General features: G+C 31.8%; 50 protein-coding genes (2 of these 50 cut by a window edge). 27 read left to right on the forward strand and 23 right to left on the reverse strand.

What is annotated here, in order from left to right; all coding sequences use genetic code 11:
* The 3 genes in view from E1J38_RS11990 to E1J38_RS12000 are tightly spaced (at most 37 nt apart) and all read left to right on the forward strand, a layout consistent with a single transcriptional unit that may run on beyond the window.
* A protein-coding gene (locus tag E1J38_RS11990) for a DegT/DnrJ/EryC1/StrS family aminotransferase (protein WP_133357092.1) crosses the window boundary here: on the forward strand, window positions 1-56 show its final stretch. 1048 nt of this gene lie to the left of the window's left edge; only the last 56 of its 1104 coding nucleotides appear in the window; the start codon falls outside the window, past its left edge; its stop codon occupies window positions 54-56.
* A gap of 37 nt (window positions 57-93) precedes the next feature.
* Window positions 94-1092 carry a glycosyltransferase family protein gene (locus E1J38_RS11995; protein WP_133357093.1) on the forward strand — a complete coding sequence of 333 codons (999 nt, stop codon included), beginning with the start codon at window positions 94-96 and terminating at the stop codon, window positions 1090-1092.
* Window positions 1093-2538 (forward strand): oligosaccharide flippase family protein, encoded by a 1446-nt coding sequence (locus E1J38_RS12000; RefSeq protein ID WP_133357094.1) that lies wholly within the window; start codon window positions 1093-1095, stop codon window positions 2536-2538.
* A 3-nt stretch (window positions 2539-2541) separates the two neighbouring features.
* Here the strand turns inward: E1J38_RS12000 and E1J38_RS12005 are convergent, their stop codons facing one another.
* The gene (locus E1J38_RS12005) at window positions 2542-3417 is read right to left on the reverse strand and encodes a glycosyltransferase family 2 protein (RefSeq protein WP_133357095.1); all 876 of its coding nucleotides are present in this window, start codon (window positions 3415-3417) and stop codon (window positions 2542-2544) included.
* A 51-nt stretch (window positions 3418-3468) separates the two neighbouring features.
* Here E1J38_RS12005 and E1J38_RS12010 point away from each other — a divergent pair, with 51 nt between their 5' ends.
* Both E1J38_RS12010 and E1J38_RS12015 read left to right on the forward strand, forming a co-directional pair.
* On the forward strand, window positions 3469-4563 hold the full coding sequence (locus E1J38_RS12010; protein ID WP_133357096.1) for a glycosyltransferase: 1095 nt from the start codon (window positions 3469-3471) through the stop codon (window positions 4561-4563).
* Complete coding sequence (locus tag E1J38_RS12015; protein ID WP_133357097.1) at window positions 4560-4967, forward strand: sugar 3,4-ketoisomerase; 408 nt, start codon at window positions 4560-4562, stop codon at window positions 4965-4967. The genes E1J38_RS12010 and E1J38_RS12015 overlap by 4 nt, the downstream gene beginning before the upstream one ends.
* Here E1J38_RS12015 and E1J38_RS12020 read toward each other — a convergent pair.
* Together E1J38_RS12020 and E1J38_RS12025 are read right to left on the reverse strand one after the other, a co-directional pair.
* On the reverse strand, window positions 4951-5889 hold the full coding sequence (locus E1J38_RS12020) for a glycosyltransferase family 2 protein (protein WP_133357098.1): 939 nt from the start codon (window positions 5887-5889) through the stop codon (window positions 4951-4953). The two genes, E1J38_RS12015 and E1J38_RS12020, sit on opposite strands and share 17 nt — an antisense overlap.
* A gap of 261 nt (window positions 5890-6150) precedes the next feature.
* The gene (locus E1J38_RS12025; protein WP_133357099.1) at window positions 6151-6834 is read right to left on the reverse strand and encodes a cell division ATP-binding protein FtsE; all 684 of its coding nucleotides are present in this window, start codon (window positions 6832-6834) and stop codon (window positions 6151-6153) included.
* Window positions 6835-7157: 323 nt separating this feature from the next.
* Between E1J38_RS12025 and E1J38_RS12030 the strand changes: the two genes are divergently transcribed.
* Both E1J38_RS12030 and E1J38_RS12035 read left to right on the forward strand, forming a co-directional pair.
* Window positions 7158-10187: a tetratricopeptide repeat protein gene (locus E1J38_RS12030; RefSeq protein ID WP_133357100.1), complete on the forward strand. Its 3030-nt coding sequence runs from the start codon at window positions 7158-7160 to the stop codon at window positions 10185-10187.
* A 139-nt stretch (window positions 10188-10326) separates the two neighbouring features.
* Window positions 10327-12057 carry a TonB-dependent receptor gene (locus tag E1J38_RS12035; protein ID WP_133357101.1) on the forward strand — a complete coding sequence of 577 codons (1731 nt, stop codon included), beginning with the start codon at window positions 10327-10329 and terminating at the stop codon, window positions 12055-12057.
* A gap of 508 nt (window positions 12058-12565) precedes the next feature.
* Here E1J38_RS12035 and E1J38_RS12040 read toward each other — a convergent pair.
* Both E1J38_RS12040 and E1J38_RS12045 read right to left on the reverse strand, forming a co-directional pair.
* The gene (locus E1J38_RS12040) at window positions 12566-14482 is read right to left on the reverse strand and encodes a hypothetical protein (protein ID WP_133357102.1); all 1917 of its coding nucleotides are present in this window, start codon (window positions 14480-14482) and stop codon (window positions 12566-12568) included.
* Window positions 14483-14621: 139 nt separating this feature from the next.
* A complete protein-coding gene (locus tag E1J38_RS12045; RefSeq protein WP_133357103.1) occupies window positions 14622-15317 on the reverse strand; it encodes a class I SAM-dependent methyltransferase in 696 nt (231 codons plus the stop codon).
* A gap of 76 nt (window positions 15318-15393) precedes the next feature.
* Here E1J38_RS12045 and E1J38_RS12050 point away from each other — a divergent pair, with 76 nt between their 5' ends.
* From E1J38_RS12050 to E1J38_RS12060, 3 genes are all read left to right on the forward strand, one after another.
* Window positions 15394-15885, forward strand: coding sequence for a YkgJ family cysteine cluster protein (locus E1J38_RS12050; protein ID WP_133357104.1), 492 nt, complete (start codon window positions 15394-15396; stop codon window positions 15883-15885).
* A gap of 189 nt (window positions 15886-16074) precedes the next feature.
* Window positions 16075-16617, forward strand: a complete 543-nt coding sequence (locus E1J38_RS12055) for a glycerophosphodiester phosphodiesterase family protein (protein WP_133357105.1) — start codon at window positions 16075-16077, stop codon at window positions 16615-16617.
* A gap of 26 nt (window positions 16618-16643) precedes the next feature.
* On the forward strand, window positions 16644-16898 hold the full coding sequence (locus E1J38_RS12060; RefSeq protein WP_133357106.1) for a glycerophosphodiester phosphodiesterase: 255 nt from the start codon (window positions 16644-16646) through the stop codon (window positions 16896-16898).
* On the opposite strand, the gene E1J38_RS12065 is transcribed toward E1J38_RS12060, so the two are convergent.
* Window positions 16895-18166 (reverse strand): exo-beta-N-acetylmuramidase NamZ family protein, encoded by a 1272-nt coding sequence (locus tag E1J38_RS12065; RefSeq protein WP_133357107.1) that lies wholly within the window; start codon window positions 18164-18166, stop codon window positions 16895-16897. The two genes, E1J38_RS12060 and E1J38_RS12065, sit on opposite strands and share 4 nt — an antisense overlap.
* An 8-nt stretch (window positions 18167-18174) precedes the next feature.
* On the opposite strand from E1J38_RS12065, the gene E1J38_RS12070 reads away from it, so the two are divergent.
* Window positions 18175-19410 carry an ABC transporter permease gene (locus E1J38_RS12070; protein WP_133357108.1) on the forward strand — a complete coding sequence of 412 codons (1236 nt, stop codon included), beginning with the start codon at window positions 18175-18177 and terminating at the stop codon, window positions 19408-19410.
* Window positions 19411-19476: 66 nt separating this feature from the next.
* On the opposite strand, the gene E1J38_RS12075 is transcribed toward E1J38_RS12070, so the two are convergent.
* Window positions 19477-19959 carry a CIA30 family protein gene (locus tag E1J38_RS12075; RefSeq protein WP_133357150.1) on the reverse strand — a complete coding sequence of 161 codons (483 nt, stop codon included), beginning with the start codon at window positions 19957-19959 and terminating at the stop codon, window positions 19477-19479.
* 58 nt (window positions 19960-20017) lie between these two features.
* Window positions 20018-20413 (reverse strand): DUF2721 domain-containing protein, encoded by a 396-nt coding sequence (locus tag E1J38_RS12080; RefSeq protein WP_133357109.1) that lies wholly within the window; start codon window positions 20411-20413, stop codon window positions 20018-20020.
* Between the two features lie 264 nt (window positions 20414-20677).
* Here E1J38_RS12080 and E1J38_RS12085 point away from each other — a divergent pair, with 264 nt between their 5' ends.
* The 4 genes from E1J38_RS12085 to E1J38_RS12100 are packed head-to-tail and all read left to right on the forward strand — an operon-like array spanning window position 20678 to window position 25861.
* Window positions 20678-22630: a peptidylprolyl isomerase gene (locus E1J38_RS12085; RefSeq protein ID WP_133357110.1), complete on the forward strand. Its 1953-nt coding sequence runs from the start codon at window positions 20678-20680 to the stop codon at window positions 22628-22630.
* A 2-nt stretch (window positions 22631-22632) separates the two neighbouring features.
* Window positions 22633-23484, forward strand: coding sequence for a peptidyl-prolyl cis-trans isomerase (locus E1J38_RS12090; protein WP_133357111.1), 852 nt, complete (start codon window positions 22633-22635; stop codon window positions 23482-23484).
* Window positions 23447-24904 (forward strand): peptidylprolyl isomerase, encoded by a 1458-nt coding sequence (locus E1J38_RS12095; protein WP_133357112.1) that lies wholly within the window; start codon window positions 23447-23449, stop codon window positions 24902-24904. Before E1J38_RS12090 ends, E1J38_RS12095 begins: the two co-directional genes overlap by 38 nt.
* 3 nt (window positions 24905-24907) lie before the next feature.
* Window positions 24908-25861 (forward strand): AAA family ATPase, encoded by a 954-nt coding sequence (locus E1J38_RS12100; RefSeq protein WP_133357113.1) that lies wholly within the window; start codon window positions 24908-24910, stop codon window positions 25859-25861.
* Here E1J38_RS12100 and E1J38_RS12105 read toward each other — a convergent pair.
* A complete protein-coding gene (locus tag E1J38_RS12105) occupies window positions 25853-26416 on the reverse strand; it encodes an SCO family protein (protein WP_133357114.1) in 564 nt (187 codons plus the stop codon). The genes E1J38_RS12100 and E1J38_RS12105 overlap by 9 nt on opposite strands.
* Before the next feature lie 22 nt (window positions 26417-26438).
* Window positions 26439-27581 carry a hypothetical protein gene (locus E1J38_RS12110; protein WP_133357115.1) on the reverse strand — a complete coding sequence of 381 codons (1143 nt, stop codon included), beginning with the start codon at window positions 27579-27581 and terminating at the stop codon, window positions 26439-26441.
* Between the two features lie 66 nt (window positions 27582-27647).
* On the opposite strand from E1J38_RS12110, the gene E1J38_RS12115 reads away from it, so the two are divergent.
* From E1J38_RS12115 to E1J38_RS12135, 5 genes are all read left to right on the forward strand, one after another.
* The gene (locus tag E1J38_RS12115) at window positions 27648-28727 is read left to right on the forward strand and encodes a MauE/DoxX family redox-associated membrane protein (RefSeq protein ID WP_133357116.1); all 1080 of its coding nucleotides are present in this window, start codon (window positions 27648-27650) and stop codon (window positions 28725-28727) included.
* On the forward strand, window positions 28727-29851 hold the full coding sequence (locus tag E1J38_RS12120; protein WP_133357117.1) for an acyltransferase family protein: 1125 nt from the start codon (window positions 28727-28729) through the stop codon (window positions 29849-29851). Before E1J38_RS12115 ends, E1J38_RS12120 begins: the two co-directional genes overlap by 1 nt.
* A gap of 2 nt (window positions 29852-29853) precedes the next feature.
* The gene (locus E1J38_RS12125) at window positions 29854-30987 is read left to right on the forward strand and encodes an acyltransferase family protein (RefSeq protein ID WP_133357118.1); all 1134 of its coding nucleotides are present in this window, start codon (window positions 29854-29856) and stop codon (window positions 30985-30987) included.
* A 212-nt stretch (window positions 30988-31199) separates the two neighbouring features.
* The gene (locus tag E1J38_RS12130; protein ID WP_133357119.1) at window positions 31200-33980 is read left to right on the forward strand and encodes a bifunctional aconitate hydratase 2/2-methylisocitrate dehydratase; all 2781 of its coding nucleotides are present in this window, start codon (window positions 31200-31202) and stop codon (window positions 33978-33980) included.
* Between the two features lie 953 nt (window positions 33981-34933).
* Window positions 34934-37201, forward strand: a complete 2268-nt coding sequence (locus E1J38_RS12135) for an aconitate hydratase (RefSeq protein ID WP_133357120.1) — start codon at window positions 34934-34936, stop codon at window positions 37199-37201.
* A gap of 230 nt (window positions 37202-37431) precedes the next feature.
* Here the strand turns inward: E1J38_RS12135 and E1J38_RS12140 are convergent, their stop codons facing one another.
* Window positions 37432-38136 (reverse strand): fatty acid desaturase, encoded by a 705-nt coding sequence (locus tag E1J38_RS12140; RefSeq protein ID WP_133357121.1) that lies wholly within the window; start codon window positions 38134-38136, stop codon window positions 37432-37434.
* Window positions 38137-38326: 190 nt separating this feature from the next.
* Between E1J38_RS12140 and mazG the strand changes: the two genes are divergently transcribed.
* The 5 genes from mazG to proB all read left to right on the forward strand — a co-directional run bounded on the left by mazG (window position 38327) and on the right by proB (window position 41672).
* Complete coding sequence (mazG, locus tag E1J38_RS12145) at window positions 38327-39100, forward strand: nucleoside triphosphate pyrophosphohydrolase (protein ID WP_133357122.1); 774 nt, start codon at window positions 38327-38329, stop codon at window positions 39098-39100.
* A gap of 322 nt (window positions 39101-39422) precedes the next feature.
* Window positions 39423-39869, forward strand: coding sequence for a GNAT family N-acetyltransferase (locus tag E1J38_RS12150; RefSeq protein ID WP_133357123.1), 447 nt, complete (start codon window positions 39423-39425; stop codon window positions 39867-39869).
* A 7-nt stretch (window positions 39870-39876) separates the two neighbouring features.
* Entirely contained in the window at window positions 39877-40068 is a 192-nt protein-coding gene (locus tag E1J38_RS12155) for a hypothetical protein (RefSeq protein ID WP_133357124.1), read from the forward strand.
* Window positions 40069-40093: 25 nt separating this feature from the next.
* Complete coding sequence (gene proC / locus E1J38_RS12160; RefSeq protein ID WP_133357125.1) at window positions 40094-40900, forward strand: pyrroline-5-carboxylate reductase; 807 nt, start codon at window positions 40094-40096, stop codon at window positions 40898-40900.
* A gap of 1 nt (window position 40901) precedes the next feature.
* Window positions 40902-41672: a glutamate 5-kinase gene (proB, locus tag E1J38_RS12165; protein ID WP_133357126.1), complete on the forward strand. Its 771-nt coding sequence runs from the start codon at window positions 40902-40904 to the stop codon at window positions 41670-41672.
* Window positions 41673-41752: 80 nt separating this feature from the next.
* Here proB and E1J38_RS12170 read toward each other — a convergent pair whose 3' ends face one another.
* The 11 genes from E1J38_RS12170 to E1J38_RS12220 all read right to left on the reverse strand — a co-directional run bounded on the left by E1J38_RS12170 (window position 41753) and on the right by E1J38_RS12220 (window position 56300).
* Window positions 41753-43762, reverse strand: a complete 2010-nt coding sequence (locus tag E1J38_RS12170; RefSeq protein WP_133357127.1) for a DUF349 domain-containing protein — start codon at window positions 43760-43762, stop codon at window positions 41753-41755.
* Between the two features lie 105 nt (window positions 43763-43867).
* Window positions 43868-44608, reverse strand: coding sequence for a shikimate dehydrogenase family protein (locus E1J38_RS12175; protein ID WP_133357128.1), 741 nt, complete (start codon window positions 44606-44608; stop codon window positions 43868-43870).
* Window positions 44605-45621 carry a DUF368 domain-containing protein gene (locus E1J38_RS12180; RefSeq protein ID WP_133357129.1) on the reverse strand — a complete coding sequence of 339 codons (1017 nt, stop codon included), beginning with the start codon at window positions 45619-45621 and terminating at the stop codon, window positions 44605-44607. The genes E1J38_RS12175 and E1J38_RS12180 overlap by 4 nt, the downstream gene beginning before the upstream one ends.
* A complete protein-coding gene (locus E1J38_RS12185) occupies window positions 45621-46544 on the reverse strand; it encodes a polyprenyl-phosphate transporter (RefSeq protein ID WP_133357130.1) in 924 nt (307 codons plus the stop codon). Before E1J38_RS12185 ends, E1J38_RS12180 begins: the two co-directional genes overlap by 1 nt.
* Window positions 46545-46683: 139 nt before the next feature.
* The gene (locus E1J38_RS12190; protein WP_133357131.1) at window positions 46684-48072 is read right to left on the reverse strand and encodes a tetratricopeptide repeat protein; all 1389 of its coding nucleotides are present in this window, start codon (window positions 48070-48072) and stop codon (window positions 46684-46686) included.
* Between the two features lie 154 nt (window positions 48073-48226).
* The gene (locus tag E1J38_RS12195; protein ID WP_133357132.1) at window positions 48227-49411 is read right to left on the reverse strand and encodes an aspartate aminotransferase family protein; all 1185 of its coding nucleotides are present in this window, start codon (window positions 49409-49411) and stop codon (window positions 48227-48229) included.
* A 3-nt stretch (window positions 49412-49414) separates the two neighbouring features.
* Window positions 49415-51562, reverse strand: coding sequence for an OstA-like protein (locus E1J38_RS12200; RefSeq protein WP_133357133.1), 2148 nt, complete (start codon window positions 51560-51562; stop codon window positions 49415-49417).
* 100 nt (window positions 51563-51662) lie between these two features.
* Window positions 51663-52937: an adenylosuccinate synthase gene (locus E1J38_RS12205; protein WP_133357134.1), complete on the reverse strand. Its 1275-nt coding sequence runs from the start codon at window positions 52935-52937 to the stop codon at window positions 51663-51665.
* 13 nt (window positions 52938-52950) lie between these two features.
* Window positions 52951-53403 carry a Fur family transcriptional regulator gene (locus E1J38_RS12210; protein ID WP_133357135.1) on the reverse strand — a complete coding sequence of 151 codons (453 nt, stop codon included), beginning with the start codon at window positions 53401-53403 and terminating at the stop codon, window positions 52951-52953.
* A 26-nt stretch (window positions 53404-53429) separates the two neighbouring features.
* Window positions 53430-55649 carry a RelA/SpoT family protein gene (locus E1J38_RS12215; protein WP_133357151.1) on the reverse strand — a complete coding sequence of 740 codons (2220 nt, stop codon included), beginning with the start codon at window positions 55647-55649 and terminating at the stop codon, window positions 53430-53432.
* A gap of 75 nt (window positions 55650-55724) precedes the next feature.
* On the reverse strand, window positions 55725-56300 hold the full coding sequence (locus E1J38_RS12220; protein ID WP_133357136.1) for a non-canonical purine NTP diphosphatase: 576 nt from the start codon (window positions 56298-56300) through the stop codon (window positions 55725-55727).
* A gap of 256 nt (window positions 56301-56556) precedes the next feature.
* Between E1J38_RS12220 and hpf the strand changes: the two genes are divergently transcribed.
* Window positions 56557-56856: a ribosome hibernation-promoting factor, HPF/YfiA family gene (gene hpf, locus E1J38_RS12225; protein ID WP_133357137.1), complete on the forward strand. Its 300-nt coding sequence runs from the start codon at window positions 56557-56559 to the stop codon at window positions 56854-56856.
* A 45-nt stretch (window positions 56857-56901) separates the two neighbouring features.
* Here hpf and rlmH read toward each other — a convergent pair whose 3' ends face one another.
* A complete protein-coding gene (rlmH, locus tag E1J38_RS12230) occupies window positions 56902-57375 on the reverse strand; it encodes a 23S rRNA (pseudouridine(1915)-N(3))-methyltransferase RlmH (protein WP_133357138.1) in 474 nt (157 codons plus the stop codon).
* Between the two features lie 126 nt (window positions 57376-57501).
* On the opposite strand from rlmH, the gene nadC reads away from it, so the two are divergent.
* Window positions 57502-57671: the beginning of a carboxylating nicotinate-nucleotide diphosphorylase gene (gene nadC / locus E1J38_RS12235; RefSeq protein WP_133357139.1), read on the forward strand. 691 nt of this gene lie beyond the right edge of the window; only the first 170 of its 861 coding nucleotides appear in the window; its start codon is at window positions 57502-57504; its stop codon lies off the right edge, out of view.

Here is a 57671-nt window from a genome sequence, read left to right on the forward strand (position 1 = left end):
CTTATCTTATTGAAGATGATGTCACTAAAATTATTGAAAAGCTTAACAAATATTAGGATATTGGTTAATAGGTCTAAATTAGAAACTTTATAAATGGATATTATAATAAAATCTTTTAATAGGGTTTATTATTTAGATAGGTGTCTTCATAGTATATTTCTTTATTTACAAAATTTTAAAGGTGAAATTTATATTTTAGATGATGGTTCACCACAAATATATTTAGATAAAATACAATTAAAATTCCCTGGCATAGTAATTTTAAAGTCTCCAAACTATGAAGAGAAGTCAAAAGCAATTTTAGATAAAACCTTTAATTTTCCTAGTACTATTCCTTCTAAATTTTGGTATGAAAGTGTATTAGATCTTTCGGATTATTTTATGGTCTTAGAAGATGATATGTGGTTTACTGAAAATTGTGATGTGTCCGAATTAAATGATATTTGTAAAAATGAAAATTTAGCACTTCTTAAGTTATTTTGGGTGTCAAACCCTAAAACTGTTGGCAGTAATATTGTTAAAAGAAATAGAGGTATTGAAGTTTATAATCCTGATTTGAAATCTAGAAGCCCAAAATTTTTCAAATACATTTATATGAAATACAATCCGATTTGGAGAGGCATTTTGAGTTTGTTTAGATTATATACAAAAGAAAGTGAATTACAGTATTACACTATCTATTCTGTGGCAGGAGCTGTTTTTAAAAAAGATTATTATCTGAGTATTTGGGATGATGCCTATGCTATTGTAGACGAAAAACAACAATTGCTCAATGCTGTTCAATATTATAATAAGTTTAATGTAGCTTTTGCAAAAGTTAATAAAGAAGTTTTAAAAACTGGGTTTATGTCTTCTGCTACTTTAAAATATCACTATCCCGACTTTTCAATACTTGATTTTAATTGTATGCTAAACGAGTATTGGCTTAGAAATGATAATGCATTTAACAACAATCTTAGTTTAGACTTAGATACAAATGAAATAATAAACATTTTACATTCGTATGATAAACCAGAAGCTTATATTTTACAATGGCTAGATTGGGTGAATAGTTTTAAAGCACAATTTAGAAAAATTGGGTGTAATATATAAATGAAAGAAAAGAGTTTTCATAAAACAATTGCTAAAAATACAGGGCTATTTGGTATTTCACATATTACTAGGGCAATAGTGCGTATAATATCCAATAAGGTAGCTGCAATTTTTCTGGGGCCAATTGGTATTGGAATTATAGGCTTGTTGGAAAATGTGCTATCCTTAATATATAGCATAACAAATTTTGGGATCGCAGAAAGTAGTGTAAGAGAAATTGCTATAGCTGATCAGGATAGAAGTGAGAAAAAATCTAGACAACTAATTACAATAGTTTATAAATGGGCTTTTGCAACAGGGTTATTGGGTTTAACAGTTTTCTTAATCTTTTCTAAGCAGATTAGTGACGTTGTTTTTGAAAGTCAATCGGAACTTTTATGGTTTATTTGCTTGGGATCTTATTTCTTATTTACCTCTATTGCAAATGTTAGAATAGCCGTATTAAAAGCTAAGAAGAAAGTGGGCTTAATGGTGAAGTATAATATTTTTACAGCAATTTTATCTTCAATTATATCTGTAGCTGGGTATTATTTTTTTGGTATAAGAGGTATTTTACCTGTTGTTATAGCGACCTCTTTGATAAACCTTTTATTAAGCCTCTATTTTACAAAAAGTATTCAAGTTTCAAGTTCAGCTATTGGCATCAAGCAAACTTTTAAAGATGGAATACCAATGGCTAAATTAGGGCTTCTATTATCAGTAGGTGTAATTTTTGGTCAAATATGCTTTTATGTGATTAGATGGTTTTTAAAAACCTATTATTCTTTTGAAACACTTGGTGTTTATCAAGTTAGTAATACAGTTTTAGTAGGTTACTTAGGGATGGTTTTTGCAGCAATGTCTAACGATTTTTACCCTAGGCTTTGTAATTATGAAAACAATAAAACGTACTTTGATGATTTAATAAATGACCAAACCGAATTTGCTTTGTTAATTGTTGTGCCTGCCGTATTGGTGTTATATTTAATAGCACCTTTTTTAATTGGTTTATTATACTCTTCAGAATTTTTGAATGTTTTAGATATTTTAAAAGTAGGGTTACTAGGTATAACTTTAAGGGCAATAGTATGGCCTATTGGCTATATCCCCTTAATAAAAGGAAATAAGCCCCTTTTTTTAAAACAAAATTTACTAGGTGATATTGTAAATGTGGTAGCTTCTGTAGTTTTGTTTTATTATTTAGGGTTGGTAGGTTTGGGAATAGCCATGGTTACTATGTTTTTTGTTTCGGGTGTTTATAATTATTACGTAGCCAGGGTATACTATGATTTCAAATTTAGACCCAAGACTTTAAAGATAATTTTAGTTTCTTTATTGCTTTCTATTACAGCTATGGTAGTAGTACTATTTTCAGAATTTAAAAACTTTAATTATTTGATAATTATACTTTTTATAATTTCAGCCTTTTATTCTTTGGCTTATTTAAAGAAATCGCTTTTTTACTAAAATTTAGATACTTTTCATTATAGCTTTCAATCCTATAAATAATAATTTGAAAAATAGAATAAACTCTCTAGCTCTTAACAAAACAAACATTTCTGAATAAACTCTATTTAACATAATTCTGTATTCATCTTTTGATGTGTTTAGATTAAGCATTTTTTCATAAATTTTGAGAGTAGAACAATGAAGTTTATGTGTTAGTTTATTTTTCTTATAGAAATAGTTTGCTGTCAAAGAATTTGGTAATTCTCTTTTTTTAGCTAATACTAATGGAATATATTGAAAGCTATAATTTCTAGAAACCCTTGTCCAAAAATCTAAATCTTCATAAACTAGGTTCTCATCATATTGTCCTACAGATTCAAAAATATTTTTTTTAATCATAGCGGCTACAGAACATATTTTTGTAGTTCTGCCAATTATCATTTTATAAATATCTCCACTTTCAGGAAATTCGTCGGTTTGATAGTAAGTGGAAATAAAGTTTTTGTTTTCATCTATTAAATCTATATTAGCATATACTATTGCTAAATTTTCATACTTAGAAGATTCGAAAGCTTTTATTTGTTCTTCAATACAATTTTCTAACAAAATATCATCTGCAGCTAAATCAATGATATATTCTCCAGTCACATACTCAAAAGCTTTATTAAATGTCTTTGTGCTTCCTTTATTTTTAGAGTTCTTAATAAAGATAATGTTTTGGTTTGCCTCTAACCATTCATTTATAACGCTTACTGAATTGTCTGTACTAAAGTCATCATTAATTATTAGTTGAATATTAGGATAAGATTGATTAATTATAGAGTTTAATGCATCAAGAACATAATTTTCATGATTATAGCATGTACAAATTACAGATACTTGAGGAGTGTCTAACATCAGTAAGAACTATGTTTTATATTTGTCACTAAAATAAACAAACAGTAAAGATTGCAAAAGAAAAAGATAAAAATAGCAATTGTAGCTTATAATTTAGAAGTTGGAGGCTTGACTCAGACAACAATTACTTTGTTTAATTTGCTAAGTGAAAGAGAAGAGTTTAAGGTAGAATTATTGCTTTTAGATTATTCAGAAGACACTAATTCAAATAAGTGGTATAGAAGTTTTAATGACAAATCCAATAAAGGTTATTTTTTTCGGAAAATTTCCAAGTACATTCGTTTTAAAAAGTATTTAAAAACAACAAGATTTGATTTTATAATAGATCAGCGCTATAGGTTAAATGCGGTTTCTGAAATATTTTTTTCAAAGTATTTATACACTAAAGAAAAAATTATTTACAATGTTCATAGTTCAAAATTGAGTACATATTTACCCAAATCAACATTGTTGTCAAATTTCCTATATAAAGATGCTTATAAAGTGGTTTGTTGTTCTCAGGGAATTAAGGCTTTAGTAGAAAAAAAATATGGACTGTCCAATGTAATATGTGTTTATAACTCTGTGGAATTAAATCACTCCAAAGAAGAAGAAAGTATTACATTGGATTATAATTATATAGTTGCAGTAGGACGTGTAGAACCATTAAAGCAGTATGATAAATTAATAAGGGCTTATGCAAATTCAAAATTACCTGAGAATGATATTAAACTAGTTTTAGTAGGTGACGGTTCGCAATTGAATGTTTGTAAAAGTATTTCTGAAAAATTAAATCTATCCGAATATGTTATTTTTATAGGTTTTGTTTCAAACCCTAATTTTTATATGACCAATGCGAAATTCTTAGTTTTATGTAGTAAATATGAAGGGTTTCCAATGGTTCTTTTAGAGTCTCTAGCTTGTTCAACGCCAGTGGTTAGTTTCGATTTAATAGCTGGCCCTAACGAAGTTATTGAGCAAAATATAAATGGGATATTGGTTGAAAATCAGAATTTTGAAGGTTTAACAAAAGCTATGAACAAAATGATTGAAAATGCTGAATTAATAGATAAATGTAAAAAACAAGCTAGGAATAGCATTGAAAGGTTTTCAAATAATAAAATTCAAAAAGCTTGGTTTAAAATATTAAAAATTGATGAGCAATGACTATAGGAGAAAAAATTAAGATACCAAAGATTGAAGATTATAGAGGCAACCTCTCTGTCATAGAAAAGGATATTTTACCGTTTTCATTTAAACGTGTTTACTATTTATATGATGTTCCTGCAGGATCTGAACGAGGAGGGCATGCTCATATTGAACAGAAAGCTTTTTTAATAGCTTTATCTGGGAGTTTTGAAGTTGTGCTGAATAATGCTAGAGAGCAAGAAATTATTACGTTAAATAGACCATATGAAGGATTGCTAATTGATAATGGTATATGGCGAGAGTTAAAAAATTTTTCTTCAGGAGCAGTTTGTCTCGTAGTAGCCTCTGACGTATTTAGTGAAGAGGACTATATAAGAGACTTCGATACATTTAAAAACTATGATTTTAGTGGTAAACGGTAAAATCAATTCCTTTGCTTTTTAATAAGTGTTTCGTGCCAAGAAGCATTTTCAAAAGAAAAGGTGGTAATTTAAGGAGTACTTTAGTAGTAAATGGAATTTTTGTGTTTATTTGGTTTAACAATTTTTTAGATTGTTGCACGGCACCATAAATTCTATAATGTAAAGCATATTCCAAACGATAAAGATCTAAAAAATGTTTAAGACTTTTGTTATTTTCTTCTAAACTCTCAAATTTCTTAAAATCTATTAATTTTTTTGATAAAAAAGGGGTTTTTGATAATGAGTTTGGAATTTCAAATCTATAAATAGATGTTTTTTTGTTTGTTATTGCAACATTATAATGAGCCGCTACTCTAATCCATAAATCTAAATCTTGACCACTAGAAATATTTAAATCAAACATACCATCGTTTTCCAATATTCTTTTTGGAATTACAACAGCAGATGTATGAGCAACTCTGTTGATTAAGCTTGCTTGAAAAAAGTCAGGTATTACTCCTCTATAGTCTTCTTTAATATGCTTAGATAAGTCATTATTAATAATTTTTTTTGGGGAAATTCTTGTTTTGTATCTGCTACAATACATACCACACTCAGGAAAATCTTCAATTAGAGTTTTAAGAGTGCTTAAATGATTTGGTAGCCATATATCATCAGCATCAAGAAATGCTATAAACTTTGCTTTAGATAATTCAATGCCTTTATTTCTAGCAGCAGATACACCTTTGTTTTTTTGATTTGAAATTATTATTCTTTTATTGTTATAGGTTTTAACAATATCTAAACTACTATCAGTACAGCCGTCGTTTACAATAATTACCTCAAACTCTTTGAATGTTTGATTTAATACACTTTTAAGAGTATCTTGTATATATTTTTCTTTATTGTAAAGAGGAATTACTATTGAAAAGAAAGGCTGCATCGAGTACAATTTTTAAGCAAAAATACTATTTTTTTATAGTCATTTTTTATACCTATTAGATTATAAATTCAGTATTTATGCTGATGATACATGATAAACGAATACCATTGTTACTTTTTGTTCTTTTTAATAATAAGATAGATTACCAGAATTCAGTTAAAAATTATTTAATAAAGAATTTTTTATTACAAAGAATCGGTTTAACGCATTGAAAAAATACAATACAGAAATTAATGCAAAAAAGATAATAGATAAGATGTGTTAACCTTTTCGCTGCACCACCTCATAAACTTGATTCTCATCACATTTCAAAGTCTTACTTGGGTATTTTAAAAGCAAAGCATAATCATGGGTAGCCATTAAAATGGTGTTGCCATTTTTATTAATGTCTTGCAGAACTTCCATGACTTCAACACTGGTTTGTGGGTCTAAATTTCCAGTAGGTTCATCAGCCAGAATTAACTCTGGGTTATTAAGTAATGCTCTGGCAATGGCAACACGTTGTTGCTCACCACCCGAAAGTTCGTGAGGAAATTTAAAACCTTTGGTTTTCATATCAACCTTGTTTAAGACCTCTTCAATACGAGCATTCATTTTTTCTTTGTCTTTCCAGCCTGTAGCTTTTAAAACAAATAATAAATTATCATTTATAGTTCTATCAATAAGCAATTTAAAATCTTGAAAGACAACTCCTAATTTGCGTCTTAAAAAAGGGATGTCTTTTTCTTTTAAACCATTTAACTTATAATCAACTATGTGTCCTTCACCTTCGTTTAGTGGTAAATCACCATATAGCGTTTTCATAAAACTACTTTTTCCTGTACCCGTTTTTCCAATTAGGTACACGAACTCCCCTTTATTGATTTCAATATTAACGTTTGATAGTACCAAACTATCACCTTGGTAAATAGCAGCGTTCTTTAACTTTAAAATTGGGTTTGACATAAGATTTGCAAAGCAGTTTTATGTTGGTAAATGTATTGTTAAAAATTTCAAATCACAAATTACAAAATCCAAATCTGCAAAATCATAATGTCAAACATTTTAGATTTAATAAATCAGTTTATAATTATGGCACGATTATTTCGTTATAGGGTTTATATTAAACAAAAAGAAATTCCTTGATGTCTGCATCAAGGTTTCAAAACATTTGTCATTCCCATGAAAATGGCAATCTAAAATTAAAGAATCATGTTTTTCAAGTTTAAAAATAAAAACAGAATACTTTAATTTATATTTGATTTCAAATTAAAAAACGAATAGTTATAATGACTAAAAAAAGTTTTATTTCCCTTTTTCTGGCTATCTATTTTAGTCTTCCTCTTTTAGCACAACAATCGGCAGTATACACTAGTAATAAAGTTGATTATCAAAAAGCATTATCACTTTATAATAATAATCAGTTTTTAGCGGCGCAGTCGTTATTCGCAAGTGTTAAAAAAACTGCTAAAGAAGAAATAGTAAAATCTAATTGTTCCTATTATATAGCTAATTGCGCAGTGCGGTTAAATCAGTTAAATGCAGACCAACTTGTAGAAGATTTTGTAAAAGAATATCCAACAAGTACCAAGCGTAACACTGCTTTTGTTGATGTAGCCGATTACTATTTTGAAAATTCTAAATATGCTTATGCTAGGAAATGGTATAGTAAAGTTGATGAAAATGCATTATCTAGAAAGGAAAAAGACAAATTTTTCTTTAACAATGGGTATTCGGCATTTTCAACTAAGCAATACCGGGACGCAAAAAAATATTTGTCTAGAGTAGAAACGACCCAAGAATATGGTTCACAAGCTAAATACTATATTGGTTTTATGGCTTACGAAGGTGATGATTATGATGCAGCTAATGAATATTTTGATCAGGTTAGTGATCAAGAGCGTTACAAAGAAAAGTTGTCATATTATCAAGCTGATTTAAACTTTAAGCTCGGAAACTTTGAAAAAGCTATTGAATTGGCTAAAGAAAGATTGCTTGAAAGTAATGAGGAAGAAGTATCAGAATTGTCAAAAATAATTGGTGAGAGTTATTTTAATTTAGAAGAATATGCGGCTGCCATTCCTTATTTAATAGCATATAAAGGGAAAAAGGGTAAAAGAGATAGAATGGCTAAATGGAATAATACAGATTTTTATCAATTAGGGTATGCCTATTATAAACAAGGAGACTACGAAAAAGCCATCTCTGAATTTAATAAAATTGTTGATGGTAATAATTCCATAGCACAAAATGCATACTATCATTTAGGAGAAAGCTACATTAATCAGGGAAAAAAACAAGAAGCTTTGAATGCTTTTCGGTACGCTTCTGAAATGAATTTCGATGAAAAAATACAAGAAGATGCTTGGTTAAATTATGCTAAGCTTAGTTATGAGATTGGTAACCCTTATCAACCTGCACCTCAAGTATTGTCTAGTTACATAGAAAAATATACAAAAACACCCTATAAGGATGAGATTGAAACCTTACTGATAGATTCTTATATAACATCAAAAAACTACAAGGAAGCACTAAAATTATTAGAGGGTAAAAATAGTTTTGAAAATAAGGTGGCCTATCAAAAAGTGGCATTTTACAGAGGTATAGAACTTTACAATGATGGTCAGTACTTAGAGGCAGTGTCATTATTTGATGCGTCTTTAAAAGAACCAAGAGATGATAGATTTACTTCTAGCGCTACATTCTGGAAAGCCGAAACCAATTACAACTTAACTAATTATGAAGATGCTTTAGTTGGTTTTAAAGAATTTCAGTTAATAGGTTCGAGCACACCTGAAACAGAAAATTTAGATTACAATTTAGCTTATACCTATTTCAAATTAAAGAATTACCCCAAAGCAACCCAGCATTTTAACAACTATATTTCTAACAAAAAAGATGACAAAGTTAGGTTGAATGATGCTTATCTACGTTTGGGAGATGCCCATTTTGTTACCAGTAATTATAGTGCTGCTATAAACGCATACAACAATGCTATAAAGGTTGGAGAAATAGATGCAGATTATCCCGCATTTCAAAAAGCTATTAGCGCTGGTTATTTAAGGCAATCATCTAAAAAAATAAAAGAGTTAGAACAGTTTATTGTTGATTATCAAACATCAAAATTGCGTGATGATGCTATGTTTGAACTTGGTAATTCTTACGTAAAAGCTAATGAAACAGGTAAAGCAATAAAAGTTTATGATAGATTGAACTCAGAATATAAAATGAGTTCTTTTGTACCAAGATCTTTATTACGTCAAGGATTGGTTTTTTATAACCAAAATGAAAACGAACGAGCACTTACTAAATTTAAAACGGTTGCCGGCAATTATCCAAAAACACCTGAAGCTGTACAGGCAGTTTCTACAGCAAAATTAATTTATATTGATTTGGGTCGCGTTGATGACTATGCCAATTGGGTGAAAACATTAGACTATGTTGAGGTAACAGATTCTGAATTGGATAACGCTACTTATACTGCTGCAGAAAAGCAATATTTAGATGGTAATACAGATAGAGCTATCAAGCAATTTAACGGATATGTAAACCAATTTCCTAACGGATTACACTTATTACAAGCACATTTTTATTTAGGACAGCTTTATTATAAAAAGGGATTGGTGGCAAATGCAGCACCTCACTATAATTTTATTGTTGAAGCCTCTCAAAATGAATATACTGAAGAAGCACTATCTAGATTGTCTCATTATTATTTAGAAGATAAAAGCTGGAATCAGGCAATTCCTCTGTTAAAACGTTTAGAAGTTGAAGCTAATTTTCCTCAGAATGTGGTTTTTGCTCAATCTAATTTAATGAAAGCTAATTATCAGTTAGAAAATTATGATGAGGCCGTTTATTATGCAGAAAAAGTATTGGCAAGTTCAAAAATTGACAATAAAATAAAGAGTGATGCACACGTAATCATTGCACGTTCTGCTGTTAAAACGGGTGATGCGGTTAAAGCTAAATCTGCTTATGTCAATGTTGAAAAAGTAGCAACAGGTGAAACTGCGGCAGAAGCACTGTATTACAATGCTTACTTTAAAAATAAAGATGGTAAGTATGAGGCATCAAACACGGTAATCCAAAAATTAGCCAAAGATTTTTCAGGTTATAAATATTACAGTGCTAAAGGTTTGGTGGTAATGGCTAAGAATTTTTATGCTTTAGATGATGCGTTTCAAGCTACCTATATTTTAGAAAGTGTTATTGAAAATTTTGTTGAGTTTGAAGAAGTGATAGATGAAGCCAAAGAAGAACTGAGCAAAATTAAAACCGAAGAAGCTAAAACAAATTCATCCATTCAACCAGAGTAAAGTGACCAGTTTACAGCGGCAGTTAGCATTTAGCAGTTGGGAATTTACAATTTTAAGAAATCTTGTGATTTTGAACCTTGGCAACTTAGTGAGAAATAAAATAGTCAATTATCAATAGTCAATAGAAAATTAATAAAGTATGCGTAAGCACAAAAAAAATATATTTAGTATCATAACCCTTTTGAGTATTACAGTAGTTTTTTCTCAAAATAGAGAAAAAGACACAATTAATACAGGGGTTATTGATGTTGTAAAACCATATACACCCTCAATTTCAGATGCTTTTAAAGTAAAAGAGACACCATCGTTAGATGATGAAACTACCAAAAATAAAAAGGAAGTAAAATATAATATTTTTTCATTTCCAGTAGCCTCTACATTTACACCGGCAAAAGGAAAAGCTGCTGTGGTAGAAAAAGCAAAACCTATCAAACTTTATGATAATTATGCAACTTTAGGCGTGGGTACTTATACCACTATTTTAGGGGAAGTTTACTTAAATCATGCCATTAGCAGAAATGAAAGTGTAGGTGGATACGTGAGTCATAATTCATCACAAGGAGGTATTGAAGGCGTCTCTTTTGATGACAATTATTCCATTTCAAAAATTAATCTAAACTACGCTAGTAAATTGCGGGATTTGTCATGGAACGTAGAAGCAGGGTTTAACCACCAAATGTACAATTGGTATGGAGTTCCTGAATCTTTTGTTGATAGAGCCATTACCGATGCGATTGATGAAGAGCACAGTTTTTACGATGCTCATTTTGGAGGCGATATCACTTTTGTAGACACATATATAAACTCAGGCAGTTTCTTTTTTAGGCGTTTTGGAGATAACCAAGGCTCTGGAGAAAATAGATTTTTAGTAAATACTAAGATTGATATACCTGTCAATAATGAAGAGATTTCTACCACCCTTAGTTTTGATTATTTGAAAGGAACTTTTGATAGAAGTTATGAATTAGATGAAGAGCTTCCATACGGAAACTTTATACTAAGTGCATCACCTACTTATGAAATGAAACAAGACGATTTAACCGTAAATGTTGGTATTACTGCTGCGTATTCTAGAGATTCAGAATCTAAAGAAAGTAAATTTTATATCTACCCCAATATTACAGCAACCTATAGATTGGTTAATGATATACTTATTGCTTATGGAGGGATTGAAGGTGGATTGATGCAAAACTCATATTTCGATTTTGCATCCGAAAATCCTTTTGTGTCGCCAACCTTAAATGTTATGCCTACAGACCAACAATATAATGCTTATATGGGTTTAAAAGGGAAGTTGTCAAGCAATATGAGTTATAATATTAGCGGACTCTATAAAGCAGACAGAAATAAAGCCTTATTTAAAAACAATGATATAACCTTGATGACAGACCAAGCCTATTCTTATGGGAATTCCTTTGGAATTGTGTATGACAATGTTGATATTTTTGGAGTTGCGGGTGAAATTAATGTAGATGTAAACCGAAACTTTAAATTAGGTATTAAAGCCGAGTATTTTAGTTACACTACCAATGATGAAGCTGAAGCCTGGAACTTGCCTGATTTTAAAGGATCTTTATTTATGGATTATCAAATTGATGAGCATTGGTTTGCAGGTGCCAATCTATTTTATGTAGGCGAAAGAAAAGATCAATATTTTTTAAACGATGGTATTACGGTAACTTCCCCGTTTACAGTGGTTTTAGATAGTTTCTTTGATGCTAATGCACACTTGGGTTATCATATAAACGACCAGATTTCAGTGTTTGCTAAAGCTAATAATATTGCTAATAATGCTTACCAACGTTGGCAAAATTTCCCAGTACAAAGCATTCAGTTTTTAGCAGGCGCTACGTTTAAATTTGATTTTTAACACGTTGAGTCATCCTGAACTCGTTTCAGGATCTCATCAATTAAGTCAAATCCCAAGTTTTTTTAAGTTTCATCTTTTGAACTTCGCAAAAAGGATACCGTTTCAACCCTAGCGTTATTGCGAACAAAGCGAATCAATCTATTGAATTTCAGAAGATTACCTCATCGTCTCGATAACTATCGGGCTCCAGTAATGACAGCCTCTTTGCAAAGGTTTAAAAAGGATACTGTTTAAATCCTTAGCACAACTAACCGTTAGCAATGTTTTAACCTAAAGCGACTTTATTTTGGGAGTTTCGTTTAACGACTGCCCTATACCCCGTGCCTGACCATCGGGAAGGCATGGAGGTATAGGGGTGTGTTATGCTCATTTTTATGCGGTAAGTCTAGTTAATATACTTCCAACTATCGAAATCAAGATAGCCTTTATTCGCATTATTTTGCTAGGAAGCATCTGAAAAGATTTTTTCAAGATTGAAAAACAACGGCCTTTAGTTTTGAATCAGTACTTACTCAGAAATAGAAATCACGATATAGCCTACCAAAGGATTTGTTTTATCGAATTCTGTTTTCCCTACATCTATTTTTAACTTGAAATCTCTTGTGGATTCTATGGCAATGATTTCTTCATAAGTTTTTCCCTTATTTTCAAAGTCACAACCGGAGTTAAAGTCTACACTAGAATAAGTAATGGCGTACGAAGAGTTCACTTTATAAAATTGATCGAAGTGTTCGCGTGCTGTTTTATTGTAATCAGCGGCAGAAGCATAATAAGAGCCTTCAATTACTTCATTTTCTGACAGATTATACCTTTTGCAACTTAAACGATAATTTGGTTTGGTACCATCACTTGTTAATATAATGAGGGTATATTTGCCATAATAATCATCTAGTTTAATATTGGCGACTGCCCTTTTTACTCCCCAGCCACTTACTGTGACCCGATCGTTTTCGCTTAATGCTTTCTGTAATTTTTCTACACTTTGCTCAAAGTGTGCTTCCCGATTACTGCTAAATAGTCTATCGAAACGTGCTTCTTTCATTCGCTTATTCCGCGCCCGCCATTCCTCCAAGTTTTTCTCATATTGTTTCTGATTCTCTGCCCAAATTTGATCCGCCAAATTATCTCCTTTTAGTAGTTTTTCTTCTATTGATTGTGTTTCTCCTATCACAAAAAAGACGGTACATCCTGCATTTGCTTTTGAATCAGCTTTCGTCATAAAAATAGTTCGACCTGCATAATCAAAAGCATAATGAGTTACCCTAACGAGATTTTCTTTTGCTGAATTAGGATCTGAGTAATATCTCAAATACTTAGAAACATAATTTTCATCCAAGACATATTCCCCTGATTTAAATCGTTCAGGAGTTTCAAACATATATGTCCCGATAAAATTATCAAGGATTTTGGTTTCTTCACCATTGAAAAAATAAGACAACAGTGTTGAATTATTCGATTTGTCAGCCGTTTTGTAACCTGTTACTCGATTAAATAGGGGTAAATCCGTTTTTAATCCATCCTCTTTGCCACTCTTTAATATATTTTCAAACTGCTCGTTAAACTGCTTCCAGTTATAGCTTGTTATGGTCATGCGCCCCTCTTCTCTAGTGTATATAAAGCCATACGGAATATTGTCTTCTTCAATCACATAATGGTCATCTACTTGTGATCGATCAATTAGACCTTTGTGTTTTTCAATGTGAAAGGAGAGATAGTAATGCCTCAGATAATCTGCTCGTAATACTAATTGACATATTCCCGTTTTGGGATCAACGCTGATTTCTGACTTTAAACCAGGGAAGTCTGTAAAAATAGTATTGTAATAGTGTTTGCCATCCACAGTTTTCTGAATATCTCCTGCTTTTAAATTGTCAAAACCTGTTTTAGTAGCAGTAAATGTTTCTTTGAAAGGGAAATTTCTCAGAAAGTAGATCTCATTTTTTTCATCAATTAACTCTTTGTTTACTTTAGTCAACTCTTCTTTAGACATCCCTTCTATCCTGTTCTTATCGTCTACGAGCTGTTTAATTTTTGCAATAGGGTTAAGTATGTAGTTATCAATTGTTTCCTTGTCTTTGGTTTTGCAATAAATGAGATACATTTTTACTTTTTGGTTATTCACAACAAGCAAAGAATCGTCCCCCGAATTATAAATTTTAATTTTTCCTTTAGATATATTATAAAAAAACCATTTCCCTTCGGACAAAGGTACTTCTATTTTAGTAGTCTTAGAGGTTAAAATAATAGTATATGATACATAGTCGATGTGAGCTACAAACTTCGTTTTTGGATATTTCTTTAAACCTATATTTATCAAATCTAACTGTTCGTTAAATTGAGCTTTAGTAGGCATCACCAACTGGGCGACAGTGGGAGGAGCATATAAAATGAAAGTAGTGAATAGTAGAAATAAAATACTTTTCATATTCAGAAGTTTGATTTTTTTAGGTATCACTTTGAGCATAACTTAAGAATATGCGTCGTTTCAATGACTTATATTCAATGTTAAACGAAGGTAGACGAAAAATTTTACAAAGTCAAGTTTTAAAATACGGCTAAAAAAATTAATATAACCTCGCCAAATAATCAAAATGCTCGCCCTCCAAAACTAATTCGCACTGTAAACCAACTGTTTCACAGGCTAGTTTTAACGTGTTAAAATCTAAGTACAGCCATTTCATTGGGACTTCTTTTTCTCCTTTGTAGCTAATAAAATAATCTAGTTCGCCATAGTAGGTATTGTTGGCATCAAACCAAAAACCACCATCTTCGTCTTCGTACATATATTTAATATCAGAAGAATCGATTAAAATCTGTCCATTTGGTTTCAACAGACTTTTCAATTGTTTTAAATACTTAGCAACCAGATTTAATTTTTGGAAGATGCCGGTACCATTCATGAGCAACAAAATAGTGTTAAATGTTTCGGTTTCGTCTAGTATATCCAAAACATTAGCATTTTTAACGCCACGTTGTTTAGCAACTTCAATGGCACCTTTAGATATGTCAATGGCTTTAATATTTAAGCCTTTTTTCTGTAAATACAAACTATGGCTTCCAGAGCCGCATCCAACATCTAAAGTGTCACCTTTGGCCAGTTGCAATGCTTTTTGTTCTAGTTTTGGCATATCAGAAAAACTCCTAAATAAATAGGGGAGCGGTAAGATATCATCATCAGAGATACTGGTAGCTGTAATGATGTCTTCGGAATAATTTCCGTTTTGATAATCTAGTAACGCTTTGCCAAAAATGTCTTTCATGTTTTTTCATTCTGTCCCGATAGCTATCGGGGACGGGATTGTTTCAGCATCTCATCTTAATTTGTACTTTTACGCCATGCAAGACATTATAAACAATCTTCCAAAGCAAGCCAAAGATAAACATAACGAGAATAAAAAGTTCTTTCAGAAGCTTAAAAAGAAACCACCAAAAAACTTGGATTATGTCATGCAAGAATTGCATGAAAATGAGTTTGAAAGAACCGACTGTTTAGAATGTGCCAATTGCTGTAAAACCACAGGGCCACTATTTACTAATAAAGATATAGAGCGTATATCGAAGTTTTTTAGAATAAAATCTCAACAGTTCATTGAGCACTATTTAAGAATTGATGAAGAAAACGATTTTGTATTGCAACGCGTGCCATGTACGTTTTTAGGAGCCGATAATTACTGTTCTATTTATCAGGTACGCCCCAAGGCATGTAGAGAGTTTCCGCATACCGATAGGAAAAAGTTTCAACAAATTTCAAATCTTACCCTAAAGAACGTAGCTATTTGTCCTGCAGCTTTTAACATTGTAGAAGAAATGAAAAAACGAATTAAATAATTATATTTAGTACATAATTTATTTTGTTTGGAAGCAATTCTGAATTATTTCGAAATCATTTCACCTCCCCACAAATCAAGGCTTATTATTGGGAGCCTTACCATTTTTTGGATTATTGAAGGTACTATTCATTTATTTAAATTTAGATACAACAAAAGGAGACATTCCATTCCAAATGTGTTTTTTTAAATGGGTACGAATTTAAACAAAGAGATTAATGTTCAAGGTCATCGGGGGTGCAGAGGTCTTATGCCCGAAAATACTATTGAGGCTTTTGAAAAAGCTATAGACCTTGGTGTACATACTCTAGAAATGGATGTTGTAATTTCTAAGGATAAAATAGTTGTTGTTTCCCACGAGCCATTTATGAGCAAAACCTATTGTTTAAATCTTGAAGGCAACCAGATTAGAGAGATTATGGATAAACAGTACAATCTCTATAAAATGACGTTTGATAGTCTACAATTGTTTGATTGCGGTTCTAAAAAACATCCAAGGTTACCCGAACAAAAAAACTTTAAAACTCATAAACCAGCACTGGGAGATGTTCTTAAAAAAGCCATGTTTAGAAACCCCATTATTAAATTCAATATCGAATTAAAAGCGCGTCCTAAATGGGATAATAAATATACACCTGAACCAAAAGAATTTGTAGCCTTGGTTTTAAAAGTTATTGAAGAAAATGCTGTGTTTAATCAAACTAATCTACAAAGTTTTATTTGCGTGTTTTAGAAGAAATTAAACGACAATCACCAAAAATGAAAGTAGCATTGCTGGTTGATGCAGGCGAAGCTGTTTTGGGGAAAATGACTAAAATGTCGTATGTCCCTGAGATTATCAGTCCGTATTTTAAATTGTTAGATGCCAAAACTGTTAAAAATTTTCAAGCAGAAAACTTTAAGATTATTCCGTGGACAGTCAACGAAGTTGAAGATTTACAGCAAATGATAGATTTTGGTGTTGACGGTATTATTACCGATTACCCAGATAGATTAATTGAACTTTTGAATTAATCATAAATCAAATATTTTTCCCTTATTTTCTTAAAAGTATCTAAATCTTTTTGCCATGTTGCTTTAATGTTAGCTTCAGACATTCCAGATTCAATTTGTTTTTGCAGTTTTGCTGTTCCTGCATGTTTTGTAAATCCCTCTGTTAAAAAGAACTTAGACTTATCAGTTGAATTTTCATAGGCTTTAATAATCCACTTTAGTGTCATTTCATCATTTATTTCAACATTACTTAAATCTTCACCATAACATAATTCTCCTCTATGTTTTGGGTACTTGGCTCCAAAGTTGGCTTGAGGAGTATAGCTAAATGTCATGGTTTTAGGATTTAGAAAAGGTGCTCCATAACGTTGAAATTGAAATTCTGTGCCACGACCCGCATTGATATTGGTGCCTTCAAACAAGCCAAGACTTGGATACAATGCAATAGATTTATCATTAGGTAAATTAGGTGAGGGTCTTATGGGTAGACTATAAGGAGTTTTATGGGTGTAGTTTTTAACGGGTACTACTGTAATTTTACATTGTAATCCATTAGCTAACCATTTTTCGCCATTAATCATTTTAGCATACTCGCCAACGGTCATGCCATGCACCAATGGAATAGGATGCATACCAAGAAAACTCTGGTTTTCAATTTTTAAAGTTGGTCCGTCTATGTAATGCCCATTGGGGTTTGGTCTATCTAAAATAAGCATAGGAATATTAGCTTCGGCGCAGGCTTCCATAACGTTATGAAGTGTTGAAATATAAGTGTAAAAGCGAACGCCCACATCTTGTATATCAAAAACAACAATATCTAAATCCTTTAGTGTTTCTAGAGTTGGTTTTCTGTGTTTTCCATGAAGGGATAAAATGGGCAATTGTGTTTTAGTATCAACACCATCTTTAACTAGTTCGCCAGCATCTGCGTTTCCTCTAAAGCCATGTTCAGGCGAAAATACTTTTTTGATATCAACATTTTGAGACAATAGAGTATCTACTATATGTGTATAGGAGTTACCTTCTTTAAAAACAACACTTGTCTGATTTGCAACAATACCAACGCGTTTTCCTTTTAACAACGGTAAATAATTTTCAGTTTGATTCGCTCCAACAACAACGCTTGTGTCACTCTGAACTTCTGTAATGAGCGAAGTGGAAGTATGTTTCTGGGTTTTACCATTATTCACATCACCTTTCTTTACTTTAAAAGCACAAGAAATAAGTACTAAAACAATCCCGAGAATTATCGGGAATAAAACAGTATTTTTGAAACAACTAAATCGCATAAATAGATTTGAATTACGAGTATTTTATAGCTAAACGCATTGTTAGTAGTAAGTCGTATAAAAGTAGTGTTTCGGCACCAATAATAAAAATTGGTATTGCCGCAATTGCTATTGGTATTATAGTAATGATGATTGCTATTGCTACAGGTATTGGGCTGCAACAGAAAATTAGAGATAAAGTAGTTGCTTTTAATGGGCATGTGCTTATTACAAATTATGATAGTAATAACTCAGAAGAAAGTATCACACCCATTTCTATTAATCAGGAATTTTATCCAGAGTTTAAATCGGTTGAAGGCGTTGAGCATATTCAAGCTGTAGCTTCAAAGTACGGTGTTATTAGAACCGATAAAGATTTTGAGGCGGCTTATTTAAAAGGTGTAGGCGCAGACTATAACTGGAAATATTTTAATGAGTTTTTAATAGAAGGACGATTACCCGATTATACGCAAAAAAGAAATGAAGATGTTTTAATATCACAATATTTAGCCAACCGATTAGAGCTAAAATTGAATGAAACCTTTCAAATGGTCTTTCCAAAGGACGACCCAGAAAAATTACCTAACATTATTACGTATACTATTGTTGGTATTTACAATTCTGGATTTCAAGATTTTGATGCTAACTATATTATAGGTGATATTAGGCACATACAACGCATTAATAATTGGGAAAAAGACCTAATAGGAAATTTTGAAGTATTTATAAGCAATTATGATGAACTTGAACAAAAAGGTTTTGAGATTTATGATAATACACCGTCAGTACTCAATACACAGACCATCACAGATAAATATAGTTCTATTTTTGAATGGATAAAGATTTTTGATACTAATATTTATGGTATTATTGGTATTATGATTTTGGTTGCTGGTATCAATATGATTACAGCGCTTTTGGTCTTAATATTAGAGCGTACTCAAATGATTGGTATTTTAAAAGCACTGGGCAGTAGTAATTGGAGCATACGTAAACTATTTATTTATAATGCAGCCTATTTAATTCTTTTAGGTTTGTTTTGGGGTAATTTGTTAGGATTAGCATTACTGTTTGCGCAAAAATATTTTAAACTTTTTCCTTTGGATCCTAGTGTGTATTATGTAACACAAGCACCTGTTTATATTAGTGCTTTTTACATTTTAGCATTAAATATTGGTACTTTGATGATGTGTTTATTAATGCTTTTAGTACCTTCTTACATTATTACAAAAATATCACCAGTAAAAGCGATTAGGTTTGATTGATATGTTTTAGGGCTGATTTATTTACAAAGGTTTAATAACATGTAAATGTTAATACAATTACAAAATCTACTTCAAAATTATGGAGTCAATTTCTAATTTAAAATCTTCAGCTCTTTTATTACCAATTAAAAAGGCAATCATTTCAAGCTGTTTACCTGGGAAGTTTGGGGCATTTAGTTTACGTCCTCTAAAAGAAGGATACATGGTATTGAAAGGAATTTCAATGGTTTCCCAATCACCTGAAGTTTCAAAATGAACTACGTATGAGTGATACTCATCATTACTTGACTTTACCCGAAACTGATAGGTTTTTCTGTCTCCTTTAAGTTTTATACATACTTTTGAAAAACCAGAAATATCTTTTACGTTAAAGAGATACTGTACCATTGAGAACCCGCCATTATTTTCAAGTGAAACATAACCAGTAAACAAACCATTGCCAGCATTGTTTAAACTAAAGTTCCCATTGGAGTTACCTCCCATAACTACATCATCAACAATGCGCCACTTGGTGCAATCACTTTTTTCAGTAAAATCAAATATTGTCATTTGGTTTTGTGTGATAATTAAAATAATAAAAAATAGAGAGTTTTTCATTTTTAGAGCTCTAATGGCCTTCAATATCACTTATATGATGCTCTAATGCTTTTACGGAAATTTGAATTTCCCAAATTAAAAACGCTAATGATAAGATTAACAAAATTAAAGCTAAACCAAATACCCAAACTGCAATAGTGTGCTGTTCTATATAAATTAAAAACATGGTTAAAACACATAATAAAAGGCTGCTGATGCCTAAAATTTGCATGGATCTAGTTAAATATAAGCGCTTTTTAATATTTTGAATTTGTGCCATAAGTACGTTGTCTTTATTTTTAACATACTTGGCATGTAAACTTCTAATAGTAGCAGCGTACACTAAAAACCTGTTGGTGTAGGCCAACATAATTAAAGAGATGGCAGAAAATAGTAGGGCAGGTGTAGTGAGTGTAAGTGTTTCCATAAAAAAGGCTTTGCAGCAAAATTACAAAGTTTAGGTTAAGAAATAGAAAGATTGAAAGTTGATCTTAATTAAATACTTCTTAAAGTTAGCTATAATAATTTGTGTTAACATTTCTTTACTCTAAGAAGTGAATATGAAGACCTAATTTGTGATACAGTTGTTTAATATAACATGAAATATTTGTATATCTCAAACGTTGTTAAAACAACTTGTATTATAGGTTTATATTACTATTTTTGTATCCATCTGAATAAAATTTACTTCATGAAATTAAGATACTTTTTTGCGTTAATATCTGTTTTATTAACGGCAGCTAATTATGCTCAAGTTAATCAGGAAGATGTACTTTTTTTGGTAGATAATGAGCCAATTTATGTTTCTGAATTTATAAGGGTTTACAACAAAAACCTTGATTTAGTTCAGGATGAATCTCAAAAAAATGTTGATGAATATCTAAAACTATTTACCAGCTATAAATTGAAATTAAAGGAAGCTAAGGCTCAAGGGCTACAAAATAAACCCTCTTATAAAAGAGAATTATCTACTTATAAAAAGCAGTTAGCTCAAAGCTTTATCTCGAACACAAAAGTTACAGACGCATTGGTAGAAGAAGCCTATGAGAGAATTTCTTTTGATATAAAAGCAAATCATATTTTGGTTAAGTTAGCTGAAAATGCCAATCCTGAGGACACCCTAAGGGCCTACAATGAAATTACCAAATTACGTAATAGAACCTTGAATGAAGGTTTTGAAAAAGTTAGAAAAGAAGTACACAATGGGCAAACTATTTTTGGAGAAGAGTTAGGATATTTTTCTGGGTTTAGAATGGTTTACAAATTTGAAACAGCTGCCTTTAATACTCCAGTAGGAGAAATATCTCAACCATTTAGAACTAGATTTGGATATCATATTGTGAATGTGTTAGATAAAAGAAAAGCTAGAGGTGAATGTACTGTGGCCCACATCATGGTAGTTGATAAAAAAGGAGATACAATTATCAAGCCCGAAGTTAGAATTCAGGAAATCTATCAAAAATTACAACAAGGAGAAGATTTTGAAGCCTTGGCAAAACAATTTTCAGACGATAAAAGTTCAGCATCCAAAGGCGGAACACTTGCGCCATTTTCTAGTGGACAATTAAGTGCGCCAGAGTTTGAGGAAGTCGCTTTTTCATTAGTTAATAAAAATGATATTTCAAAGCCTTTTAAAACTGCTTATGGGTGGCATATAGTAAAGCTAATTGAAAAAAAACCAATACCATTATTTGAAGACATAAGACCCGAGTTGGAAGTAAAAGTAAAGAGAGATGATAGATCCAAACTAATAGATGAAGCGTTATATAATTCACTAAAAAAACAGTATGACATTAATGCTAATGAATCAGGCTTAGATTATTTTATATCTATCATTACAGAAGACTATTTTAAACGAACTTGGAAATTGCCTGATAACTTCAAAGCAGACGAGCCTTTGTTTAAAATAGGAAAAAAGCAGTTTTACTTTAAAGATTTTGGAGCGTATTTATTAAATGGTCAGAAAGGAAGGTTGCTTAGAGTACCATTTGATACTTTAGTTAAAAATAAATACGATACATTTTTAAATGAAAGTTTGGTGCAGTATAAAGAAGAAAATCTAGAACACGAAAATAAAGAATATGCACATATCTTATCAGAGTATAGAGACGGCTTGTTGTTATTTGATTTAATGGAAGCTACTATTTGGAATGCCGCTAAAACTGATTCTGTTGAAATAGAAAAATTCTACAATGCCAATAAAAATAATTATGTATTGCCGGAGCGTATAGATGCAGTTATAGCCTCTTCTTCAAAGCAAAAAACGCTTAAAAAAGTGGCTAAACTACTAGAGAAAGGTATGGAATTAGATAAAATAAAAACCCTAATTAATGGAAATGATAAAATAGAGGTGATTTTTACTACAGGCATTATTGAAGCGGGAAATCAATCAATACCCAAATCGCTGCCTTTCACAGAAGGCATTTCAAAAATATACAAACACAATGAAAGTTTTGTATTAGTTCAAATTAAAGAGGTATTGCCTTCAACTGAGCAAAGTTTTGAAGAATCAAAGGGCAAAGTAATAAGTGATTATCAAACTTATAAAGAAGAAAGTTGGGTAGAAAATTTGAAAGATAAATATGAGGTTATAATTAATCAAGAAGCCTTGAAAAGAGTAAAAGCAGATATTAAAAACCAATAGGTGTGCAAAATAAATTTGTTTTATTATTTGTTTTAATATTGATACAGTCATGTAGCTTTTTTAAAACTCAAGAAGAACTATCTGCTATTGCTAGGGTAAATGAATCTTATTTGTTCTATGACGATATTAAGAATTTAGTTCCAGAAGGAACAAGCACTTCAGATAGTGTATTTATAGTTCAAAATTATATAAATAAATGGGCAACACAACAATTATTGATGGATGGTGCTCTCTTAAACTTAAGTGAATCAAAACAACAGTTTTTTAATAAATTAGTTGACCAATATAAAAATGATTTATACACTAAAGCTTATATGGAAGCATTAGTAAAAAAAAATATTGATACTGTAGTTACTAATGATGAAGCTCTAAAATATTATGAGAATAACAAAGAAGCATTTAAACTAAACGAAGAACTCATTAAGTTTAGATACATTCATGTTGATGAAAATATCATTGATTATGACATCATAAAGAAAAAGTTCAAGCGTTTCGAAAATCATGATAAAAAGGAATTAGATTCTATATCACTTCAGTTTAAATCTTACTCATTAAATGATTCTATTTGGATAAAACTGAGTCAAGTAATTGAAAAAATTCCAGTAATAACCCCTGAAGAGAAATCTGAACTGTTAAAAAAATCTAATTTTATACAACTCAAAGATTCATTAGGAGTATATTTGATGCAAATTAATGATGTGTTGTTAAGAAATGATGCAGCTCCATTAGAATATATTAAGCCTACTATAAATCAAATAGTTATCAATAAAAGGAAACTGGAACTTATTAGGCAATTAGAAAAGGACATTACAAAAGATGCTATTAAAAACAAACAATTTGAGATATATAAATAATCAAAAAGCAACAATTATTTTACTTTTTACTGTATTCTTTTTTGGTGCAATTACTGCTCAAGAAATAATAGAAGATAAGCCTAAAGAAAAACCTTCACAAAAAAGAGATAGTGTGTTTTCGTCTTTCAATGCTCTTAAAGTAGATGGTGTTGCTGCTGTGGTTGGAGAGTACATTGTTTTAGAGTCAGATATTCCAAAAGAGCGTGAACAAATTCTTGCAGCAGGGGGGAATTTAGATGGTGTGACAGATTGTCAATTGATGGGATCTTTGCTAGAAAATAAGTTGTATGCGCACCACGCTGTTCAAGATAGTATTCTGGTGTCTGATGCTGAGATTCGTAGTCAGGTAGATTATCAAGTTCAACAGTTTTTACAATACTTTAATGGTTCTATGGAAAGACTTTTGGAATACTATAAGAAAGACGATGAAGCAAGCTTTAGAGAGGAGATGTTCGAAATTAATAAGAACAATCAGTTGGCGGCTAAAATGCGTAGTAAAATTGTTGAAGAAGTAGAAATTACACCAGAGGAGGTCAGAGAATTTTTTAATGCTATTCCTGTTGATAAAAGACCACGATTTGGTACAGAATTAAAAGTTGCTCAAATTGTAGCAGAACCCAAAGTTTCTGAAGAAGAAGAACAAAGAATTATTGATAGACTTAATGGTTTCAAAGAAGACGTAGAGCTTAGAGGTGCTAGTTTTAGATCAAAAGCTGTATTATACGGTGAGGACCCAGGTTTAAAACAGGCTGGCTATGTTTACACTCTAGACAGAAATAAACCTAGAATGGTAAAAGAATTTAGGCAGGCAGCCTTTGCATTAAAGGAAGGTGAGGTTTCAGAGCCATTTAAAACTGATTTTGGATATCATATTGTTTATTGTCAAAAAATAAGAGGTCAAAGGTATGATGTAAGCCATATTCTTTTAAAACCTAAAGTATCTTATGACGCTGTTGAAGAAGCTAAGCAAAGACTCGAAAATATTAGAAGACGTATTATAGATGGTGATATTTCGTTTGCTGACGCAGCAAAAGAGGCAAGTGATGAAAAGGAAACTAAAAATGATGGTGGTCAGTTAATTAACCCTGAAACACAAGATTATAATTTTGAATTAACTAGGATGGATACCGAACTATATGCTCAAATTCAAAATTTAAAAGAAAATGAGGTTAGTTTAGTGATGAAAGATGAAGATAATCGTGGTGATGTTAAGTTTAAAATTTTGATGGTTTCTGATAGAGTAGATGAACACACGGCTGATTATGCAAGAGACTTTTTGAAAATTAAAGAATTGGCATTAAAGGAAAAACAGTTAAAGGCAATTGAAAAGTGGCAAGATGAAAAAATATTGGATACCTACATAAAAATTAGTGGATCTTATAGAGATTGTAAATTTTCTGGTAATTGGCTAAAAAAATAAATTATGTCTGACGTTGCTACCGTAGAACGGTTTGTAAAAAAATATCAAGAGTTAAAACAAGAGATAGCTAAAGTAATTGTTGGACAGGATGAAGTTGTAAATCAAATTTTAATTTCTATATTTTCAGGAGGACACTCATTATTAATTGGAGTTCCAGGATTAGCAAAAACTTTAATGGTTAATACTATTGCAAAGGCTTTAGGATTAGATTTTAAGCGTATTCAGTTTACACCAGACTTAATGCCAAGTGATATTTTAGGAAGTGAAATTTTAGATGAAGACAGGCATTTTAAATTTGTTAAAGGTCCTATTTTTGCTAACATTATTTTAGCAGATGAAATAAATAGAACACCGCCAAAAACTCAAGCAGCTTTATTAGAGGCTATGCAAGAAAGAGCGGTTACCGTAGCTGGTCACCATTATAAATTGAGCTTACCATATTTTGTGTTAGCCACACAAAACCCTATCGAGCAAGAAGGTACCTATCCATTACCTGAAGCACAGTTAGATCGTTTTATGTTTGCTATTAATTTAAACTATCCTTCTTTTGATGAAGAAGTAGAAGTGGTAAAGGCCACTACAAATGATGAAATTATAGAGGTTAAACCGTTATTCACTGCTGAAGAAATATTGAGTTTTCAGCATGTAATTCGTCGTATTCCAGTGGCAGATAATGTTATAGAGTATGCTGTGTCAATGGTTGGTAAAACTAGACCTGATAGTGATGCTGCTGTAGATTTAGTAAAACAATATATAGATTGGGGAGCAGGACCTAGAGCATCACAGAATCTTATTTTAGCAGCTAAAGCACACGCAGTAATAAACGGAAAGTTTTCACCAGATATTGAAGATGTTCAAGCTGTAGCAAATAGTATTCTACGTCATAGAATTATTAAAAACTATAAAGCGGAAGCTGAAGGTATAACGGAGAATCAAATAATTAGTAGCTTATTTTAGTAGAATTCTAATATCTCTTTTAAGCTGATTTACAGATGTAGGTTCTAGTAAATCATAAAAGCCTCTTATGTGTTTTTGTTTATCAACTAAAGCTACAAAAGAAGAATGATAAAAATCTATGGTATTTTCTTTTTCTGAAAAGCTTGTTCTAAATAAATTGGCAGCGTTTGAGAGGTTGTTTTCATTACCAGTTACAAAAACCCATTTTCTACTATCAATACCCGTGGTTCTACCATATTTGTTTAAAATTTCTACAGTATCGTATTTAGGGTCAATACTTATCGATACAATTTTAAAATCATGATCTTTCTCAAAATCTTTAGCAATATTAATTAATCCCGATTTCATTTTAGGACAAATGCTTGGACATCGAGTAAAGAAAAAATTGGCAATATAAACGCTGTTATCTACGTGGGTTTCATTGAACGTTTGGTTGTTTTGATCAGTAAAATTTAAATGGTCTATTTTATAAATGACTTGACGACCTTCTTCATTAATAAACCTACTTAGAACAGGTAATTTGTCCTCATGAAAACATGAAGTTAGCAAAGTCATAAAAAATAATAATCTTAACTTTTTAATTGGCACTGTAATATGATTTAATTTTCGTGTCCATTTCAGAATCGTAAAAAAATAAAAACATACTTGCCATCATATCCTGTGTCTTATTGGAAGTGTTATTGGTAATCAACTCTATTTGATATTCGTGTTCAGGATACATTAAAACACCTTCTTTACTTGAAAAGCTAGGGGTACTAGTCAATCCAATTCTGTTAGTATGGTTTTTTACTTTGCATTTATAAATTATATTGTTAGTTGTGATATCTCTTAAAACAAACTCTTTAGCAAAAGGGTGTAAGTGAGGAGTAATATGATGTAAACTAACCGTGTCTTTAATTGCCAACTGAGTTGTAACATTACTTTTAAAAGTTTTTGTGCCTGGAAAAATTTTCCAATGCCCTGAAAAATATTGACCATCTTCGTTTGTATAGACATGGTTTTTTGTTTCAACTGGAATACAGGAATTAGCATTGCTTTCATTATAAGAAGCATCACGATTATTAATGTCAAAGGGAAGCATCATGTAGATAGTTTTGGGCATTAATGGTTTAATATTATCACTTTTAGAGTAGTTTATTGAGATATCATGTTTTATTTGAAAAACACTATCCTTAATATTGTGATTTAATGATTGCGTAACCATAAAAAATGTTTCATTGCCCCAAAAAGGAAACCCATAACCATTTGGGAAATTTATGGATTCTATACCATGGGATAATGATATTAATCTGGGGTATTGACTGTTGATTCGGTTTAATAAATTCCAACGTCCATGGTGCTCTTGGTCAATATAGTTAATATTCATATGGCAAATAAAATCGTTAGAGATGGGGGTGTCACTTTTAGTATGTTTCGCTTTAACTTTAAAACCTGTCATCCAAAATAAGGAATCGTTATTAGGTTCTATATTAAAGTATTGCATAGCTTTTGGACCTTCCATAGATTTATAAATGCCATCAATAAGTAGGGAAGGAGATTCAAACCCTAATTTATTGTCCTCATTTGTTTTATTCCAATCGCTATCAATTAATTTAAGAAAATGTAAGGTTCTGGTTTTAACTATAGCTTTGTGTCTGTTAGATAAATTAAAGTAGTATATTAGACCAACAATAGAAAAGATTAACAATATTATCAGGAATATTTTATAAGTTTTTTTCATCTGCAAAATTAAAATTCCGTCTATCCAAATGTACTAATATTTTACTGCCAGAAATTACTAATGCAAATGAATTATAAGTTTCGAGAATTAATTAGCAACCATGATGAACTTTTTTGGATTCGATTTGCTGCTTTTTTGGCTTTTGTAATACCAATGGGTTTGGCCCCATCAATATGGTTTTCTAATCGTGATTTTCCTTTGATTTCTGTCTTTAGTGGGTTTTGGAGGTTAAATTTGTATTTAGATCTTTTAATTGCTTTTGTATTCGTTGTTTGTTTTTTAATTTTTGTTTTTAAACCTAAATGGTTTGCAGGTATTTTAGTGGGAGGCATTTATTTATTTTGGATTATTTTAGATCAAAATAGAATACAGCCATTTTATTTTGAAATAGTTTTTATGGTGTTTGCTTTAACTCAATTTAGGTCCAATAGCCAGATAGCAAAGCAATGCGTGCTTATAATCTTGATAGGGACTTATTTTTGGAGTGGAGTACACAAATTTAATGATGTTTTTTTTGAAAAATGGTTGCTAGGGCTTGAAAATCGAATCCCATATGTGCCTAGCTGGATGAAGGTATGTTTTACTTATACCATTCCTTTTTTAGAGGCTTCTTTTGGAGTAGCTTTATTTTTTAAAGAAACCAGAAGAATAGGCATTTGGCTAATAGCACTAATGCATTTAATAATTTTAACAACATTGGTAATGGATGGTGTGGGATTTTTGATTTTCCCCCTTACTTTCTTTAATGTGTTTACACTGTTTTTTTTGTTCCATAATAAAGAAGATTATTTTTTTAGTAAAAATATCAAGACCCCGAAAATTCTATTTTTTTCTGTTTTAGTCTTTGTGTTACCTGTTTTAAATTTTGTAGGCTTATATGATCATTTACCATCATTTAGTTATTTTTCTGGTAAGCCTAAATATGCCATGGTATACTTTGATAAAGATACTAATCTAGATAAGCTACCAAATAGCATTAGACAATTTGTATTAGTGCATGAAGGACAGAGTTACATTGATTTCAATTATTGGGCAGGTAGTACTATAGAAGTTATGGTTTATCCTGAGAATCGAGTTTATAAAAAGATTCAGACTTATATAGATTCTTACTTTGATGAACCCAAAACCCAATTAGTTTACTATTGATGGCTTCAGAATTAAAACGAAATTTTGGACTCGACTTACTTAGAGCGATTGCTATTGGTTTAGTGCTTATCTCGCACTGTACTTATCTTCTGTTTCCAAAAGATAGTTCATTAGGTGTGACTTTTTTTAGAACAATGGGAGCTGTAGGCGTGGACTTGTTTTTTGTGCTTAGTGGTTATTTGATAGGTGGAATTTTATTAAAACTGGTAACTGAAAAAAGGGCAAATTTTAATGAACTATTTAAGTTTTGGAAAAGACGTTGGTTTAGAACTTTACCCAATTATTTTTTAATATTAATTGTCAATATTCTTTTACTACTTATTCAAGGAATTGGTTTACCAGACAACGTATTCTTATATTTTGGATTTTTACAGAATATTTTATCACCACACCCAGATTTTTTTACAGAAGCCTGGAGTTTATCCATTGAAGAATTTGCATATTTACTACTGCCTTTTGTCATTTTTTTGAGTGTTATACTTTTTAAGAAAGAAAACAGTAAAGGCTTATTTATTTGGGCTTCTGTTTTGATAATAGTTTCATTAACTTTTTTTAAATGGAAATACTTTAAAACGGTCAATGAGGTTAATTATCAAGAGTGGAGTGCGACTTTTCGAAAAGTAGTTATTTATAGGATGGATAGTATATATTTTGGATTTGTTTTGGTTTATCTCATAAGAGCTTTTCCTATATTTATAAAGAAATACAAAAACCTATTACTTCTTTTGGGCTTTAGTTTATTTGTTTTAATACACCTAACTATTTTTTATTTGAACATTCAGCCCCAAACCAATTTATTTTTTTACACTTTTATTTATTTACAAGTAATTATTATAAGTTTAGCAATGTTATTTCCATTTTTTTTGAATTTAAAAAATGTGAAAAAACATATAAATAAAATTGTCTTATTTATCAGTACTAGATCATATGCAATATATCTGATTAATTACTCAATAGTATTGTTAAGTGTTGAAAAACTAATGCATGCTTATGTTCCATCAATACTTGAAAAATGGATTTTTGTAATAATATTTATAGTAATAACTTTAGTTGTCTCTAATATGGTATATGTTTATTTTGAGAAGCCTATATTACAATACAGAGATAGAAAATTTCAAAGATAAGCTTGAAGTCAGAGAAAACTAGGATATATGGATTAGACTTAGTACGAGCCATAGCTATTGCTATGGTAATCTTTTCTCACACACTATATATTTTTCAAGGATATAACAATATAATGACTCAAGGAATGCAGATTGTGGGGGTTCAAGGAGTAGAAATATTTTTTGTCTTAAGTGGGTTTTTAATTGGAGAAATACTTTTAAGGTTATTGAAAAATGGGAATTTCACAAAAAAAGTAATGCTTCATTTTTGGTTAAGGCGTTGGTTTAGAACATTACCATTATATTTTTTAATGCTTATCGTTAATATTACAGTGGCATTAATTATTGGTTTCAATTTACCTCAAGACATTTGGAAGTATTTTTTCTTTTGGCAAAATTTTATAGAGTATCATATTCCTTTTTTTCCAGAATCATGGAGTTTGTCTGTTGAAGAATATGCCTATATATTAGCTCCAATTTGTATTTATATCTTTAGTAGACCGTTTAAAAAGAAAGATGTAGTTTTTTTATATGTTTCCATCTTTTTGGTACTTGTGTTTTTTATTACTAAAATGGGGTATTATTTCTCAACATTAAATGAACCTCAATCATGGGAAGTGTGGAACTCGAGGTTAAAAGCTATTGTAGTATATAGGCTTGATGCTATTTTTTACGGATTTATTTTAGCATATGTATTTAATCGAAACCAAACTAAATTTAAACAGATTAAAGATAGTCTCTTTGTTGTTGGAATTAGCTTTTGGTTTTTGTTTATAATTTTAATGCCGCTTTTGGGAGTAACCATACAAAAGTTTCCGTTTTATTGGAATGTTCTCTACTTGCCTCTAAACTCCATAGGAATATGTTTGATCTTTCCATACTTTTATTTCTTAAAAAAACCACACAAAAGGGTTGCAAAGCTTATTGAGAGTATAAGTTTATATTCTTATGCTGTATACTTATTGCACTACACGTTTATACTTTATGTAATTAGACTCTGTTTTGATTTCAATACTTTTAGCTTTTTAGAGCGTATTATTTGTGCTATTTTATATGTTCTGGGAACTTATATATTATCTAAGTTGGTATATATCTATTTTGAAAAACCTACAACTGATTTAAGAGATTCTAAACTCATTAAAAGATATTTTAATTAATAAGTTAATAAATCATCATTTTCAGCATACAAAAGTTGAAAAATAAACAATCATTTCATTTAATAATGACACAATAATAATTACGTAGAACTACGTATTCTTATGTCATTATTAGTTTTAAATCTTTACATTAATTTCGTATTTTGCGTCGCTTTTTGAAAAAACGTTTTTTATTTTTTAAGAGCCAATTTAATCATTGAAATACTTCATTTATGCAAACATATAACGATTACATCAAGGAGATTGAGGAAAGAAAAGCTCAGGGGTTACATCCTAAGCCAATTGATGCGGCTGAATTAGTAAGCGAGATTATCACTCAGATTAAAGATTCAGATAATCCACACAGAAAAGATTCTCTAAACTTTTTTATTTACAACACCTTACCTGGTACAACCAGTGCAGCAGGCGTAAAAGCAAAATTTTTAAAAGAAATTATCCTTGGTGAATCAATTGTAGAAGAAATCAAACCAACTTTTGCATTTGAGCAATTATCTCACATGAAAGGAGGACCTTCAATAGAGGTGTTATTAGATCTTGCTTTAGGGCATGATACTCTTATTGCTGAAGAAGCTGCTAAAGTATTAAAAACACAAGTGTTCTTATACGAAGCAGATACAGATCGCTTAGAAGAAGCTTACAAAGCGGGAAACACTATCGCTAAAGATATTATTGAAAGTTACGCTCAAGCAGAATTTTTTACAAAACTTCCTGAAGTTGAAGAAGAAATTAAAGTAGTGACTTTCATTGCTGGTGTTGGAGATATTTCAACAGATTTGTTATCACCTGGAGCCGATGCTCACTCAAGATCTGACAGAGAACTGCATGGGCAGTGTATTTTTGAGCATAATAAAGATATGCAAAATGAACTTTTGGAGCTTAAAGAACAGCACCCTGACAAACGAGTGATGCTAGTGGCAGAAAAAGGAACTATGGGGGTGGGGTCCTCAAGAATGTCGGGAGTAAACAACGTGGCTTTATGGACTGGTATTTCTTCAAGTCCTTATGTACCATTTATCAACATTGCTCCTGTAATAGCAGGTACAAATGGCATTGCTCCCATTTTCTTAACTACGGTTGGAGTAACTGGAGGCATAGGTATTGACCTTAAAAACTGGGTAACAAAAAAAGATGCTGATGGCAAAACCATTTATGATGCTGATGGTGAGCCAGTTTTAGAACAAGTATATTCTGTTGAAACAGGAACTGTTCTTACCATCAATACAAAAGAAAAGAAACTTTATAACGGAAATAAAGAATTAAAGGATATTTCTACAGCATTGACTCCACAAAAAATGGAGTTCATTAAAGCAGGAGGTTCTTATGCTGTTGTTTTTGGTAAAAAACTGCAAACCTTTGCTTGTAAGGTTTTAGACATCGATGTGCCTCAGGTGTATGCGCCTTCTAAAGAAATATCAATAGAAGGGCAAGGATTAACTGCAGTTGAAAAGATTTTTAATAAAAATGCCGTAGGTACTACACCAGGGAAAACATTACATACGGGTTCTAATGTTCGTGTTGAAGTTAATATTGTAGGGTCTCAAGATACTACTGGATTAATGACTTCGCAGGAGTTAGAGATGATGGCAGCTACCGTAATCTCTCCAATTGTTGATGCAGGTTACCAATCAGGATGTCATACGGCATCGGTTTGGGATGATAAATCTAAAGCAAACATTCCTAAGTTGATGAAATTTATGAATGACTTTGGTTTAATAACTGGTCGTGATCCTAAAGGTAAGTATCACGCTATGACAGATGTAATCCATAAAGTATTAAATGACATTACTGTTGATGACTGGGATATTATTATTGGTGGAGATTCACATACACGAATGTCTAAAGGCGTGGCTTTTGGAGCAGATTCAGGAACCGTTGCCTTAGCTTTGGCTACCGGTGAAGCTACCATGCCAATTCCAGAATCGGTTAAAGTAACTTTTAAAGGAGACATGAGAAGTTACATGGATTTCCGAGATGTGGTTCATGCAACGCAACAGCAAATGTTAAAACAATTTGGTGGTGAAAACGTGTTCCAAGGTCGTGTAATTGAAGTACATATAGGTACTTTAACATCAGACCAAGCTTTTACATTCACAGATTGGACCGCAGAAATGAAAGCTAAAGCTTCTATTTGTATTTCAGAAGATGAAACTTTAATTGAATCTTTAGAGATTGCCAGAGACCGTATTCAAATCATGATTGAAAAGGGTATGGATAACGATAAGCAAGTTCTTAAAGGTTTGGTTGATAAGGCAAATAATAGAATACAAGAAGTTAAGACCGGTATTAAACCAGCATTAAAACCAGATGCTAATGCTAAATATTATGCTGAGGTTATCATAGATTTGGATGAAATTGCAGAACCAATGATAGCAGATCCAGATGTTAATAATGAGGATGTATCCAAACGCTATACACATGATACTATCCGTTCATTATCTTATTACGGCGGTACTAAAAAAGTAGATTTAGGGTTTGTTGGTTCTTGTATGGTTCATAAGGGTGATATGAAAATATTAGCTCAAATGTTAAAGAATATTGAAGCACAACACGGAAAAGTAGAGTTTAAAGCGCCATTGGTAGTTGCACCTCCAACATACAATATTGTTGATGAATTAAAAGCTGAAGGAGATTGGGAAGTGTTGCAAAAATATTCAGGATTTGAATTTGACGATAGTGCACCAAAAGGACTGGCACGTACTAAGTATGAGAATATGTTGTATTTAGAGCGTCCTGGATGCAACCTTTGTATGGGGAATCAAGAAAAGGCAGAACCAGGTGATACGGTTATGGCCACTTCTACGCGTTTATTCCAAGGGCGTGTTGTAAAAGATTCTGGTGAGAAAAAAGGAGAGTCTTTATTATCGTCTACACCAGTAGTGGTGTTGTCAACTATTTTAGGCAGAACGCCTACTATGAAAGAATATGAAGCAGCAGTAGATGGTATTGTTTTAACAAAGTTTAAACCATCTAAAAAAGAATTGGTTGCTTTATAAAAAAGTTAGTTTTCTAATAAATATTAAAGTCCGAGTTTTAAACTCGGACTTTTTTCTTCTCATAACGGTCACTTCGAGTGTCCCGAACTTGTTTCGGGATGTATCGAGAAGTTGGGCGTTCCCTCCTTAGGTTGGGTCGGGCTTTCACTACTCAATCTTTTTAAAAACCTCATTGCGAAGCAGGTACGACTGTGGCAATCTATAAAATTTTATTTCTATCCTAGTAACAATTCTCCTTTACAGTTTTAAAAAGGATTTCAAACAAACCGTTCAATCCCTAACACGCGTACTTGCTATCGAAGTTTTAAATTCTAAATTTTGGGGTTTTTGGAGCGGTTCGTTTAACTGCAGGGTTAAACGTAGTTCTGCTTAGAGAATGAAAAGATAATAAATTCTTGAGCAATAATTAGAGAAAAGGACTTCCATATACTCTCTAATTATTGATTGTCAATTAGCTTCGCGAAAGCGAAGCGTAAATTGTAGAATTTATTGGCTTGGGAATTCGAGAAGCAGGATNTAACCGACGATGTCGCACGTTTTGGCTCGAAGCCCGCAGAAGGCGATATTTTTAGGATAGGTTTTAGTAGTAATTTGGTTTAACCCTGCAGATGATAGCACATGCTTTAAGATGCATTGTCTGCGAAGCAGCGCAGATTAAAGTTCGCCTTTGGCGAATGTGCTATCATCTTAAGAATATGTGTCGTTTTAATGACTTATATTCGACGTTAAACGAAGGTAGTTAAAAATTCTTACAAAATCAAGTGGTTTGTTGTCATGTTTAAAGAATAAAGTAGTAGTCTGCATATTCTAACTTTTTAAATAACCTGTTTAAATAGATTTTAACAAATCTGGGATAAGAGAAGTCTATTTTTAAAGGTTTTAAACCGTGTTCTAATTTTGTATATTAGTAATTCTAAAAAATCAAACATTAATTTAAAAAATAGATATAGCTTATGGCATTTGATATTGATATGATAAAAGGAGTTTATGCACAAATGAAAGAACGTGTAGACGCTGCCCGAGACATTGTTGGAAAACCTTTAACGCTTTCAGAAAAGATTTTATATAACCACCTTTGGGATGGTATGCCAACAAAGGCTTTTGTTAGAGGAAAGGATTATGTTGACTTTGCTCCCGATAGAATAGCATGTCAAGATGCTACTGCACAAATGGCTTTATTGCAATTTATGCAAGCTGGGAAAAGTAAGGTAGCGGTACCCACAACGGTGCATTGTGATCACTTAATTCAAGCTAAAGAAGGTGCCGCAGCAGATTTAAAGCATGCTAATAATGTGAGTAGTGAAGTTTTTAATTTCTTAGAATCGGTATCAAATAAATACGGTATTGGTTTTTGGAAACCCGGAGCTGGAATTATTCATCAAGTGGTTTTAGAAAACTATGCGTTTCCAGGAGGCATGATGATTGGAACCGATTCGCACACAGTAAATGCCGGTGGTTTAGGAATGGTAGCGGTAGGCGTTGGAGGTGCTGATGCGGTTGATGTTATGGCTGGTATGGCATGGGAATTGAAGTTTCCTAAACTTATTGGAGTAAAATTAACTGGAAAGCTGTCGGGGTGGACTGCACCAAAAGATGTTATTTTAAAAGTTGCTGAAATTTTAACCGTAAAAGGAGGAACAGGAGCCATTGTAGAATATTTTGGACCTGGAGCAATAGCAATGTCCTGTACAGGAAAGGGAACCATTTGTAATATGGGTGCAGAGATTGGTGCTACAACCTCTACATTTGGATATGATGAGTCTATGGAACGTTATTTAAAAGCTACAGATAGAGCAGATGTTGCGGAAGCTGCAAATGCAGTGGCTTCTTATTTAACCGCAGATCCAGAGGTATATGAAAATCCAGAGCAATATTTTGATCAGGTAATAGAGATAAACCTTACAGAGTTAATGCCGCTATTAAATGGACCATTTACACCAGATTTATCAACAGAGGTGGGTTCTGATATGACTGAAAAAGCAACGGCTAATGATTGGCCAATTAAAGTAGAGTGGGGTTTGATAGGATCTTGTACTAATTCATCTTATGAAGATTTATCTCGTGCGTCTTCCATTGCACAACAAGCTTTAGATAAAGGTTTAAAAACAAAAGCCGAGTTTGGAATCAATCCAGGTTCTGAGCAAGTTCGCTACACAGCGGAACGCGATGGCATATTAGAAGTTTTTGAAAAATTAGATGCTAAAATATTTACCAATGCTTGTGGACCATGTATTGGTCAGTGGGCACGTTATTCAGATCCTAAAAATGCACCAAAAAACAGTATTGTACATTCGTTTAACAGAAACTTTGCAAAACGTGCCGATGGTAACCCAAACACGCATGCCTTTGTAGCATCGCCTGAAATTACGGCAGCTATTGCCATTGCAGGTCGTTTAGATTTTAATCCATTAAAAGATAAGTTAATTAATGAAAATGGAGAAGAAGTCATGTTAGATGAACCAACGGGATGGGAATTGCCACCAAATGGTTTTGATGTAAAGGATAATGGTTATTTAGAGCCAGAAAAAGACGGAAGCCATGTAAATGTTGTAGTGAACGACGATTCTGAACGTTTACAATTACTAACACCGTTTGAGCCTCTTGGAGACTCAATTACAGGAGCTAAACTATTAATTAAAGCGTTTGGTAAATGTACCACAGATCATATTTCAATGGCAGGACCATGGTTACGTTTTAGAGGGCATCTAGATAATATTGCTAACAATACTCTAATAGGAGCGGTAAATGCTTTTAATAAGCAAACTAATTTTGTTAAAAACCAATTAACAGGTGAGTATGGTGGTGTACCTGACGTACAGCGTGCTTACAAAGCAGCAGGAATTAAAACAGTGGTAGTAGGAGACCATAACTATGGCGAAGGGTCTTCTAGAGAGCATGCAGCAATGCAACCACGTCATTTAGGTGTTGCAGCGGTTATTGTAAAATCTTTTGCACGTATTCATGAAACAAATCTTAAAAAACAAGGGATGTTAGGTTTAACTTTTGCAAATGAATCTGATTATGATTTGATTCAAGAGGACGATACCTTCAACTTTTTGGATTTAAATGAATTTGCTCCAGATAAGCAGTTAACTGTTGAAGTAGTGCATGCAGATGGCAGTTCAGATAACATCAAGCTAAATCATTCATATAATAATGCTCAAATTGCTTGGTATAAAGAAGGTTCTGCTTTAAACTTGATAAAAAAGCAAAATGCTTGATTTAGCCTAAACGGATTTTAAAAAATCTCATACAGTTGTTAAAAAATAAAAATCCAACGTTCTTATGCGTTGGATTTTTTTATGTAAAATTTATTTCTTTTAATCGATTGTTAATTTACTCCGCTCTTTATAATGAGGGATTATCAACTAACTAAGCAAGTTTGCTAAAAAAATTTCTTTCAGAACTAGAAAAAACATGATGTGAAAATAATTTAGAGTATTATTCATAGTTATTTAGTTTGCCATAAGCGCCACCATGGAATTCCTGGGGCATCGTGATGTTCATAATGATAACCAAAAAAATAACAACTTAAGAAAGCCCACAAATGATTCTTTTGTAGTGTTCCAGATTTATGCTGATTATTATTATGAGCATCGTTTCTATGAGGAATATAGGTGCCAAAATAAAATAACTGGAACGTAGATAGAATACTAGGTAAAACCCAAAATAATAGAAGATTTTCTAACGGAAAGACTAGCTTTAATAGTTGAAGACTTACAGTTATTAAAATTAGTTGTTTTATAGTAATATAACTTTTAATAAAGTTCCAGTACCACAACCAGAATTTACCAGATTCGTGATAATCAGGATCATCATGAGAAGCAACATGATTATGGTGCATATGGTGTTTACGCAGTAAATAATCATAAAAATTGAATGCAAATAAAAAAGCGGTTAATCGGCCAAAAAAGGAATTAATATTCTTTTGCTTAGAAACAGTGCCATGCATGGCATCATGTGCCGTTATAAATAAACCTGTGTATAAATGTGTTTGTACAAAAATAAAAAGGTAAGTTATTATGTTACTGTAATCTATCTGCCAATTCAATAAGTAAAATAAACAGAACAGCCAAGTTAAAATAACCACAGAGCCTATAATGATACCTACTGGGTCAATGGCTTTAGATAATATTTTACTTTTATTAAAGGACAAATTTTTTGTTTAAATTTATAAAAAAAATATTAAACAAAAATAATAAAGTCGATAAAATAATATTATTGCTCTACAAAAGGTTTTATTAATGATTACTTTGCTGAATTTTTAAAAGGGCACTTTCTAATATTTAAATTAGTAACTCTACCTTCAAAATCACAAAAGCATTACTTTTACAAAAACTTCAAAAATGAACTCCAGACAAAATCAGCTCAAAGCATTTGATAGATTATTAACTATTATGGATGAGTTACGAGAGCAGTGCCCTTGGGATAAAAAGCAAACCATGGAAACCTTACGCCATTTAACCATTGAGGAAACTTATGAATTAGGCGATGCTATTCTTGATAATGATTTAGAAGAGGTTAAAAAGGAGTTGGGAGATGTGTTACTCCATATAGTATTTTATTCTAAAATAGGTAGTGAAACCCATGATTTTGATATTGCAGACGTCTGTAATGAAATTTGCGAAAAGCTTATTAACAGACACCCCCATATTTACAGTGATGTGAAAGTTGATAATGAACATGATGTGAAGCGCAATTGGGAGAACCTAAAATTAAAAGAAGGTAAAAAAAGTGTTTTAGAAGGGGTTCCTAAAAGTTTACCTGCTTTGGTAAAAGCCAATAGAATTCAAGAAAAAGTTGCTGGCGTTGGTTTTGATTGGGAAAAACCTGAACAGGTCTGGGAAAAACTACAAGAAGAATTAGCAGAATTTCAATATGAAGTTAAAACTGGTAACAAAGATACCATGGAAAGCGAATTTGGAGATGTTATGTTCTCTTTGGTAAATTATGCCCGTTTTTTAGATATCAACCCAGAGAATGCATTAGAGCGAACCAATAAAAAGTTTTCTAAGCGTTTTCAATATTTAGAGGAAAAAGCAAAGTCCCAGAACAAAAGCCTTAAAGATATGACGCTTGCAGAAATGGATGTGTTTTGGGAAGAAGCAAAAAGACTTTAATCAATAATCATTTAGCTTATAGTTATCTTAGTGAGGGTAATTTGTTAATAGAGACTTGTTTTTGTAAATTTGCAGCATGAATAGCGGAATACATGAAATAAGAAATAACAGAATCTTCAACTTTAATTTTCTAGTTTTTAGAAATCAGTCAGATAAGTTTATTCCTCCTTCAATTTAATTTACCCTACAGTAAGTTTATAGGAAATGATGTGGTTTGTAATTAAAAATGATAACTAGCCGCATTAGTTAAATTACTTACCATACAACACTTTAATTGTCCATTTAAAAAATTGGGCAGGTAATTTATAACACCCATTATTTAATGACCATAAAGACCTTTGATGCCTTTTCTAGGATGTCAATTATACAAATTAATAGAGTAACAAGATTTATATTTGGAAATTACACTAGTTTAAGAGAAACAAAACCAGCTATACAAAAATCAATAATGTATGCTACAAAAGAACTTCCTGGTTTGGGTGGTTTTGTTTTTACGGTGGAGCATAAGAATGAATTATTGGCGGCTGCAGTAGTAAATAAAACGGGGATGAATGAGTATTTGGCAGAAAACATATTAGTTTATTTAGCTGTAAAAGAAGAGCATAGAAGAACGGGTATTGCAAACAAATTACTACAACATATTGTGATGTATTGTAAAGGAGATATCTCTATATATGTTCAAAAAGATGACGTGATAATTAAAATGTTTGAAAAATTTGGCTTTGAATCTAGAAATATTGAAATGCGCCTAGAGCGAAAAACAAAATAATAAAACAATGAAAATTATTAAAATAAAGAGAAGAACTGTGGTAGAAAAACGCTACAGTATAAAAATGGGAGAGTTAATAACACATGTAACATACATTAAAAAACACATTTTGGGACTTCCTATTAAAACGTTATATAAATACCGTAAAACCTATTATGGTGAGGTAAAAGATTGTAGTGATTGTATTTTATTTATCTAAACTATATAAAACAAACATAATTTAAATGAGAATATTAGTTATTGGAGCCGGTAATATGGGCTTGACCTACGCAGAGGGAATGTCAAAATCTAAGCTTTTAAAGAAACGCAATATCATGGTGTTAGATACGAGCGAAGAAAAGTTAAAGGAACTCAACGCAGTATCGCATTTTGATGCTTTTAATAAGCTTGAAGATTGTGTGCCTAAAGCAGATATCATATTTGTGGCTGTTAAACCTTACCATGCCGAAAATGTATTTAAGGCTATTAATCCGTTAGTAAAACCCCAGCAGATTATTATTTCTATAATGGCTGGCGTAACTATTTCTAAGATAGAAACGCTTACCGGGCTAAAAAAAATTATTAGGGCAATGCCTAATTTACCTGCCAAAATAGGCAAAGGGTTAACTTCTTACGTGGTATCTTCGGAAGTGTCAAGAATTGAAAAACTAACTATAGAAGGACTGTTAGATACTACAGGAAAGTCTATAGAAGTATCCAATGAGGAGTTAATAGATGCCTCAACAGGAATTTCAGGAAGCGGACCAGCTTATGTGTTTTACTTTATGCAAAGTATGATGGAAGCAGCACTGCAAATGGGTTTTTCAAAAAATGATTCTGTGACTTTGGTCAGTCAAACGTTTACAGGAGCGGTAGAGTTGTTCAATCAATCTAATTTATCTCCAAATTCTTGGATGGAACGTGTAGCTTCTAAAGGGGGAACAACTAGGGCTGCTTTAGATTCTATGGAAGATAATAATGTTAATTTATTAATAAAAGAAGCTGCTTTTTCTGCATTTAACCGTGCGGTAGAGCTAGGTAAAGAATATTAAAATGGGAAAAGAAAGAATTGTTGTTAAAGTTGGTACTAATGTAATGACCAACAAAGACAATAGAATTGTAAGACCAGTTTTAAATCATTTGGTAGAACAAATTGCAGAACTTTATGAAAGAGACATCATGACTATTTTAGTGTCGTCTGGGTCAGTAATAGCAGGAAAAGAAGTTTTAGGAAAATCAAAAATAAAGAATAAAACACAAAAGCGTCAAGTGTATTCCGCCATTGGTCAGCCTAGAATGATGCGACTTTATTACAATATTTTCCATGATTATGGTATGAAGTGTGCCCAAGTATTACCCACAAAGAGGGATTTTAGCCCAGGAGTACATAGGCAAAATATGATTAACTGTTGTGAGGGGCTCTTATCTGAAGGAGTCATTCCTATAGCTAATGAAGATGATGCGGTGTCAGTTACTATGTCTATGTTTTCTGATAATGATGAATTAGCCAGTTTAATAGCGCAACTTCTAGAAGTAGACAAATTAATTATTTTAACTGATATTGATGGTCTTTATACAGGACACCCAAATGAAGATGACAGTAGTTTGATTGAAAATGTAAATCCAGATGATGATTTATTAAAGTATATTAAAGATGGTGGTAAGAATGAAGGTGAAGGAAGGGGAGGTATGGGCTCTAAATTAGACTACGCCCAAAAGGCTGCAGCTAAAAATATACCTACATTTATTGTAAATGGTAAAAAAAGAAATACATTAATTGATATTATTGAAGGGAAATCTGTAGGAACAAAAGTTTCTTTGTAAATACTATTATATGTCGCTAAAAATAAGGGGTTTAACACTAGTGTTAAACCCCTTATTTGTTTAGATTAAAAAAATGGCTTTTAGTAAAGTTCTTTGATTTTTTTAAGTTTTGTTTTCCAAAGTTTTAAAGATTCTTTGTGCGATTTTATATTATTTCGTACTTCTTTTACTAATGGGTTATCGTCATCAACATTGGTAAAGAACTGTAGGTTGTTTTCCAACTGATTGATTTTACTTTTAACTTCATCAATTTTTTTACGAATAAAATTACGCTCGTTGTCCAGATTTCTGGTGTCCTCTGGGTTGTTTAATGTATCAAGTTTGTTTTCAAACTTAATCATTTCAACCTCATTTTTATCAAGGTTTACAGCGGATAGCAAGTCATCAACAGCTTTTTCAAATTTACCTTCAATATATCGCTTGTCGTTAGGAACTTTACCAAAAGATTTCCATTGGGTAATTTGATCTTTTACTTTTTGAATAATTTCTTCCTTGGTGCCTTTTAGCTCCAATGATTTTAAGCTATTTAAGAGTTCGTTCTTCTTGTTATAAGCCTCCAAAGTCTCTTTACTTACTGCATTTTTGGTAGCATGTAGTTTATCAAAATAATGATTACATGCTGTTTTAAATTGTTTCCATATTCTATCGCTATCTTTCCTAGGAACATGGCCAATTTTTTTCCAATCACTTTGAATCTTTTTCATGAGAGGTGTTACAGTATCATAATCTTCACTGTCTTTATTGTCCTCTGCAATTTTAATTAAATCCAATTTCCGCTGAAGATTAGTATATTGCTCTTTCTTTAAATCTTTGTAGAACGCGTTCTTTTTTCTGTTAAAAGTTCTAACAGCTCCCTTGAACTTTGCCCATGTGCTTTCGTTAACCTTAATAGGCACTTTTCCAGCATTAAAGAAATCATTTCTTAAATTTTCAATTTCTTTAATTTTCTTTTGCCATGTATTATGTGTGTTGGCATCATCTCTAGTGGTTATTGCTTCAATATTGGCTATGATATCAAGTTTTTTCTCTAGGTTTTTTTCATAAGACTTATCTAACTCTTTAAAATATTCTTGACGTTTATCATTAATTACTTTGGTAGCCGCCTTAAATTGTTCCCAAATGGCTTCTCGGTATTCCTTTCCAACTGGTCCAAGCTCTTCTTTCCACATTTTATGGAGTTCTTGAAGTTCTCTAAAGGCTCTTAAAACATTATCATCTTTGGCTAATTCTTCAGCACGCTCAATAATTTTTAACTTTTTTTCAAGATTGTGTTTAAAATCTAAGTCGCGTAAGTCTCTATTTAAATGAAGAAAATCATAGAACATTTCTACATGGTGGTGGTAGCTATTCCAAGCATTATTGTATTTATCTCTAGGGATTGGCCCTATGCTCTTCCAGCGTTCTTGAAGCTCTTTGAAGTGTTTATAAGTAGTGTTTATGTTTTCCTCAACACTAATCAAACCTTTTAACTCTTCAATTATTTCGAGTTTTTGGCTTAAATTGTCTTTAAGATTTCTTTCAATGTTTTGGTAATGCTCATTGAGTTTTTTTCTGTACTCTCTATAGGCGGTCTTGTATCTTTTCTGAACAGGAGAGGAGTAATAAAAATCTATTTCATGACCTCCATCGTTTATAAATTCTTCTTTTTTCTCCTCTATTAAAGCTTGAAAATTTTCTTTGAAAGTATTATTAATCTTATCAACATGAGACCTAATGGCTTGTACTTTTTCATTTTTTATGAGTTTTTCCAACTCTATGGCCAATGCCTCTAACGACATGGAGTCATAGTCCTTAACTTCAATTTTATGTCTTTCTTTGTTGCCTTCGTCTTCGGCGTCTTCAGCATTAGATTCTTCTATTTCATTTAAAACCTCATCATTTTCTGATTGCGCAGTTGGTGCCTTTTCATCTTGTAGTTTATTGTTAACCTCAGTTTTTTTAGCCTCCACACTCGTGGCGTCTTCAGCTTGTTGAGAGACTTCATTTTCTGATGAATTGTTGTTTGCTAGATTACTGGCTTCTGGGGTGTTTGTATTTAAATTATTTTCTTCAACTCCCTCCTTATCATGAAGTTTATTATTGTCAGACATTTTTAAAAATGTTAAAGTTCAAAATTAGTTTAAAGATTAAAGATACTAACAACTAAAGTGATTTACAAAGAATAGGGAGTGGATTTAACGTTTTATTTGGCTTAGCTATTGTAAATCCCATATAGACCATGCCTTTTCTGCTTGAAGCTCTAGCATTTTCAATCCATTTATAAGTGTAGCTCCTTTTTCTTTGCCCTGTTTTAAGAATTTAGTTTCTTCTGGATTATAGATGAGGTCGAATAAAATGTGCTTGTCTGAAATGCTGTCATAAGGAATTTGAGGGCAATTATCAATATTAGGAAACGTTCCTAAAGGTGTACAGTTAATGATAATCAAGGCTTCTTTGATATCATTCTCTGAAATTGTTTCATATGTAAAATCAATGCCTTCAGACTTTTTTCTGGAAACATACTGATAGTTAATACCTAGTTCTCTTAGGGTATAAGCAATAGCTTTACTAGCACCACCAGTGCCTAGAATCAACGCTTTTTTATGATATTTTTTTAAAAATGGTTCAATAGATTTTTTAAAGCCATAGCAATCTGTATTATATCCAATTAATTTCCCTTTCTTAGTTATTTTAATGGTGTTCACAGCACCAATTTCAGCAGCTTTTTTATTAATCTTATCAAGAAAAGGCATTACTTCTTGTTTATAAGGAATAGTAACATTTAAACCTTTGAGTCCCCTAGTATTCTTTAAAATAGAAGGAAATAAATTAATAGATTCAATATCAAAATTTTCGTAAGTAGTATTTGTGATATGTTCTTTATCAAATTTGGATTTAAAGTAAGCTCTTGAAAATGAATATGAAATATTTCTTCCTAATAGACCTAGTTTGTTCATTTAACTTTTCTTGTTTTTTGTCCGTACCATTCAAGGCCCAAAACTATTAAAATTCCAACAACTATAAAACCGATAGCGATATAGGTTTCTGAATCTAATTCAGGTAGAAATCGTTCATAATTTTCAATGATTTTTTCGCCACGGGAATCTAGTTGGTAGGAGCCATCTACATCCGTTTTAAAAATAGTTTGTTTCCAAGGCCATACAACTCCTAGAGAACCAATAATAAAGCCCATTAATAGTGAAAGTGTTATGTTTCTAAAACGCTTTAAAACATAATTTAGAATATGTGAAAATGTTACTAAACCTACCACAGAACCGAAGGTGAAAACTCCTAAAACCTTAAGCATTCTAATTCTGTAGGTATTATTAATAAATGCAAAATCTCCTGAAACAATATCAAAAACAGTATCATAAAGTGCATTTACAGAATCAACTAAAAGCAATACATAATTACCCAATAGAATCATAATAAATGAACCAGAGAACCCGGGGAGTGTCATTCCTGAGACACTAATCATACCACAGAAAAAAACAAAAAATAAATTATCATTTTCTTTAGCGGGATCTAAAAAACTAATACCAATACCTATTATGATGCCTATTAATAGTGATACAAATGTTTTTGTGCACCAGCCTTCAAAATCTTTACTTATGTAATAAATGGAGCCTACTATCATTCCAAAGAAAACACTCCAAACGTATAATTCATAATGAACAATGAGATAGTCTAGTAATTTAGAAACACTAAAGTAACTAACTATCATTCCCAAAAATAACAGACTAATAAATCTCCCGTTGGTGTATCTGTAGAAGCTTTTAAACCGCCCGTTAATTAAAAGTTTAAAGGCTTTGCCATTAAACTTTTGAAGCGAATAGATGAACTCTTCGTAAAACCCCGCAACAAATGCGACCACACCACCTGAAACACCAGGCACTTTATTTGCAGCCCCCATACCTAACCCCTTGAGGAATAGAAAAATTTTATCAGTAAGCGTTCTAGTGCTTTGCATTATTGTTTTTTAGAGCCTAATTTTTCAAGTATAAAAATAGTCATGAAACCAATAATTATCAAACCTAAGGCAAATACAATTTGGTTGTCTCCTTCAAATGAAAAAGGAGAAATACTTTCTTCTAAAAAAGGGATTTGCTCTCCTTTAGAATTAGTTCTGAATGACAATACTTTTTTCCAAGGCCAAATTTTGTTCAATGAGCCTAAAATAAAACCAGTTAAAATAGCTAGAGTAAGATTGTGATAATTTTTAAATAACCATTTTAGGAGTTTCGAAAATGATAATAAACCAATTACAGCACCCAAACCAATAAAAAAAATAGATTTAATGTCTTTGTTGTTCACAGCTTCTAAAACGGGTTGATAGGCTCCAAGGAGCACTAAAATAAAAGCTCCAGAAATACCAGGAAGAATCATGGCACAAACAGCTAAGGCACCAGCAAAAAATAAAAATAGACTACCAGAATTTGATGATGCTAATGATGGTATTGTAGTAATGTAATAAGCTACAAAAGCTCCTGTTATTAAACTAGCAATTATCCCAAAATTCCATTTTTTAATTTGTTTACCTATGAAGAGAACACTAGCCAAAACTAATCCAAAAAAGAAAGACCAAATTAAAATAGGATGATGGTGTAAAACCCATTCTAATCCTTTTGCCAATGATAAAACACTAATGCCAATTCCTGTAAACAAAGCAAGTAAAAAGTTGCCATTAAGTTGACTCCACGCTGTTTTAAAACCTTCTTTTTTTAATGTTCTAAATAATGAAAGGTTTATATTATTAAGTGCGGTAATTAATTCTTCATAAATACCTGAAATAAAAGCTATAGTGCCACCTGATACACCTGGAACTACATCGGCTGCACCCATTGCCAATCCTTTAAGAGAGATGACGGCATAATCAATAAAGCGTCTTTGCATTACTTTGAATTTTAAACGAAAACCAAAGGTATACAATTTAGATGATAATTAAGATTTAATTAATCTTTGGCAGATATCAAAATATACTTAACTATTCATAAGAAATATGAATGACTAAAGTGCTTTTAAATCAAGTACTTTAACTTTGATTCAGTATGTTTTTAACAAGGATTTTATTGGCAACTTTTGGAAAAAGTTCTTCAATAATAAAGGCATAATCCTCATTAAATTTAAGACCATTTTTTAAATGAAACTCGCCTTTTTGATTTTGATTTAAGAGAAAATACAATCCAGCTAGTCTATATTCTAGTTCAGCATTTTCTGGGTAAAACTCACAAGCCTGCTGGAAATTGAAAATAGCGGCTTCGGGTTCACCAAGTTTAATTAATAAATCACCTCTGGAGAGCCATGTATTTAACTCATAATTACCGAGTTCTAAGGTTTTCTTGAAGCCTCTTTCTGCTTCTTCATAGAAATTAAGTCTTTGGTTAATCTGTGAAAATAATTTCCAATAGATTACATTTTCAGAATCAATATTAATAGCCTTGTTGATATAGTACAAGGCTTTTTGGTAGTTTTTCTTTTTATTATAAAACTTGGTAATGGCAATCCAGCCTTTGTCTAAAAGCGGATCTTCATGTACGGTTTTATAGTAATATTGAACAGCCAAATCATTATTACCTAATTTTTCATAACATGAGCCAATTCTTAAAAGAGCAAAAGATGTTGGTTCATCAAGCTTTAAAGTAATGGTATAATTCTCAATGGCATCTTCATATCTTTTTAATTTTTCTAGTACTTTGCCTCTTTCCAAGTATGCGCCAACAAAAGTATCATCAGATATAATTGCAAAATCAAATGCTGCTAAAGCTTTTTGGTAATTTTTTAAAAACATATATTGTTTTCCTAATTGGTGCCATGCAACTTCACAGTAAGGATTTTTATCTAGAAAGACATTTAAATATGAGATGGCATCTTCATTCTGATTTAAAAATTCAAAACAATAAATAACGTTATAAAGCGCAGAATAATCTTGTAAATCTTCTTCTAAGCATTTCATAAAAAAAGTTTTGGCTTCTTCATATTCGTCCAGAAAAAGATACTCCATTCCTATTAGTGAGTATATGTCAATAATATCATCAGTTAATTCCAAGGCTCTTTTTAGCACATCAATAGCCTTTTGATGTGCGTCCTTTTTTGATAAAATATTAGCTTTTTGAATGTAGATTTCCTCATTCGTTGGATCTAAGCTATAAAGTTCATTTAATAGATTATCAGCCTCTATAAGTTTGTCTTCAAAAACAAAAACCTCTACTCTAAAAAGGCGTAAATTGATAGATGTTGGATGTTGATCTAACCCTAGTTTTATAGCTTTTTTAGCTAAAGCAATTTTTCCTTGATTTAAATAATAGTGAATTATGTTTTCAAACTCTTCAGAATCGAAGAATAAAACGTGATTTGTTTTTAACATCGATTCAAACTTGGTAAGGGGCAAATTGTTGTTGTTGTCGTTATGACTAAACTCCATAAGCAATTTGTAAGTGTTCTACACCAATAAAGTTAAGTTTCTATTTTAGTTATTAAAGGAATTACAGCAAATGTTTTTAACAAAATAATGAACAGACTGTTTGTGTGAGGATTGTGAAAAAAATATTATTGATTATCAGTAGGTTAAGGTGTTTCTATGCTTGTTGAATTTCATTTAGAACATCAATTATTATCGAGCATCCTTTAATAATATCCTCTTCTGATATTGTCAAGGGAGGTGTAATTCTAACGGCTTTTTCCTCAAAAAGAAGCCAAAAAAGAATTAAACCTTTGTTCTGGGATTTTAAAATTAATTGATTGGTTATTTTAGCAGAATCCAAAATAATGGCCAACATCAACCCTTTTCCTCTAACGTCTTTTATTAGTGAGTGTACAAGTAGTTTTCTAAAGAGTTTTTCTTTTTCGAGAGTTTGTGGGATTAACTCACTTTCAGTAATTTCTTTTAATGTAGCCAATGCCGAAGCCGCTATAACAGGATGACCACCAAATGTAGTAATGTGTCCTAGTTTTGGATTATCCATTAGTAAATCCATAAGATTAGTTGAGGCTGTAAAAGCACCAATTGGCATACCACCACCTAAGGCTTTTCCAGTTACTAATATATCTGGAATGCAGTTGTAATTTTCAAAACCAAAAAGTTTACCTGTTCTACCAATACCTGGTTGAATTTCATCTAGGATTAATAAAGCCCCAACATCATTACATTTTTTTCTAACTTTAGCTAAATAGTTGTTTGCAGGTTCAATAAAACCAGCACCTCCTTGAATGGTTTCTAAAATGACACAGGCTGTTTGGGTTGTAATTTTTTCTAAATCTTTTATAGAATTAAAATTTATAAATCTAACATCAGGGAGTAATGGTCTGAAAGCTTGTTTGCGTTCTTCAAAACCCATAACACTCATAGAACCCATTGTGTTTCCGTGGTACGCTTTATTTGCTGCTATTATTTCACTTCTTCCGGTTGCTCGTTTTGCTAGTTTTAAAGCGCCTTCTATGGCTTCGGTACCAGAATTGGTGAGGTAGGTTTTTTCAAGAGGTTTAGGAAGATTTTTAGCCAATAGTTTTGTAAGCTCTACTGCTGGTTTTTGAATATACTCCCCATAAACCATTACATGCATATATTTATCTAGCTGTTGCTTAATGGCCCTAATTACTCTAGGATGATTATGCCCCAGCGGGGAAGCAGAAACTCCAGCAACAAAATCTAAATAAGCCTTGTTATTTGTATCATAAATGAATGAACCATTAGCATGTGATATTTCCAGTGCTAGTGGGTGCGGTGTAGTTTGGGCTTGGTATTTTAGGAATTCTGAAGTCATGTGTTATTCTATAATTTCAATGAGTCTTGCTCCCCAAATAAAAAAAACATCTTCTGTTTGTATGTTACTTATGAGGCACCTAATAGGAATTTTAAAATCGTCAAAACCACTTTCAATGAAATATTCTTTCCAAGTATTGGTTAAAACAATGTCTAAATTATTAAGAACCCCGTATTTATTTCCATGCTCCTGAAATCTAATTCTAATATTCCCTTTTCCTTTTAGCCAAACGGAAAACATATAGGTTTTTTTGTTAGATTTGAAACTTTGAAATATATGCCCATCTTTTTCTCCTGTTCCTACTATTTTAGTAGCATCGTTTTTTCCGTTTGGCGATTTTATTGCGTTTGAATCTAAATTTAATTGATGTTTAAACCACTTTTCGTTTTTAAGATCATTACTGTAGAGTAATAGGTTTTTGGAATTATTTTTATTCGTAGTTATTATTGTTTTATTTAGAATAAGAGACATTTGTTCTGATGTCTCAATTCTTTCTAACAAATCCTCACCAAAAAAATCATCGGTTGGAACATAATCTTCGAGCCCTTTGATTATTGGTAATTCCAAAGGAGGGTCATCTTTAAACAAATCTTCAACGCTATTAATACGTTCTTCTCCTCTCCAATCAAAACCTCTTAAAAGTTTATCCCGTTCTTCATATTCAGATTCAGGGTGTAAGCTGCCATCAACTTGGTTTAGTCGGGTGTATTCTTCTATGGCGCCTTCATCAAAAAGAATAGAAATACTACCTGATTTGGCTTTATCAATGCCTATAAGCTCTTGTTGATCATTTCTCGCATAAAAAATAGATTCTGCATTTTTAGTAATATCAACTTGACGAAGTTTGTTTTCTTCATTGAATAAGCCTTTTAGGTGCATGCCATAAATTTGGTTATATCCTGTTTTACTAACTGTATCTTGGCTAATAATGAAGGCATTTTCAAAAACTAAAAGTGAGTCAATTTTTTCTGATTCTGGATTCGAAATTAAATGTATAGTATCTCCAGTCATTTGATTTTCTAAATTCCATAGTATTGGTTTTCGCTTAACAGAAAATCTATCACCAGAGTTTAATTGGTTAATATTAATAAGCTGAGTTAAACCTGTTTTTTGATTGGAGTGGATAGAATCTGCTTTTCCGCTTAAATCAGATTTGTAAATTCTAGCATTGTAATAGGCTCTAATTATTCTGTTTTCGGGTTTACCAGTTACCATAATTTTATCGGCGTGCATATAGATAGAGTCCTTTTCTTGGACAGTAATAGCCAAGGCACGTTTGGTAATAAAAACAGAATCTTTTTCCTCGCCTTTAAAAACCTCGGCATAATGTCCCTTAATAATACTATGGTTTATGGTATCTGTAACTTTAATGTTGTTAGAAGCAGAAGCAAAATCCTTGGTGGTGTCAAAGTAAAGACTATCCCCTTCAATAATTCTATTATCGTAATCAATTCGGGCATTTTTAAGCGCATAACCTATCTCATTTTCAGAATCATAAAACCCTTTTTCGCAATAGGTAATGCTTTCTGGTGTGGTTATGGTTGAAGGGCCAAACAAATAAGCTTCACCAGTATCTGAGTAAAAATCAAAAAAATTAGATTTAATGGTCGTACTGTCATTAACCAACACAACATTTTCAACAAATTTAAATTTGTTTTCTTGCATGTAATGTCTTCCTATTTTACTTGTAATAGTTGTTGTTGAGTCTTTTACAACCTTTCCACCACTGCTATAAAAAGCCTCCTGTTTTAATCTATCAAAATAAAGGGTGTCAGATGAAACGGTTGTTTTAGGGTCTTTTAAAATAACATCGCCTCTTGCTAGAGCTAATTGTGTGGTGCCACTATATTCAACATATTTAGAAGTCATGTTAACGGTGTCTGCCTGTTTCATCCTCACATTTCCATAAGCCTCAATGTAGTTTTCTTTGCCGTAATGAATGGCTTTGTCGCACCACATATTCATATCTTTATGGGCTATATGCACCTGTTGGGAATCATCTCTTGTTAAAATTCTAGCACCTGGATAGTTGGTTTCATCTACATTTAATCTGCCTGCATATTTTATTTCTATTTTCTTTTTTTCCTGTGCGTTTAAAATGTTAACAAACCCAATAGATATTAAAAAAAATATGAGAAGATGTTTATTCAAAGTGAAAATATTTGAGGCAAAAATAATGATATATGATTTTAGAAACGAAAAACGCTCCAAAATATTTTTGGAGCGTTTTTTATATCAGTTTTTAAAATTTTTACTTCCTAAAGATAGTTTGTTTTCTATCTGGACCAACAGAAACAATTGTGATAGGAATTTGTAGTTCTTTTTCTAAAAAGTTGATGTAATTATTTAACTCTTTAGGAAATTGTGAAGCATCTGTCATGGTAGTTAAATCATCTTCCCAACCTTTCATTTCAGTGTAAACAGGCTCTACATTTTCTGGTTCTATATTGTAAGGTAAATGTTCAATAACATCGCCTTTGTATTTATAAGCAGTACAAACTTTTAAAGTTTTGAATCCTGATAGTACATCACCTTTCATCATATTAAGTTGGGTAACACCATTAACCTGACATGCATATTTTAAAGCCACTAAATCTAACCAACCACAACGTCTTCTACGCCCTGTAGTAGCACCAAACTCATGACCTACACGCCCCATAGTTTCGCCATCTTCGTCAAATAACTCTGTTGGAAAAGGCCCAGATCCAACTCTTGTGGTATAAGCTTTAAAAATACCGAATACTTCTCCAATTTGGTTGGGAGCCACTCCTAATCCTGTACAAGCTCCAGCAGCTGTTGTATTACTTGAGGTTACAAAGGGATAGGTTCCAAAATCAATATCTAAAAGAGAGCCTTGTGCTCCTTCGGCTAAAATGGTTTTACCTGATTTTTGAGCTTGGTATACATATTCTTCAGAGTCAATAAAAGTTAAGGATTTTAAAATATCAACAGCTTCAAAAAACTCTTCTTCTAATTTAGATAAATCATAATTGATATCAACATTATAAAACGCTATCATAGATTCGTGTTTATCTGCTAAAGTTCTGTAGCGTTCTTTCCAATCCGATAGTTCTAAATCTCCCACACGAATACCGTTTCTACCCGTTTTATCCATGTAAGTTGGACCAATACCTTTTAAAGTAGAGCCTATTTTGGCTTTTCCTTTAGCAGCTTCACTTGCTGCATCCAATAATCTATGAGTAGGTAAAATAATATGTGCTTTACGAGAAATAAGAAGTGATTTTCTGTAGTCTATATCTTGTTCTTCTAGTTTATCAAGCTCTCCCTTAAAAATTACAGGATCAATAACCACACCGTTACCAACCAAATTAGTAGCATCATCATGAAAAATTCCAGAAGGAATGGTGTGCAACACATGTTTTTTTCCGTTGAAAACCAAAGTGTGTCCCGCGTTGGGTCCACCTTGAAAACGGGCAATAATATTATAGTTTTTTGTAAGTACGTCAACAATTTTACCTTTGCCTTCGTCTCCCCATTGTAGTCCTAGTAGTAAATCTACTGCCATTGTAAAAAATTAGTTATTTGGTTGATTTTCTATTTCCGTAAAAATAAAGTGAGTGGTTGTTGATTTCGATATCGAAAACTTCTTCGATAGTTTTTTTGATTGATTGGATTCTAGGATCGCAAAATTCTATAACTTCACCAGTATCAGTAAGAATTACGTGGTCGTGTTGTTTATCAAAATAAGATTTTTCATAATGTGCTTGGTTTTGACCAAATTGGTGTTTTCTAACCAAACCACATTCCAAAAGTAATTCTATGGTGTTGTATAGTGTGGCACGAGATACTCTATACTTTTTATTTTTCATGTTAAGGTATAGGGATTCTATATCAAAATGATCATTACTGTTATAGATTTCTTGCAGTATAGCATAGCGTTCTGGAGTTTTTCTGTGACCGTTTGTCTCTAAAAAACTAGTAAAAACGCTTTTAACTATTTCTTGATTTTTAGTATCTGCCTTTGCGCTCATAATTTCGTGGCAAATTTACACCTTTTTTATAATCTGGTAACCTTATCTATACCATTAATTTTTTTAAGCTTTTCAATAAGCTTTTTTATTATCGTATTGTTTTTCACAATAAGATTAATTTTTCCAGAAAAAAGCCCATCATTACTTTCAAAATTTAGACTTTTCATGTTAACATGCATGTTAGACGAAATAACTTGAGTTATCTCATTTACAAGACCTATATGATCAATTCCAGATACAGAAATTTTTGCTAAAAATTCGGTTTGTGTTGAATCAACCCATTTAGCAGATATGATTCTATAAGCATAGTTTGATTGTAAACTCAAGGCATTAGGGCAGTTTTTTTTGTGAACCTTAATACCATCTGAAACTGTTAAAAACCCAAATACTTGGTCTCCTGGAATTGGGTTACAGCAATTAGCCAGCTTATAATCTAACTTTTCTTCTTCTTTACCAAAAACAAGCGAATCAAAGTTAGCTGTAACCTCTTCTTTTTCAATATCCTCTTTTGTTACATTTGCCTTACGTTTTATTTTGCTTTTTATAAAGCTCATTAAGGCATTACTTCTGGAGGCTGCAAAGTTTTTAAGCATGGTATTGTCTATAGTGCCAATACCAACTCTGTAAAACAAATCTAAACTAGTTTTTAATTTAAAGTAGTTTACTAGTTCATTTACAGAGGATTCATTAAGCGTGATTTTTAGCTGCTTAAGTTTTCGTCTAAGAATTTCTTTGCCTTCTTCTCCAATGCGCTTTTTATCCTCGCGAAGAGATGATTTTATTTTGCTTCTTGCTCTAGCAGTAGTGGTATAATCTAACCAGTTTGTGTTTGGTTTTGTGGTTTCGGAGGTTAAAATATCCACTTGGTCACCACTTTTTAGCTCATGACTTAAAGGTACTAATTTACCGTTAACTTTGGCGCCCCTGGTTTTCATTCCAACTTCGGTATGTATACTAAACGCAAAGTCTAAAGCCGTAGCTCCTTTAGGTAACGATTTTAAATCTCCTCTGGGGGTGAATACAAATATTTCTTTAGAATAAAGATTTAATTTAAACTGCTCTACAAAGTCAACAGCATTGGTTTCCGGATTTTCAAGTGCTTCTTGAAGCCTGTTAATCCAAGTATCTAAATTATCTTCTTTTTCGTTACCTTGTTTGTACTTGTAATGGGCAGCATAACCTTTTTCAGCTATTTCGTTCATGCGCTCACTTCTAATCTGTACTTCAACCCACCGTCCTTTAGGTCCCATTACGGTTATGTGTAATGCTTCATATCCCGTAGACTTTGGGGATGAAATCCAATCGCGTAATCTTATGGGGTTTGGTCTAAAGTGATCTGTAACTATAGAGTAGATTTTCCAAGCAAAGAATTTCTCGTTTTCTAAATCACTTTCATAAATTATTCGGATAGCAAATTTATCGTAGACTTCATCAAAAGATACGCCTTGATTTCTCATCTTTTTTCTAATTGAAAAAATAGATTTTGGTCGTCCTTTAATGGTATACTTAAAGTTCTCTTTGTCTAAAGATTTTTTAATAACACTACTAAACTGATTGATATATTCGTCTTGTTCTTCTTTACTTTCTTTTATTTTACCTAAAATATCAAAATAAATGTCGGGGTCTGTGTATTTAAGACCCAAATCTTCAAGTTCACTTTTAATATTGTATAGTCCAATTCTATGAGCTAGCGGCGCATAAATGTAAAGTGTTTCTGAGGCTATTTTTTCTTGCTTATCCGTACGCATGGAGTCCATGGTCTGCATGTTGTGAAGTCTATCTGCAATTTTAATAATAATAACCCGTACATCATCATTAAGAGTAAGTAGCATTTTACGGAAGTTTTCTGCCTGCAAAGACACATCCATGTCTTTTTCCTTACTCATTGATGAAATCTTAGTAAGCCCATCAACAATGGTGGCTACGGTTTCTCCAAAACGTTTTCTTATATCTTCAATAGTATAATCGGGGCTATCCTCAACTACATCATGAAGAAGTGCAGCGGCAATAGAGGTGGCATCTAACCCAATTTCTTGAGCTACAATTTTTGCTACAGCCAACGGATGGAAAATATAAGCCTCTCCAGATTTTCTGCGCTGGTCTTTATGACCATCCATAGCAACTTCAAAAGCACTTCTTATAAGTTTTTTGTCCTCGTCAGAAAGCGTAGTATAGCTTACTTTTAAAAGCTCTTTGTAGGCTTTGGTAATGGCTGCATTTTCTTTTTCAATCTCTTGGGCTGTCATCATAGATTAAAAGTAATATAAAGAATAGTAACAGCCAACAAGAAGACTGTTTTTTGTAAACTTGAAATGATGGGTTTAAGAATTTAAAAAGTCTATAAGTTTTTTAACTGCTTTTCCACGGTGACCAATCTTATTTTTTATACTTAAGTCCATTTGTGCAAAGGTGTCCTTGTACCCATTAGGTTTAAAAATTGGGTCGTATCCAAATCCTTTTTTACCTAGTTTTATTTTGGTAATAACACCCTCACAAACCCCTGTGAAAGTTTGTAATTCATTATTGATTATAAGGGCAATAACCGTTTTAAACTGTGCACTTCTATTTTCTTTGTTTTTTAACTCTTTTAGAAGTTTTTTTGTGTTGTCTTCTGAATTTCGTTGATCACCAGCATATCTTGCAGAATATACCCCTGGAGCCCCATTTAAAGTATCAACTTCTAATCCAGTGTCATCCGCAAAACAATCATAGCCGTAATTTGTTTTTATGTATTGTGCTTTTTGAATTGCGTTGCCTTCTATTGTTTCTTGAGTTTCAGGAATATCTTCAAAACATCCTATATCGTTTAAACTTAAAAGTTCTATGTCTTCGGGAATTATAAGTTGTACCTCTTTGAGTTTATTCAAATTATTAGTTGCAAATACGAGTTTGTTCATTTTAAATAAAAGGCTTCTAGCCTTATTAACTTTTTTTAATTAGTTTTATGGAATACAAAGCAAAAATAAAATTTATAGTTATGAAAAAATCACTTGTTTTATTGTTTTTTGTGTTTGCATTAGTGAATCTGCAAGCCCAAAACAGGAAACAATCTAACCCAACTATGAAAATATTTTTAAAATGATAAATATCACTTGATTTTTTTACAAAGAATTCTAAATTTATAATATTGTTTAATTAAATTGATTAATGACTATGAATATAAACATTCAATACGTTCATATTGGCAACAGTGAAGCTATGAACACCTATGTAACAGAAAAGCTAAACAATCTTCATAAAAAATACGATTGGATTATTAAAGCCGAAGTCTATTTTGAAGTAGAACATAATGCCAAAGAAAAAGGGAAAATATGTAAAATTGAATTAAGTGCCCCTGGACCTAGAATTTTTGCCAGTTCTAATGAAGATCAATACGAAGAAGCGGTAAAGAACACCATAAAGGATCTAGAAATACAATTAAAAAAGCGTAAGCAAGTTTTTAGTAGCCATTAAGCATCACATATTTTGCTAAAACAACCTTATTACTATTGTTACTTTTTATTGATGGTGATAAGGTTCGTTTTTTAAAATGGTAAAACCTCTGTACAGTTGTTCAATAAAGAACAATCTAACCATTTGATGTGAAAAAGTCATTTTTGATAACGATAATTTACCGTTGGCTCTTTGGTAAATAGCTTCTGAAAACCCATAAGGACCCCCAATAACAAAAACGAGTTGTTTAATACCAGAGTTCATGTGTTTTTGAAGGTATTCAGAAAATACTACAGAACTATATTGCTTGCCTTTTTCGTCTAATAGAATCAGCGTATCAGACTTACCTGTCAGGTTTAAAATAAGCTCGCCTTCTTTTTGTTTCTGCTGTTCTTCACTTAAGTTTTTAGTATTTTTTAAATCAGGAATTATTTCAAAGGAAAATTTAATGTAAAACCCTAATCGTTTAATATACTGGTTTATAAGTTGCTGTAATTCATTATTATCTGTTTTACCAATGGCAAGAAGTCTTATCGTCATAAAATCAAAAATAAGTATTTGTATTTGCGAAATTTTTATTTAAAACTAAAATAAATAGCAATTTCATAAATCTAAAATTTAAAAAAGCAAATCTATTTATTATTTTTGTCGCAAACCAACAAAAATATGATTACACAAGAGCAGTTTGATCAAGAGGTAAGAGCTATAATTACTAATGCAATAAGAGAGGATGTTGGAGATGGCGATCATAGTTCATTAGCCTGTATCCCAGAGAATGCTAGAGGAAAGGCTAAAATATTAGTAAAGGATAAAGGCGTTATTGGTGGTGTTAACTT

This window comes from Seonamhaeicola sediminis (assembly GCF_004358095.2).
GTDB lineage: Bacteria > Bacteroidota > Bacteroidia > Flavobacteriales > Flavobacteriaceae > Seonamhaeicola > Seonamhaeicola sediminis.

Bases quoted from the DNA above. Each gene is read 5' to 3' on its own strand.
- E1J38_RS11995 (WP_133357093.1), top strand. From the start codon at position 94: ATGGATATTATAATAAAATCTTTTAATAGGGTTTATTATTTAGATAGG.
- E1J38_RS12000 (WP_133357094.1), top strand. From the start codon at position 1,093: ATGAAAGAAAAGAGTTTTCATAAAACAATTGCTAAAAATACAGGGCTA.
- E1J38_RS12005 (WP_133357095.1), bottom strand. From the start codon at position 3,417: ATGTTAGACACTCCTCAAGTATCTGTAATTTGTACATGCTATAATCAT.
- E1J38_RS12015 (WP_133357097.1), top strand. From the start codon at position 4,560: ATGACTATAGGAGAAAAAATTAAGATACCAAAGATTGAAGATTATAGA.
- E1J38_RS12020 (WP_133357098.1), bottom strand. From the start codon at position 5,889: ATGCAGCCTTTCTTTTCAATAGTAATTCCTCTTTACAATAAAGAAAAA.
- E1J38_RS12025 (WP_133357099.1), bottom strand. From the start codon at position 6,834: ATGTCAAACCCAATTTTAAAGTTAAAGAACGCTGCTATTTACCAAGGT.
- E1J38_RS12030 (WP_133357100.1), top strand. From the start codon at position 7,158: ATGACTAAAAAAAGTTTTATTTCCCTTTTTCTGGCTATCTATTTTAGT.
- E1J38_RS12035 (WP_133357101.1), top strand. From the start codon at position 10,327: ATGCGTAAGCACAAAAAAAATATATTTAGTATCATAACCCTTTTGAGT.
- E1J38_RS12040 (WP_133357102.1), bottom strand. From the start codon at position 14,482: ATGAAAAGTATTTTATTTCTACTATTCACTACTTTCATTTTATATGCT.
- E1J38_RS12045 (WP_133357103.1), bottom strand. From the start codon at position 15,317: ATGAAAGACATTTTTGGCAAAGCGTTACTAGATTATCAAAACGGAAAT.
- E1J38_RS12050 (WP_133357104.1), top strand. From the start codon at position 15,394: ATGCAAGACATTATAAACAATCTTCCAAAGCAAGCCAAAGATAAACAT.
- E1J38_RS12055 (WP_133357105.1), top strand. From the start codon at position 16,075: ATGGGTACGAATTTAAACAAAGAGATTAATGTTCAAGGTCATCGGGGG.
- E1J38_RS12060 (WP_133357106.1), top strand. From the start codon at position 16,644: ATGAAAGTAGCATTGCTGGTTGATGCAGGCGAAGCTGTTTTGGGGAAA.
- E1J38_RS12065 (WP_133357107.1), bottom strand. From the start codon at position 18,166: ATGCGATTTAGTTGTTTCAAAAATACTGTTTTATTCCCGATAATTCTC.
- E1J38_RS12075 (WP_133357150.1), bottom strand. From the start codon at position 19,959: ATGACAATATTTGATTTTACTGAAAAAAGTGATTGCACCAAGTGGCGC.
- E1J38_RS12080 (WP_133357109.1), bottom strand. From the start codon at position 20,413: ATGGAAACACTTACACTCACTACACCTGCCCTACTATTTTCTGCCATC.
- E1J38_RS12085 (WP_133357110.1), top strand. From the start codon at position 20,678: ATGAAATTAAGATACTTTTTTGCGTTAATATCTGTTTTATTAACGGCA.
- E1J38_RS12095 (WP_133357112.1), top strand. From the start codon at position 23,447: ATGCTATTAAAAACAAACAATTTGAGATATATAAATAATCAAAAAGCA.
- E1J38_RS12100 (WP_133357113.1), top strand. From the start codon at position 24,908: ATGTCTGACGTTGCTACCGTAGAACGGTTTGTAAAAAAATATCAAGAG.
- E1J38_RS12105 (WP_133357114.1), bottom strand. From the start codon at position 26,416: ATGACTTTGCTAACTTCATGTTTTCATGAGGACAAATTACCTGTTCTA.
- E1J38_RS12110 (WP_133357115.1), bottom strand. From the start codon at position 27,581: ATGAAAAAAACTTATAAAATATTCCTGATAATATTGTTAATCTTTTCT.
- E1J38_RS12115 (WP_133357116.1), top strand. From the start codon at position 27,648: ATGAATTATAAGTTTCGAGAATTAATTAGCAACCATGATGAACTTTTT.
- E1J38_RS12120 (WP_133357117.1), top strand. From the start codon at position 28,727: ATGGCTTCAGAATTAAAACGAAATTTTGGACTCGACTTACTTAGAGCG.
- E1J38_RS12130 (WP_133357119.1), top strand. From the start codon at position 31,200: ATGCAAACATATAACGATTACATCAAGGAGATTGAGGAAAGAAAAGCT.
- E1J38_RS12135 (WP_133357120.1), top strand. From the start codon at position 34,934: ATGGCATTTGATATTGATATGATAAAAGGAGTTTATGCACAAATGAAA.
- mazG (WP_133357122.1), top strand. From the start codon at position 38,327: ATGAACTCCAGACAAAATCAGCTCAAAGCATTTGATAGATTATTAACT.
- E1J38_RS12150 (WP_133357123.1), top strand. From the start codon at position 39,423: ATGACCATAAAGACCTTTGATGCCTTTTCTAGGATGTCAATTATACAA.
- E1J38_RS12155 (WP_133357124.1), top strand. From the start codon at position 39,877: ATGAAAATTATTAAAATAAAGAGAAGAACTGTGGTAGAAAAACGCTAC.
- proC (WP_133357125.1), top strand. From the start codon at position 40,094: ATGAGAATATTAGTTATTGGAGCCGGTAATATGGGCTTGACCTACGCA.
- proB (WP_133357126.1), top strand. From the start codon at position 40,902: ATGGGAAAAGAAAGAATTGTTGTTAAAGTTGGTACTAATGTAATGACC.
- E1J38_RS12170 (WP_133357127.1), bottom strand. From the start codon at position 43,762: ATGTCTGACAATAATAAACTTCATGATAAGGAGGGAGTTGAAGAAAAT.
- E1J38_RS12175 (WP_133357128.1), bottom strand. From the start codon at position 44,608: ATGAACAAACTAGGTCTATTAGGAAGAAATATTTCATATTCATTTTCA.
- E1J38_RS12180 (WP_133357129.1), bottom strand. From the start codon at position 45,621: ATGCAAAGCACTAGAACGCTTACTGATAAAATTTTTCTATTCCTCAAG.
- E1J38_RS12185 (WP_133357130.1), bottom strand. From the start codon at position 46,544: ATGCAAAGACGCTTTATTGATTATGCCGTCATCTCTCTTAAAGGATTG.
- E1J38_RS12190 (WP_133357131.1), bottom strand. From the start codon at position 48,072: ATGGAGTTTAGTCATAACGACAACAACAACAATTTGCCCCTTACCAAG.
- E1J38_RS12195 (WP_133357132.1), bottom strand. From the start codon at position 49,411: ATGACTTCAGAATTCCTAAAATACCAAGCCCAAACTACACCGCACCCA.
- E1J38_RS12205 (WP_133357134.1), bottom strand. From the start codon at position 52,937: ATGGCAGTAGATTTACTACTAGGACTACAATGGGGAGACGAAGGCAAA.
- E1J38_RS12210 (WP_133357135.1), bottom strand. From the start codon at position 53,403: ATGAGCGCAAAGGCAGATACTAAAAATCAAGAAATAGTTAAAAGCGTT.
- E1J38_RS12215 (WP_133357151.1), bottom strand. From the start codon at position 55,649: ATGACAGCCCAAGAGATTGAAAAAGAAAATGCAGCCATTACCAAAGCC.
- E1J38_RS12220 (WP_133357136.1), bottom strand. From the start codon at position 56,300: ATGAACAAACTCGTATTTGCAACTAATAATTTGAATAAACTCAAAGAG.
- hpf (WP_133357137.1), top strand. From the start codon at position 56,557: ATGAATATAAACATTCAATACGTTCATATTGGCAACAGTGAAGCTATG.
- rlmH (WP_133357138.1), bottom strand. From the start codon at position 57,375: ATGACGATAAGACTTCTTGCCATTGGTAAAACAGATAATAATGAATTA.